This window comes from Salinimicrobium aquimaris (assembly GCF_035607535.1).
In the GTDB taxonomy this organism is placed as follows: Bacteria; Bacteroidota; Bacteroidia; order Flavobacteriales; family Flavobacteriaceae; genus Salinimicrobium.
In genome coordinates, this window is the sequence record NZ_JAYDZX010000001.1 from 115,343 (window position 1) to 173,013 (window position 57,671).

At 42.5% G+C, this 57,671-nt stretch carries 46 protein-coding genes (2 of these 46 running past the window's edge); 22 read left to right on the top strand and 24 right to left on the bottom strand.

Going from position 1 to position 57,671, the window contains the following annotated elements; genetic code table 11:
* Positions 1–287, top strand: partial view of a universal stress protein gene (locus VR862_RS00550; RefSeq protein ID WP_324718980.1) — the end only. It extends 571 nt beyond the left edge of the window; the window shows 287 of its 858 coding nt (coding positions 572–858); its start codon lies off the left edge, out of view; the stop codon is at positions 285–287.
* Here VR862_RS00550 and VR862_RS00555 read toward each other — a convergent pair whose 3' ends face one another.
* The gene (locus VR862_RS00555; RefSeq protein ID WP_324718982.1) at positions 288–971 is read right to left on the bottom strand and encodes a site-2 protease family protein; all 684 of its coding nucleotides are present in this window, start codon (positions 969–971) and stop codon (positions 288–290) included. It lies immediately after the preceding gene.
* Between the two features lie 237 nt (positions 972–1,208).
* Here VR862_RS00555 and VR862_RS00560 point away from each other — a divergent pair, with 237 nt between their 5' ends.
* Both VR862_RS00560 and VR862_RS00565 read left to right on the top strand, forming a co-directional pair.
* Entirely contained in the window at positions 1,209–3,188 is a 1,980-nt protein-coding gene (locus VR862_RS00560) for a monovalent cation:proton antiporter family protein (protein ID WP_324718983.1), read from the top strand.
* Between the two features lie 105 nt (positions 3,189–3,293).
* Entirely contained in the window at positions 3,294–4,976 is a 1,683-nt protein-coding gene (locus tag VR862_RS00565; RefSeq protein ID WP_324718984.1) for a formate--tetrahydrofolate ligase, read from the top strand.
* 59 nt (positions 4,977–5,035) lie between these two features.
* Here the strand turns inward: VR862_RS00565 and VR862_RS00570 are convergent, their stop codons facing one another.
* Positions 5,036–5,479 (bottom strand): DUF2267 domain-containing protein, encoded by a 444-nt coding sequence (locus VR862_RS00570; protein ID WP_324718985.1) that lies wholly within the window; start codon positions 5,477–5,479, stop codon positions 5,036–5,038.
* 220 nt (positions 5,480–5,699) lie between these two features.
* Here VR862_RS00570 and VR862_RS00575 point away from each other — a divergent pair, with 220 nt between their 5' ends.
* Genes VR862_RS00575 through VR862_RS00585 form a run of 3 tightly spaced genes read left to right on the top strand, consistent with a single transcriptional unit; the run spans position 5,700 to position 9,097 of the window.
* Positions 5,700–7,157, top strand: a complete 1,458-nt coding sequence (locus VR862_RS00575) for a RimK family ATP-grasp domain-containing protein (protein ID WP_324718986.1) — start codon at positions 5,700–5,702, stop codon at positions 7,155–7,157.
* Positions 7,154–8,374 carry a carboxylate-amine ligase gene (locus VR862_RS00580; RefSeq protein ID WP_324718988.1) on the top strand — a complete coding sequence of 407 codons (1,221 nt, stop codon included), beginning with the start codon at positions 7,154–7,156 and terminating at the stop codon, positions 8,372–8,374. Before VR862_RS00575 ends, VR862_RS00580 begins: the two co-directional genes overlap by 4 nt.
* A 33-nt stretch (positions 8,375–8,407) precedes the next feature.
* The gene (locus tag VR862_RS00585) at positions 8,408–9,097 is read left to right on the top strand and encodes an N-formylglutamate amidohydrolase (protein ID WP_324718989.1); all 690 of its coding nucleotides are present in this window, start codon (positions 8,408–8,410) and stop codon (positions 9,095–9,097) included.
* 3 nt (positions 9,098–9,100) lie between these two features.
* Here VR862_RS00585 and VR862_RS00590 read toward each other — a convergent pair whose 3' ends face one another.
* Genes VR862_RS00590 through VR862_RS00600 form a run of 3 tightly spaced genes read right to left on the bottom strand, consistent with a single transcriptional unit; the run spans position 9,101 to position 11,526 of the window.
* Complete coding sequence (locus tag VR862_RS00590) at positions 9,101–9,514, bottom strand: OsmC family protein (RefSeq protein WP_324718990.1); 414 nt, start codon at positions 9,512–9,514, stop codon at positions 9,101–9,103.
* An 18-nt stretch (positions 9,515–9,532) separates the two neighbouring features.
* The gene (locus VR862_RS00595) at positions 9,533–10,591 is read right to left on the bottom strand and encodes an NAD(P)-dependent alcohol dehydrogenase (RefSeq protein ID WP_324718991.1); all 1,059 of its coding nucleotides are present in this window, start codon (positions 10,589–10,591) and stop codon (positions 9,533–9,535) included.
* A 56-nt stretch (positions 10,592–10,647) separates the two neighbouring features.
* Positions 10,648–11,526 (bottom strand): AraC family transcriptional regulator, encoded by an 879-nt coding sequence (locus VR862_RS00600; RefSeq protein ID WP_324718992.1) that lies wholly within the window; start codon positions 11,524–11,526, stop codon positions 10,648–10,650.
* Positions 11,527–11,745: 219 nt separating this feature from the next.
* Between VR862_RS00600 and VR862_RS00605 the strand changes: the two genes are divergently transcribed.
* Positions 11,746–12,333 (top strand): T9SS type A sorting domain-containing protein, encoded by a 588-nt coding sequence (locus VR862_RS00605; protein ID WP_324718993.1) that lies wholly within the window; start codon positions 11,746–11,748, stop codon positions 12,331–12,333.
* Positions 12,334–12,396: 63 nt separating this feature from the next.
* On the opposite strand, the gene glgB is transcribed toward VR862_RS00605, so the two are convergent.
* From glgB to VR862_RS00620, 3 genes are all read right to left on the bottom strand, one after another.
* Entirely contained in the window at positions 12,397–14,292 is a 1,896-nt protein-coding gene (glgB, locus tag VR862_RS00610) for a 1,4-alpha-glucan branching protein GlgB (protein WP_324719630.1), read from the bottom strand.
* Between the two features lie 1,140 nt (positions 14,293–15,432).
* Positions 15,433–18,729 (bottom strand): maltose alpha-D-glucosyltransferase, encoded by a 3,297-nt coding sequence (treS, locus tag VR862_RS00615; RefSeq protein WP_324718994.1) that lies wholly within the window; start codon positions 18,727–18,729, stop codon positions 15,433–15,435.
* A gap of 11 nt (positions 18,730–18,740) precedes the next feature.
* Positions 18,741–20,720 carry an alpha-1,4-glucan--maltose-1-phosphate maltosyltransferase gene (locus VR862_RS00620; RefSeq protein WP_324718995.1) on the bottom strand — a complete coding sequence of 660 codons (1,980 nt, stop codon included), beginning with the start codon at positions 20,718–20,720 and terminating at the stop codon, positions 18,741–18,743.
* Between the two features lie 192 nt (positions 20,721–20,912).
* On the opposite strand from VR862_RS00620, the gene treZ reads away from it, so the two are divergent.
* The 4 genes from treZ to malQ all read left to right on the top strand — a co-directional run bounded on the left by treZ (position 20,913) and on the right by malQ (position 29,365).
* The gene (gene treZ, locus VR862_RS00625; protein ID WP_324718996.1) at positions 20,913–22,727 is read left to right on the top strand and encodes a malto-oligosyltrehalose trehalohydrolase; all 1,815 of its coding nucleotides are present in this window, start codon (positions 20,913–20,915) and stop codon (positions 22,725–22,727) included.
* Positions 22,728–22,798: 71 nt separating this feature from the next.
* Entirely contained in the window at positions 22,799–25,225 is a 2,427-nt protein-coding gene (locus tag VR862_RS00630) for a DUF3536 domain-containing protein (protein ID WP_324718997.1), read from the top strand.
* On the top strand, positions 25,222–27,861 hold the full coding sequence (treY, locus tag VR862_RS00635) for a malto-oligosyltrehalose synthase (protein WP_324718998.1): 2,640 nt from the start codon (positions 25,222–25,224) through the stop codon (positions 27,859–27,861). The genes VR862_RS00630 and treY overlap by 4 nt, the downstream gene beginning before the upstream one ends.
* Position 27,862: 1 nt before the next feature.
* The gene (gene malQ, locus VR862_RS00640) at positions 27,863–29,365 is read left to right on the top strand and encodes a 4-alpha-glucanotransferase (RefSeq protein WP_324718999.1); all 1,503 of its coding nucleotides are present in this window, start codon (positions 27,863–27,865) and stop codon (positions 29,363–29,365) included.
* Between the two features lie 176 nt (positions 29,366–29,541).
* On the opposite strand, the gene VR862_RS00645 is transcribed toward malQ, so the two are convergent.
* From VR862_RS00645 to VR862_RS00685, 9 genes are all read right to left on the bottom strand, one after another.
* Positions 29,542–29,862 carry a four-helix bundle copper-binding protein gene (locus VR862_RS00645; RefSeq protein WP_324719000.1) on the bottom strand — a complete coding sequence of 107 codons (321 nt, stop codon included), beginning with the start codon at positions 29,860–29,862 and terminating at the stop codon, positions 29,542–29,544.
* A gap of 99 nt (positions 29,863–29,961) precedes the next feature.
* The gene (locus tag VR862_RS00650) at positions 29,962–30,744 is read right to left on the bottom strand and encodes an ABC transporter permease (RefSeq protein ID WP_324719001.1); all 783 of its coding nucleotides are present in this window, start codon (positions 30,742–30,744) and stop codon (positions 29,962–29,964) included.
* Positions 30,737–31,444, bottom strand: coding sequence for an ABC transporter ATP-binding protein (locus VR862_RS00655; RefSeq protein WP_324719002.1), 708 nt, complete (start codon positions 31,442–31,444; stop codon positions 30,737–30,739). The genes VR862_RS00650 and VR862_RS00655 overlap by 8 nt, the downstream gene beginning before the upstream one ends.
* The gene (locus VR862_RS00660) at positions 31,438–32,676 is read right to left on the bottom strand and encodes a nitrous oxide reductase family maturation protein NosD (protein WP_324719003.1); all 1,239 of its coding nucleotides are present in this window, start codon (positions 32,674–32,676) and stop codon (positions 31,438–31,440) included. Before VR862_RS00660 ends, VR862_RS00655 begins: the two co-directional genes overlap by 7 nt.
* On the bottom strand, positions 32,676–33,116 hold the full coding sequence (locus VR862_RS00665) for a nitrous oxide reductase accessory protein NosL (protein ID WP_324719004.1): 441 nt from the start codon (positions 33,114–33,116) through the stop codon (positions 32,676–32,678). The genes VR862_RS00660 and VR862_RS00665 overlap by 1 nt, the downstream gene beginning before the upstream one ends.
* A gap of 8 nt (positions 33,117–33,124) precedes the next feature.
* Positions 33,125–33,736 (bottom strand): hypothetical protein, encoded by a 612-nt coding sequence (locus VR862_RS00670; protein WP_324719005.1) that lies wholly within the window; start codon positions 33,734–33,736, stop codon positions 33,125–33,127.
* An 89-nt stretch (positions 33,737–33,825) separates the two neighbouring features.
* A complete protein-coding gene (nosZ, locus tag VR862_RS00675) occupies positions 33,826–35,790 on the bottom strand; it encodes a Sec-dependent nitrous-oxide reductase (RefSeq protein ID WP_324719006.1) in 1,965 nt (654 codons plus the stop codon).
* A 10-nt stretch (positions 35,791–35,800) separates the two neighbouring features.
* Positions 35,801–36,394 carry a fasciclin domain-containing protein gene (locus VR862_RS00680; protein WP_324719007.1) on the bottom strand — a complete coding sequence of 198 codons (594 nt, stop codon included), beginning with the start codon at positions 36,392–36,394 and terminating at the stop codon, positions 35,801–35,803.
* 57 nt (positions 36,395–36,451) lie between these two features.
* Positions 36,452–36,958, bottom strand: coding sequence for a c-type cytochrome (locus tag VR862_RS00685; RefSeq protein WP_324719008.1), 507 nt, complete (start codon positions 36,956–36,958; stop codon positions 36,452–36,454).
* Positions 36,959–37,204: 246 nt separating this feature from the next.
* On the opposite strand from VR862_RS00685, the gene VR862_RS00690 reads away from it, so the two are divergent.
* The gene (locus VR862_RS00690; protein WP_324719009.1) at positions 37,205–37,633 is read left to right on the top strand and encodes an RrF2 family transcriptional regulator; all 429 of its coding nucleotides are present in this window, start codon (positions 37,205–37,207) and stop codon (positions 37,631–37,633) included.
* A gap of 40 nt (positions 37,634–37,673) precedes the next feature.
* Here the strand turns inward: VR862_RS00690 and VR862_RS00695 are convergent, their stop codons facing one another.
* The 4 genes from VR862_RS00695 to VR862_RS00710 form a co-directional block, all read right to left on the bottom strand.
* A complete protein-coding gene (locus VR862_RS00695) occupies positions 37,674–38,861 on the bottom strand; it encodes an acetate/propionate family kinase (protein WP_324719010.1) in 1,188 nt (395 codons plus the stop codon).
* A gap of 107 nt (positions 38,862–38,968) precedes the next feature.
* Positions 38,969–41,062 carry a phosphate acetyltransferase gene (gene pta / locus VR862_RS00700; protein ID WP_324719011.1) on the bottom strand — a complete coding sequence of 698 codons (2,094 nt, stop codon included), beginning with the start codon at positions 41,060–41,062 and terminating at the stop codon, positions 38,969–38,971.
* Positions 41,063–41,391: 329 nt separating this feature from the next.
* Positions 41,392–42,039 (bottom strand): thioredoxin family protein, encoded by a 648-nt coding sequence (locus VR862_RS00705; RefSeq protein ID WP_324719012.1) that lies wholly within the window; start codon positions 42,037–42,039, stop codon positions 41,392–41,394.
* A gap of 2 nt (positions 42,040–42,041) precedes the next feature.
* The gene (locus VR862_RS00710) at positions 42,042–42,596 is read right to left on the bottom strand and encodes a TlpA disulfide reductase family protein (protein WP_324719013.1); all 555 of its coding nucleotides are present in this window, start codon (positions 42,594–42,596) and stop codon (positions 42,042–42,044) included.
* 130 nt (positions 42,597–42,726) lie between these two features.
* On the opposite strand from VR862_RS00710, the gene VR862_RS00715 reads away from it, so the two are divergent.
* The gene (locus tag VR862_RS00715; RefSeq protein ID WP_324719014.1) at positions 42,727–43,455 is read left to right on the top strand and encodes a class I SAM-dependent methyltransferase; all 729 of its coding nucleotides are present in this window, start codon (positions 42,727–42,729) and stop codon (positions 43,453–43,455) included.
* A gap of 178 nt (positions 43,456–43,633) precedes the next feature.
* The gene (locus VR862_RS00720) at positions 43,634–45,799 is read left to right on the top strand and encodes a prolyl oligopeptidase family serine peptidase (protein WP_324719015.1); all 2,166 of its coding nucleotides are present in this window, start codon (positions 43,634–43,636) and stop codon (positions 45,797–45,799) included.
* A 113-nt stretch (positions 45,800–45,912) separates the two neighbouring features.
* On the opposite strand, the gene VR862_RS00725 is transcribed toward VR862_RS00720, so the two are convergent.
* Positions 45,913–46,524, bottom strand: coding sequence for a hypothetical protein (locus VR862_RS00725; RefSeq protein WP_324719016.1), 612 nt, complete (start codon positions 46,522–46,524; stop codon positions 45,913–45,915).
* A gap of 330 nt (positions 46,525–46,854) precedes the next feature.
* Here VR862_RS00725 and ychF point away from each other — a divergent pair, with 330 nt between their 5' ends.
* The 5 genes from ychF to mscL all read left to right on the top strand — a co-directional run bounded on the left by ychF (position 46,855) and on the right by mscL (position 53,825).
* The gene (gene ychF / locus VR862_RS00730) at positions 46,855–47,949 is read left to right on the top strand and encodes a redox-regulated ATPase YchF (RefSeq protein WP_324719017.1); all 1,095 of its coding nucleotides are present in this window, start codon (positions 46,855–46,857) and stop codon (positions 47,947–47,949) included.
* 401 nt (positions 47,950–48,350) lie between these two features.
* Complete coding sequence (locus tag VR862_RS00735; protein ID WP_324719018.1) at positions 48,351–50,204, top strand: DNA topoisomerase IV subunit B; 1,854 nt, start codon at positions 48,351–48,353, stop codon at positions 50,202–50,204.
* 1 nt (position 50,205) lies between these two features.
* Positions 50,206–50,688: a hypothetical protein gene (locus VR862_RS00740; RefSeq protein ID WP_324719019.1), complete on the top strand. Its 483-nt coding sequence runs from the start codon at positions 50,206–50,208 to the stop codon at positions 50,686–50,688.
* On the top strand, positions 50,689–53,376 hold the full coding sequence (locus VR862_RS00745; protein ID WP_324719020.1) for a DNA gyrase/topoisomerase IV subunit A: 2,688 nt from the start codon (positions 50,689–50,691) through the stop codon (positions 53,374–53,376).
* Entirely contained in the window at positions 53,376–53,825 is a 450-nt protein-coding gene (mscL, locus tag VR862_RS00750) for a large conductance mechanosensitive channel protein MscL (RefSeq protein WP_324719021.1), read from the top strand. Before VR862_RS00745 ends, mscL begins: the two co-directional genes overlap by 1 nt.
* 251 nt (positions 53,826–54,076) lie before the next feature.
* Here the strand turns inward: mscL and VR862_RS00755 are convergent, their stop codons facing one another.
* On the bottom strand, positions 54,077–54,451 hold the full coding sequence (locus VR862_RS00755; RefSeq protein WP_324719022.1) for a DNA topoisomerase IV: 375 nt from the start codon (positions 54,449–54,451) through the stop codon (positions 54,077–54,079).
* A gap of 27 nt (positions 54,452–54,478) precedes the next feature.
* Positions 54,479–54,889 carry a helix-turn-helix domain-containing protein gene (locus tag VR862_RS00760; RefSeq protein ID WP_324719023.1) on the bottom strand — a complete coding sequence of 137 codons (411 nt, stop codon included), beginning with the start codon at positions 54,887–54,889 and terminating at the stop codon, positions 54,479–54,481.
* Between the two features lie 278 nt (positions 54,890–55,167).
* On the opposite strand from VR862_RS00760, the gene VR862_RS00765 reads away from it, so the two are divergent.
* The 3 genes from VR862_RS00765 to VR862_RS00775 all read left to right on the top strand — a co-directional run.
* Complete coding sequence (locus VR862_RS00765; RefSeq protein WP_324719024.1) at positions 55,168–56,331, top strand: M14 family zinc carboxypeptidase; 1,164 nt, start codon at positions 55,168–55,170, stop codon at positions 56,329–56,331.
* Positions 56,332–56,408: 77 nt separating this feature from the next.
* Positions 56,409–56,888 carry an Lrp/AsnC family transcriptional regulator gene (locus VR862_RS00770; protein ID WP_324719025.1) on the top strand — a complete coding sequence of 160 codons (480 nt, stop codon included), beginning with the start codon at positions 56,409–56,411 and terminating at the stop codon, positions 56,886–56,888.
* Between the two features lie 84 nt (positions 56,889–56,972).
* Positions 56,973–57,671: the 5' portion of a YihY/virulence factor BrkB family protein gene (locus VR862_RS00775; protein WP_324719026.1), read on the top strand. It continues 330 nt past the right edge of the window; only the first 699 of its 1,029 coding nucleotides appear in the window; the start codon lies at positions 56,973–56,975; the stop codon falls past the right edge of the window.

Below are 57,671 nucleotides of genomic sequence, written 5' to 3' on the forward strand. Positions count from 1 at the left end.
ATATGTCACCGGAATCAATGGGGCCAAAAGTGGAAAAACATGTCAGGGAAAAATTTGATAAGTTCCTGAAGAAGCTCAACTATTCCGAACCTGTTGAACCCCTTATTTTTATGGGAAGGGAATCGGGAGCTGCACAAAAGATCATGGCTAACCTTAGAAATTCTGATGTAGATATGTTGGTGGTCTCAGATAAAGGTGGAAATACTTTTTCCCCTTTCGCCGTGGGTACGGTAACCGAGGAATTATTTAATGCCAATCTGGATGTGCCTTTATGGGTTGTGAAATAGCTATAATGGGACCCGGGGATAATTCTGGATCTCTTTTTCCTCACCATTTTTCAAAAGAATAATCCGACTGGGACGATTCTCCTGCGCCATAATTTTCGCTTTTTCTATGGCTTCTTCTTCTTTCTTAAAAGATTGGACGGACTCACTTTTGTGGTTGAGAACTTCCCATTTTTCTTCCTTTGTCTTCCATTGCACCCGGTAGGACCGCTCCTTTATAATTTCTTCTTTATTCTTTATAAGTTCAAGAATCATTTTGCCATCACTAAAATTTCCCCCGGGGTAAAGCATAGGTAGTAGTGCGAAAAACACATAGTACATGGAAAAATATGTGAATTGATAAGTCAGCATTCCTTCCTCTAAAACTTTATTCTCTACCAATAAAATAACCGCGATGATACTTAAAAGATTGAATAACGCTCCTCCCGAAAAGATAAGGATATTAGCTACTTTCTCTTTGCGTTCAATATTCTCAAAAGTGCAGAACCCATACCAGAAATAATACTGCCGAATTTCAACTATTCCCCGGTTATAAACCGGCTTCCCACTTCCCACGATGATACGGATGTTTTTTGCCCCCATAAGCCGGGCAAAGAAAACGTGCCCTAATTCATGTATAATGGATATTAGTGGCAATACCAGAAAAAAAGCCAGCAGGAACTTTGGGATGTCACTTATACCAAACATTTTAATTTATTAGGAGGTCATAATTTAAGAAATTCAAAAGCTGCAGGTTCTTAAATCCCCTATAAAGTTCTTTTTTAGGTGCACTGGCCGGTTATATCTTCATGAGTTTAAGTGGAATAGATCAAGGGGTAATTTTCAAGAGCATAGGAGCGTTAACTTTCTCTTCGAAACATGCTGCTAAAGTCAGTCAATCTTGGAGAATTTAATAAATTAGGGAATACAAAAATGATCTAAAGAATGCATTTTCCATTACTCCAGGACATTGTGGTATTATTAGGTTTTTCGGTGGTAGTTGTGCTGCTGCTGCAGAGGCTCAGACTGCCATCGGTGCTGGGATTTCTAGTTACAGGTATAATAATAGGACCGTTTGGCTTTGGGTTGATCGAGAATCCTGAACAAGTAGAGTTACTTTCAGAAATTGGTGTTATTCTGTTGATGTTCGTCATAGGAATGGAACTATCTCTTAAGCAACTGGCTTCCATGAAGCGCACCGTTTTCCTGGGAGGATTCATGCAGGTGGGACTGAGCATTGTGGTGACGGCATTTATTTTCTTTGTACTTGGATCCTCCTGGAATGAGGCTGTATTCACCGGCTTTCTTTTTTCGCTTTCCAGTACGGCTATTGTTCTAAAGATCCTGTATGACCGCAATGAGATCACGGCACCTCATGGCAGAATGGCCCTGGGAATTCTCATTTTTCAGGATATTATTGTAGTACCAATGATGTTAGTTACCCCAATCATGGCAGGTAATTCGGCTAACATCGTTAATGAAGTACTATTTCTTTTGCTAAAAAGCGGACTCGTACTTGCCCTCACCTACATAGGGGCAAAATATCTTGTTCCCAGAGGAATGTTTTTAATAGCCCAAACCAAGAGCAAGGAACTTTTCCTTCTGGCCACCATAGCCCTGTGTTTTACTGTTGCCTTTGTTACGGCTTCGGCAGGACTTTCCCTCGCCTTCGGAGCTTTCCTTGCCGGGCTCATTATCTCCGAATCAGACTACAGTCACCAGGCCACCAGTACAATTTTGCCTTTTAGAGAGCTGTTCATCAGCTTCTTCTTTATATCGATTGGGATGTTACTTGACCTGGATTTTTTCGTCAGGAACGCGGTAATGATCCTGTTGATGGTCCTTGTGGTTTTTATCCTGAAGGGTGGAGTGGTTTCTCTCACTGCCCTTGCCCTAAGATATTCTATGAAGACCGTGATTCTGTCGGGAATGGCACTATTTCAGGTTGGGGAGTTTGCCTTCATACTTTCCCGGGTGGGAATTGAGAATGGACTGCTCTCTCCACAAATGAATCAGTACTTTCTTTCTGTCTCGGTATTCACCATGTTACTAACCCCATTCATTTTCCTGTTTTCAGGAAACACAGCAAATTTTATCTTAAGGAAGTTGGCTCCGGGAGTGGGAGGTAATAAGATTGACAGGGAGGTCTCTCTTTCTGCAGAAGCAGCTAACGGGCCCGAAGATCATTTGTTGATCATTGGGTATGGTATCAATGGTACCAACCTCTCTAAAGCAGCAAAATATGCAGACATTCCCTATATGGTTCTCGAACTTAATCCTGAGATCGTCCAAAAGGAAAAGGCAAAAGGGGAGCCAATTATTTATGGAGATGCCATGCAGGAGCACATGCTGGAGGCTGTGAATGTAAAAAAGGCCCGGGTTGTGGTTATCGCCATTTCAGATCCCAGGGCTACAAAAGCAATTGTCGCAAACATTCGTCATCTTTCTCCTTCTGTACATATAGTAGTAAGGACGCGCTATGTAAAGGAGATCAAAAGCCTGCTTGCCCTTGGAGCCGATGAGGTCATTCCGGAAGAATTTGAAACCTCGATCGAGATCTTCTCCCGCGTGTTGACCAATTTCCTTGTGCCTATCGATGAACTGGAAAGTCTGGTGGATTCAGTAAGGGCAGATAACTATCAGGTCTTTCAGTCCCGCAAACCTCTCAGAACCTTTAGCTCTTCAACTATTCCCGATTTCAAGATAAGTTGTGTGAGGGTCATGGCCGAAAGTGGTTCGGTAGTTGGAAGGACGATCGAGGAGATAGATGTGAGAAAGAAATTTGGGGTCAATGTCCTGGCTGTGTCCCGAAAAGGACAAATTATCAAGACGGTTTTTCCAACTCTAAAATTACTGCGGAATGATCTCGTATTTGTAAGTGGAGATCAGGAGCACATCGACTCCTTCTATAAGGCAGTGACTTAGGTTTACGAAAACGTTTGAAAAACTTCAGTAAAACTGATTCTTATCATTCCTGAGGCGGGGCTCGCATTGTACTTTTGAACTGTAAATCAAAAGACCGAAAGATCAATGACAACTGCACCTCTTACCGATCTCGACATTGCTAAAAAAGTACAGCTCACTCCCATTACAGAAATTGCCAAAAAATTAGGTCTCGATCCCGAAGAGATCGAAATGTATGGGAAGTACAAAGCTAAATTGCCTCTATCAAGGATTGACAAAAAGAAAATAGACTCAGGAAATCTTATCCTTGTTTCTGCTATTTCGCCAACACCCGCCGGAGAAGGTAAAACTACAGTCTCTATTGGTCTTTCTGAAGCTATGAACAGGTTAGGAAAACAAACTACTGTTGTCCTAAGAGAGCCATCCCTGGGACCGGTTTTCGGCATCAAGGGAGGAGCAACAGGAGGAGGGTATTCCCAGGTTCTTCCTATGGAAGACATCAACCTTCACTTCACCGGAGACTTTTCGGCTATTGAAAAGGCACATAATTTACTGGCAGCTCTGGTTGACAATAATATCCAGTCTAAAGTCAATAATTTAGGGATTGATCCCCGAACCGTCTCTCTAAAAAGGGTAATGGATGTCAATGATCGTGCACTGCGTAATATTGTTATTGGCCTTGGTGGAACAGGATCAGGGATTCCACGGGAAAGCGGATTTGATATAACAGCAGCATCCGAGATCATGGCCATTATGTGTCTTGCAGAAAATCTTGAGGATCTAAAAGGACGTCTTGGGAACATTTTTATAGGTTACACTTTTGACAAGAAACCTATTTATGCGCGGGATCTAAATGCTGAAGGTGCTATGGCCACGCTGCTAAAGGATGCGCTTAAGCCAAACCTGGTGCAAACCATGGAAGGTAATCCCGCCATTATTCATCTCGGTCCTTTTGCCAATATTGCCCAGGGCACCAACTCTGTTATTGCTACCAGAATGGGGATGAGCCTTTCTGAGTACACGGTGACCGAAGCCGGTTTTGGTTTTGACCTGGGTGCAGAGAAATTCCTTGATATCAAATGTCAGAGTGCGGGATTAGCGCCTAAAGTGGTGGTGATGACCACTACCATCAGAGCGTTGAAGTACCACGGTGGAGCACCGCTTTCCTCTCTTACGATCCCCGATGTTGAGGCTCTTGTAAAAGGATTGCCAAACCTGGAGAAACATCTGGAAAATGCACTTCAGTTCAACATCACCCCGGTAATAGCCATCAATAAATTTTACAGTGACAATGATGAAGAGATTCAGGTTATTTTGGATCTCGCGAAAAAGCTTGACATTAAAGTTGCGCTTTCCGATGGTTGGGCAAAAGGAGGGGAAGGAGCTTTGGAGCTTGCCCAAAAGGTAGTCGAAGCCATTGAAGAAGGAAAGTCTGACTTTAAACCCCTGTACAACTGGGACGAGTCTGTTATTAATAAAATAGAGACCATTGCAAAAAAGGTCTACGGAGCAGATAAGGTAGAATTCGGTCCAAAAGCTAAAAAGGATCTTAAGAACATCATGGATCTTGGCCTGGAAGGCTTACCTGTATGTATAGCCAAGACACAGAAATCATTGTCTGATGATCCTAAACTGTTGGGACGACCAAAAGGATTTACTCTCAATGTAAGGGAAATTGAAATCGCTGCCGGCGCTGGATTCCTGATCCCAATTACCGGAGATATGATGAGAATGCCCGGTTTACCGGCACATCCCGCATCAGAGAACATTAACATAGATTTGGAAGGAAATATTTCGGGGCTAATTTAGGGGCAAGATCTATTAACTTCCAACTAAGATGAACCTTCCGGGTACGCCCGGAAGGTTTTTTATTCTACAATTTCCTTTACTTCTTTTGGCAGCTGATCTTTTAGATGCTCTAACTGCTTTCCCTGTAGAAACCGATTCAGGGAATTTATGGTTATGGAAATGATCTCTTCTGTAGATTTGCTCCAGGGAAAATCTTCTTCTCCATATTGAGCCTGAAGTTTTTTCACTTCTTCCTTCATTTCTTCAACAGTAGAAAAATCCTTTAATGGTTTTTCGCTGTATTTCCAATCCTCTACGTAAATTCCCTTAAAGATCATGGGCAAAGGGTCGATGAGCTGCATAGCTTCCCCTAAATGGATCCTGTCACGAACGGTGTGCATTACTGCCCGCCATATTTTCAGCACTCTATCTTTCTCTTCGGGGTGACCTAGATCCTTTGCCAGTTCATTTACATAATCATGCGCTTCCTTCGCAAATTTTTCAAAACTCAAATTAAATGTCATAGCTTCATTTCTTGGTTCAACAAAAATTTCTCTTCCTTAGAATATAACAAATCTTCCAGGTCATGAAAAATCAGGAGTCCTGTTTAACTATTTATAATACAGTTTTTTACATTTTTTATATCAGTGTTTTTTGCTTAAGTTGGAGGTAAATGAAAATTAATGGTCAGGCGAATTTTCATTCATTTTTTCATATACCTTTGATTAAAATTTTAAATACTTAATGAAGAAATTTTTAGTTGTAAATAAGCCCGAGAACTGGAAGCTTTCTCTAGAAAACATGGAGATCATTTCGGCCCGGGATTATCTTACAAATTCCGAATTTTCAAATCTTAAGAAAGCTCGCATATTTAATTTGTGTAAGGATTATTCTTACCAGAGCAAAGGTTATTATGTATCCTTACTAGCCGAAGCCCGTGGACATCTACCAATACCTACAGTAATGAACCTGGTGGATCTTCGGGAACCTAAACTGGTGAAGATCGTTTCGGATGAATTTGATGATCTTATTCAGAAAAGTTTAAAAGGAATCAAGTCTTCAGAATTCACACTTAGTATATATTTTGGTCAAAATGTGGCTCAGAAATATAGGGAGCTTAGTGCCATGTTTCACCGGCATTTTCAGATCCCTTTCCTTCGGGTAAAATTCTACTATTCAAACAAGTGGAATATCAAGTCGATCAAGGCTTTGTCTGAGATCGAAATTCCCGAGGAGCACAAGCCTGTAATGCACGATTTTGCTATACAGTATTTTGCCAAGAAGAGGTATGATACCCCGCGAAGTGGAAGTTATGAATATGATCTTGCTATCCTTGTGCAGGATCATGATCCCGCCCCGCCCAGCAACCAAAAGGCATTAAAAAAGTTTGCCGAGCTCGCCGAAAAGATGAATTTCTATGTAGAATTTGTTTCTCCTAAAGATCTGTCAAGACTTTCGGCCTTTGATGCGCTGTTCATACGTCAAAGTACCGAGGTGAATAATGAAGCCTACGCCTTTGCCCGTAAAGCACAACAGGAAGATATTGCCATTGTGGATTATCCCGATGCTATCCTTAAGTGTTGTAATAAGGTTTTTATGGCCGAAGCTCTTGAGAATGCCGGAATTCCTACTCCCGTAACCATCATCGTGCACAAAGAAAACCGCAATAAGGTCATTGAAAAAACAGGACTTCCTTTAGTGCTGAAATCTCCCGATTCAACTTTTTCATTTGGTGTCAAAAAGGCATCAACGGTTGAAGAATATGAGAAGCTGGTAGGAGAGATGCTAAAGGAATCTGAGCTTATAATCGCACAGGAATATACGCCTTCAGATTATGACTGGAGAATCGGGATCCTCGACGACAGGCCAATTTTTGCGTGCCGCTATTATATGGCCAAAGGTCACTGGCAGATCTACAACTGGAATGCAAAGAAAAAAGATGATCAGGAAGGGAATGCAGATGTGATATCCATTGATGAAGTGCCAAAAAAGATCCTGGAAGCCGCCTTAAAATCGGCTAAACTTATGGGGAAAGGGCTGTACGGAATTGATATTAAAGAAGTGGATGGCAAGCCTTTGGTAATTGAGATCAACGACAATCCGAATGTTGACTTCGGAGTTGAAGATCGCTACTATGGAGACAAGGTATACATCGATATACTCACAGCTCTTAAGAACCGTCTTGAAAAGAAAATAGAATGAGTTATCACCTTTTTGAAGTCTTCGGAATAGAATTGGAGTATATGCTGGTAAACTCCAGCACCTACAAGGTCAATCCTATAGTTGACAGGCTACTTACCAAAAAGAACGGCAGTCTCACCTCAGACGTGGAAAATGGCAAGATTGAATGGAGTAACGAGTTGGTTGCTCATGTGGTAGAACTGAAGACAAATGGCCCAACAGCCGATCTTGAGACCCTTGATGAACTTTTTTCTGAAAACGTTCGGGAGGTAAATGAACTCCTCAGGGACTTTAACAGCGAATTGTTAGCCACCGCGGCACATCCTCTAATGCAGCCCGAAAAGGAAATGCAGCTATGGCAACACAACTATAGCAGGATCTATGCGCTGTATAACCGCATCTTTGACTGTACCGGCCATGGGTGGAGCAATGTGCAGAGTATGCACATCAATTTACCTTTTTCGGGAGATAAGGAATTTGAAAAATTGCATGCCGCAGTAAGAATATTGCTACCTTTAATTCCGGGGCTGAGTGCGAGCTCTCCCATTTTTGAAGGGAAATTCACCGGATTTAAAGATGCCAGGATGCACGTCTATAAGACAAATCAAAAAGAGATCCCGGAAATGACGGGTAAGGTGATCCCCGAGCAATTCTTTTCCAGAAAAGATTATCAAAATGGCATTTTTGATCCTATAAATAAAGCCATCAAACCTCATGATACCGAAAATATTCTCGATCAGCACTTTCTAAATTCGAGAGGAGCCATTGCCAGGTTTGACCGCGGAGCGATCGAAATAAGGGTGATCGATGTGCAGGAATGTCCAAAAGCCGATATAGCCATAGCAGTTCTAATTATTGAAGCATTAAAATTACTGGTGAGCGAAGAATTGATCTCTCTTGAAGATCAAAAAAACTGGCATGAAAATGACCTTTTTGAGATCTTTAATGGGGTGATCATAAATGCTGAAGACACTGAGATCAAAAATGCAGAATATGCCGGAATATTTGATCTGGAGCCGGGAGTCAAAACACTTGATGTCTGGAAAAGGATCTATTCGCTGGTCAAAGAAGACCTTTCTCCAAAGCATAAAATAAACATAGAAATTTTGCTGGGGCATGGCAGTTTGTCCAGTAGAATATTAAATGCTTTAGGCGAAGATCCTACAGAAGAGAAAATCCTGAAGGTTTACCGGAAATTAGGTGACTGTTTACAGGAAAACAGGTTTTTTCTGAATTAACAATAATCAATTAAGGATCAAATTTTTGAGTGGATGAAGTTAGTTCTCACTTGCGAACATGCGGGAAATGAGGTTCCTGAGGCCTACCGGAATTTTTTTTCCGGGGCAGTTGAGGTGCTGGAGACGCATCGCGGGTTTGACCCGGGGGCAAGGGATCTGTTTCAGGAGCTTTCGGGACTGGCAGTTTTTAGCCAGGATTATATGATAAGCAGGCTGCTGGTGGAACCTAACAGATCTCTGGGGCATGAACAGCTATTTTCAGAATTTACAGTGCCATTAAAAGACTCTCAAAAAAAGGAAATCCTGAAAGAATTTTATCTGCCATACCGGGAGTACATAGAGGGGAGGATAAGAAGCCTTATTCAGGAAGGAAATGATATACTCCACATTTCGGTACATACTTTCACTCCCGTACTTAACGGGGAGGTGAGAAATGCAAACATCGGCCTCCTGTTCGATCCCTCCCGAAAATCAGAAAAAAGCTTTTGTGAAGATCTTAAAGAAAGGATTCTTCAGCAGGACAGAGATCACAAGGTGCGTTATAACTATCCTTATCTGGGTATTGATGATGGTTTTACTACCTATCTCAGACAACAATTTCCGCAGCAATATTCAGGAATAGAGCTGGAAGTGAATCAAAAATTCGTGCAGGACAATAAAATGGAAAAGCGCCTCAAAAATGACATTTTTGAAGCGCTTTCCAAAATACTTTCCGAAGCCTGAAGGTTATCCGTTCAGCGTCGATTCAAGCGTGATCTCAGCATTCAATAGTTTTGAAATCGGGCAATTTTCTTTTGCGTGTTTTACCAGTTCATCGAATTTTTCCTGTGAAATTCCCGGGACCTTAGCCTCTAAGGTAAGATGTGATCTTTTAACTGTTCCATCCTCAAATGTGATCTCACACCTGGTTTCCAGCTCTACAGGATTGAAATCTTCCTTGCTCAAATTTGCTGAAAGCTGCATGGTAAAACAGCCGGAATGTGCAGCTCCAATAAGCTCTTCGGGATTGGTTCCCTGTTCATCCTCAAATCTCATTTTGAAAGAATACGGTGTTTTTTTAAGCACCCCGCTCTGTGTAGTGAGATTTCCTTTTCCTTCCTTTATTGTTCCGTTCCAAACGGCAGTTGCATTTCTTTTCATGTTTATATGGTTGGGTTACTAATTTTGCTCTTTTAGGGATTTCATATCTATTACGAACCTGTAGCGTACATCGGCATTTAAGGTTCTTTCATAAGCTTCATTGATCTGATCAATATTGATCATTTCAACATCTGAAACTATACCATGTTCTGCACAATAATCCAGCATTTCCTGGGTTTCCTTTATTCCACCAACTAAAGAACCTACAAGACTTCTTCTTTTCATTATCAAGGGCGCAGCGAGTACTTCTGAAGGTTTTGGGGGAATTCCCAGTAGTACCATGACCCCATCTGTTTTTAAAAGATTGAGATACTGGTTGTAATCGTGTTGTGCGGAAACCGTGTTAATGATAAGATTGAACCGGCCGGCCATCCTTTTCATATTTTCCTCTTTGGTGGTAAGTTCAAAATGAGCAGCGCCCAATTCGTTTGCATCCTGCTCTTTTTCGGGGGAACGACTAAGCATTGTTACTTCCGCACCCATTGAGGATGCCAGTTTTACGGCCATATGTCCGAGTCCGCCAAGGCCAACTACTGCGACTTTGTCACCTTTTTTGACATTCCACCTGCGGAGAGGGGAGTAGGTCGTTATTCCGGCACATAGCAGTGGAGCTACTGCATAGAGCGGCAGCTTTTCGGAAATTTTCAAAACAAACTCTTGCTTTACTACGATGTGAGTAGAATAACCTCCATAGGTATGAACGTCTTTGTCCAGGCGGGAAGGGGAATTGTAAGTTGCTGTAGGACCATTTAAGCAGTACTGCTCCAGGCTTTCTTCACAATTTTCACAATGGCCGCAGGAATCTACAAAACAGCCCACTCCAACAGTATCACCCTCTTTAAAATTCTTTACTTCTTTTCCTGTTCGGGTTACTTTACCCACGATCTCATGACCGGGAACACAGGGATATTTTGTTCCGCCCCATTCATTACGGGCAGTGTGTATGTCTGAGTGGCAGACCCCGCAAAACAGGATCTCTATTTCAACATCTCCCGGTCCGGGGTCAGAGCGGTCTATCTGGAAAGGCTTCAGATCTTGATCTGCAGCCTGAGTAGCATAAGCTTTTACGTTTTTCATACCTTCTTTTTAAGGCTCTTGAAGATACGGATTTTACTGTAAAAGATGAGATAGTATCAGGTTAAAACTATTTTAAGTTCGTTGCGATAAACTGAGGGAGACTTTCCCGTAAATTTTTTGAATTGTTTGTTGAAATGGCTGAAGTTATTGAATCCGCTTTCAAAGCAAATCTCTGTTATGCTTATTTGTTTCTCATGCAGAAGCTTGGCTGCATGTACCAGGCGGTATTCATTGACAAACCGGGTAAAGGTCTTTCCTGTTATTTTTTTGAAATACCTGCAGAAAGCCGGTACAGTCATGCTCACTTTCTTAGCTACTTCTTCCAGCGTAATGGATCTCTGAAATTCTTCTTTGACAAAATTGAAGATCACATTTACCCTTTGATTGTCCTGTAGTTCTGTTTCTAAAATAAACCCCTGCGCATTTAAAATTGAATATTCCTCTGAACCTTCCAATAAGTGCAGAATTTCAAGAAGGCCGAGGAGGCGCTCCAATGGAGGCAGGTCTTTGAGTAATTCCATTTTCTCACCTATAACATTCTTGGAAATTCCATTATAGACAATTCCCATGGCTGCCCTTTCAAAAAGGGCTTTTATGTTCTTCATTTCAGGAATGTCGAAAAATTGATTGCCAAGAAAATCAGGTTTTATCTGGATCACAGTTTCATTCTCATTTCCCGTAAGACCATCTGTTAGACCACAGTGAGGAAGATTGGACCCAATAAGTATAAGGTCCCCATTGCTGTAATAGGAGATGTGACTTCCAATTTGCCGCTTCCCTGAACCATTCTTCACGTAAACCAGTTCTATTTCAGGATGATAATGCCAAAAGGTATGTTTTCTGTTCTGGTGGTTCTTATCATAGGTTCTATATGTAAATGAACTCCCAAACAGCGGCTCTATTTTTTCTAATTCGGGTTTTACATTTAATTTCATAAAATCGATTAAAAGATGAAGTAAATTTAATTCCGATTAAAATACGCTACCTCACTTCGATTACCCTTTAAATGTTCATTTTTAACCTAAAACGTTTTAGTTAGCCTGAAAAAGATCAAATTTGAACATTTATTTGCCAATTTTCATCTATTTGCCGGAGGAATAACGCGGTATGTTTGTTATGTAAAATTTAATGGTTTAACCAAAACAATGAAAATTATGAAAAAGCTGAAAAAGATTTCTTTAGTTGCTTTATTCCTTTTTACCTTCTCTGTTACTGGTGCTAAGGAAAAAGATGGAGATGGGGTGAGCTTGAATGGAGAGCAAACGGTTTTAGTAGATCTTTCTAACGTGAACTGGGGAACGAGTATTTTATTTGAAGATAATTTTGGTGTAACGCTATTTAAAGATGACTTGCTAAAGGATGGACAATACAATAAAAGACTCCATTTGGAAATGGTTCCACAGGGTATCTATTTCCTTAAAGTCGATAAGAGATTCGCAACGAAGGTCTGGAAGATCAAAAAATCATCTAAAGGTGTAGAGATCGTAGGTAAATCGGCTACTATAAGTAAGCCACACATACGGGTGCAGGCAAAAAGGGTAAATGTATTTATGAATAATATCCAGAAAGGCAGGGTAGACCTTACAGTAGAGAACAGGAGCGGAGAAGTTCTTACTGTAATTAAAGACTCGGGAGAACACATCCAAAAAACCCTGGACTTTGCGAGCGTACCACCGGGAGACTACTGGATCAAGATCGCAAAGGGTCAGGAAAGATTTAAGGAAAAAGTAGTTATTAATTAAGGATCAAACACTACTTAATCACTGCCCCGGGTATTTTCCCGGGGCAGTTCTTATTAATTATGATCAGGATTTCTTGAGATAGATCACGGCCATTGGAGGTAAGGTCAATGAAATTGAATTCTCCTGCCTATGTGCAGGTAATTCCTGGCTTTCTACCTTGCCGTCGTTCTTCACATTACTACCTCCAAATTTCTGATCATCACTATTGAAGATTTCTTTCCAACTACCTTTTTCCTGTACTCCAATCCTGTAGTTTTCTCTTGGCACAGGAGTAAAATTACAAACAACCAGCAGGTTGTCTTTAGGATCATTTCCTTTTCTCAAGAAGCTGATGATACTGTTTTCTTCATCATTTATATCCACCCATTCAAAACCTTCATAGGAGAATGCCTTTTCATAAAGGGCAGGTTCTTTCTTATAAAGCTTGTTGAGTTCCCTGAAGGTCTCCTGTATTTGTTGATGTGGTCCCCGATCTGTTAGATGCCACTCCAGGCTGGAATCGTGATTCCATTCTGTAGTCTGCCCAAATTCTGCCCCCATGAACAGCAGTTTTGTTCCGGGATGAGCAAACATATAAGAGTAAAGAGTCCTGAGGTTGGCAAATTTGTTCCATTCATCTCCCGGCATCTTGTTAAGGATGGATTGTTTTCCATAAACTACCTCATCATGAGATAAGGGTAGCATGAAATTCTCTGTAAAGGCATAGTTGGAACTGAATGTAATTGTGTTTTGATGATACCGCCTGTTAATAGGATCTTCACTAAAATACTTGAGCGTATCGTGCATCCAGCCCATCATCCATTTCATTCCAAAACCTAATCCGCCAATGTAGGTGGGTTTGGAAACCATTGGCCATGCTGTGGATTCTTCGGCTATGGTTACGGCATCGGGGAATTCCTTATATACAACTTCATTGAATTCCTTCAGGAAACTAATAGCCTCCAGGTTCTCGTTTCCACCAAATTCATTAGGCTCCCATTCCCCTTCTTTTCTGGAATAATCAAGGTAAAGCATAGATGCCACGGCATCCACTCTCAAACCATCGGCGTGGAATTTATCAAGCCAGAATAGCGCGTTGCTTATCAGGAAAGATCGTACTTCATTTCTTCCGTAGTTAAAAATGTAACTCTGCCAGTCCGGATGAAAACCTTTCTTGGGATCGGCATGTTCGTACAGATAAGTGCCGTCAAAATAGTGCAATCCGTGCAAATCTGATGGGAAGTGGGAGGGAACCCAATCCAGGATCACTCCAATTCCCGCCTGGTGCAGACTATCTATAAGGTGCATAAACTCCTGGGGAGTTCCAAAACGGCTGGAAGGAGCAAAATATCCGGTGATCTGGTAACCCCATGATCCAAAGAATGGATGTTCCATGACAGGCATAAATTCCACATGGGTAAAGCCCAGGTCCTTAATGTACTGCGGGAGTTGCTCGGCAAGTTCCAGATAGGTAAGGGATCGAAGATTATCCTCGGGTACCCGTTTCCAGGATCCCAGATGTATTTCGTAAACCGACATAGGCTGCGGCTTCCCTTCTTTTTTCTGCCGGTCTTTCATCCATACCTTGTCTTTCCAGGTGTTCTCAAGATCCCAGACTACAGAGGCCGTATTGGGAGGAGTTTCCCATTGAAAAGCAAAAGGATCTCCCTTTTCGGCTTCATAACCGTTGTTGGACCTGATAAAGTATTTATATAAACTACCCTTTTTGGCACCCGGTATAAAGACTTCCCAAATCCCCGAATTATCCCAACGGGCGTTCATTGGATGGGCTTCCCTGTCCCAGTTATTAAAGTCCCCCACTACAGAAATTCTCTCGGCATTAGGAGCCCAAACCGCAAAGTACACTCCTTCAGTTCCCATGTACTCCATAAGGTGAGAACCCAATTTGTTATACAAGTGGAAGTGTTTTCCTTCGCGGAACAGGTGGATATCAAACTCAGTAAGCAGGGTCGCTTCCACCGGTTTATCTGAGGAGGATTTTTGCTCCTCCTTTTTGTTCGTAGTGAGATCCTCTACTTTCTTCTTTGCCTTTTGAGCCGCAGCTGCAACTTCCTCCTTGTCGGGCAGAATTTCCTCTACTTTTTTCTTTGCCTTTTCGGCTTGAGGGATGATCTTTTCAGCAAGGTTCCCGGCTGCAGCTTTGATGTCCTCAGGATCGGGAATTAGGTCCCGGGCCATCTTTTCGAGATCCTTTTTTGTTCCTTCATCTGGTGTAACCTTCTTTTTGATATTTTCGGCTGTTTCTTTTGCAGTCTCTTTAAGGTCTTCGGAAGGAGAGGTGTTAGGCAGTTTCATTTTTTCCTCGGCGCTTATTCCGGGAACTTTTTTGTGCCTTGACATCTTCTTCGGAGCTTTTTTCTCTGTTGCTGCCGGTTCAGCCTCTTCTGCTTTTTTGCCTGCACTTTTCTTTTTTGCAGTCTTTGAAGTCGCCGAAGCTTTCTTTTCAGCTGTTTTTCGGGTTCCGGTTTTCTTCTCGGGGCTTTCCTCGGGAGTGGTGGTGACTTTGGTCGCCGGTGCAGCTACATCGGGCACCTGGTCATCGGTTAGAGGTTCCTGAAATTTAGCAGGTTTAGAAGAGGATTCCTGCTCTTTCTTTGCTGCGGATGTTTTTCTTGCCGATTTCTTAGGTTTAGGACTGGCTGCTGCGTCTGCATCGGGCATCTTTGTCTTTGGCAGTCCTGTCTTTAGTTTGGTGGCCTTTTCTTCAGTCGTTGATTTTGACTTTGCTGAAGTTTTCTTCGTCTGCTTTTTAGGCTTAGGCTCGGCTGCTGCATCTGCATCGGGCATTTTGGTCCTAGGCAGACCCGTGTCCAGTTTGGTCGGCTTTTCTTCAGCAGAAGTTGCAGACTTAGCGGATGTCTTTTTCTTACCTGCCGCTTTTTTGGTCGCCGTTTTCTTTTCAGCAGCAGACTTTGTCGAACTTGTTTTCTTTGTTCCCGTCTTCTTTGGCGAGTTATCACCTACTCCTTTCGGTCCTTTAACTTCTCCCGATTCTTCAGGAGAAGTTTTACCTTTTTCGACAGGTCCTTTTGGAGCTTTTCCGCTGCCTGAAGTCTTCTTCTCTATATCTTGCTTGTTGTTCTCTTTCTTAGCCATAGTTTATTGTTTAATGCATGATTTAATTCCCCTTAGCGGGATCAAGACCCAATCTGGCCGGTTGTTTAGTTCATAATTCATTTCATAGATCGCTTTTTCGAGCAGGAAGATCTGCATAAGGATCTCGGTATCGTCTTCATCTGGTGGAATGAAGTCGTTTTCACCAACATGTTCATAATATCCCTGAAGGAAAATTTTAGTTACCACATAATACCAGTTGTCGGCCCAGTTGTCCAGTTCCCCTTCCTTATTGTGATCATCAATTTCTGATTCCATAATACTGCTGTAGGCTGCGTAGTGGAAAGAGCGAACCATGCCTGCCACGTCACGTAGCGGGGATCGCTTTAATCTTCTTTCACTAAAGGATCGTGCAGGTTCCCCTTCAAAATCAATGATCACAAAATCCTTTCCTGTCCATAAAACCTGCCCCAGGTGGTAATCTCCATGGGTTCGAATCTTCATAATCGGGATTTTATGGTCGTAGACTTTCCTGAAGGTTTTGAGAACTTCTCCTTTCATATCCAGTACTTCCTGCGCTTCCTCCTGAATATGCTTCGGAAGGGTTTTTATGCTCTTCTGAAGGTTCTGGAAAGCATTTCGGGTAAGAGACTGCAGGGAAGAGAAAAGAGATCTCTGGTAATGCAGGGAAAAAGGTTCCGGTTCGAAATCTTTTTCCTGTGGATTTGCAGCCAGGGCCTTGTGCATTTCAGCAGTTCTTTGTCCCAGCAGAAACATTCTCTCAGGAAAGACCATTCCCAGTAATTCCTTCATGTTCTCTGAAAGATCCTGGTAAGAATGAGGTTTTAAAGTATGCGCTACAGGTTCAAATTCCTGATCTTTAGGCATGGTCAATACCCTGTCAAAAAAGCGGTTTAATGCATCCTTTGTATAATCCCAGGCATCGCCCTGGTTAGGAACCAGGTCCTGCATCATTCCCAATACAATGATATTTTTTGCATCGGGTTTATACTCTATTGCCCCCACAAACCGTGGAGAATTTTTGTATTCTGTCTTTTCTGTGAGATATTTTGTGATCTCCAGATCGGGGTTAATTGTGTTGTCCAGTTTCCGGTAGAGCTTGAGGAAGTATTTGTTATCGAAAATTAGCGAAGTATTACTCTGCTCTGCGTTAAGGATCTTTGAATGTACCTTATCTGCTTTATCAAATCCGTTCTCACTATGGTAGAACACCAGATTTCCGCGGCCACTCTTCAATTTGCGACCTTTTTTGATGTTTCTGAAAAGGACGTTTCTAAAGCTTTCACTGTAGACGGCATCAAAAAGATAGCCTTCTTCTTCTCCCAGTTTTAATTTTGCAATGATGCCCTTAGCAGGAATTTCTTTGTATTCTTCATCAAACTTCGGACTTAAGAACCCGAGCGGAAGCTGGTAAACCTCTGGTAACCCATCATTGTAGCTTACCTCAATAGTTATTAGAGTGGAAGGAATTTCCTCCACCGGGATATCTACTTTATTCACCACCGTGATATTCTGTATCACCCTGGACTTTCCGCCAAACCAGCGGCAGCTATTGAGATAATTAGGCAGAATATTGTGCTCAAATTTTGACTTTGTCTTGTTTTGAAGCAGTTGTTCCCACTCCTCAACCTGTAGTTCAGGGGTTTCAGACTTGGCTACATGACCTTCTTCTTTTTGCAGCTGGAACCAGTAGTAACCGTGGGGCGCCATGGTGAACAAATAAGGATGTTCGGTTATCCGCGGGAATTTGTTATGACTAAAGACTTCTACCGGGATATAATCCTCATAGGCCTCGAGATCCAGCTCTGCAGCCTGAGGGAATCTCGAAAGGTTCCCAAGTACCAGAATGTCTTCATCTTCAAAGGTCCTGGTGTAAGCAATGATCTTGGCGTTGCTCGGGGAAAGAAAATTGATGTCCCCACGCCCGAATGCTTTAAATCTTTTTCTCATGCTAATGATCCTCTTCATCCACCAAAGCAGGGAAGAGGAATTCATTTGCTCGGTCTCCACGTTTACAGACTCATATTTGTACGATGGATCAATGATTACAGGCAGGTAAAGTTTATGCGGGTTGGCATGAGAAAATCCTGCATTTCTGTCTGATGACCATTGCATTGGAGTTCTCACCCCGTCACGGTCCCCCAGGTAATAATTATCTCCCATTCCAATTTCATCTCCATAGTAGATCACCGGAGTTCCGGGGAGAGAGAAGAGCAACACGTTCATCAGTTCAATCTTGTTACGGTTGTTTTCCAGTAAGGGAGCCAACCGGTGTCTAATTCCAACATTGATCTTCGCCTGCGGATCTTTGGTATAAACCTTATACATATAATCCCTTTCCTCATCGGTGACCATTTCCAGGGTCAATTCATCATGGTTCCTAAGGAAGATCGCCCACTGGCAGTTTTCAGGAATATCGGGTGTCTGGTCGATAATGTCCATTATCGGGTATCTGTCTTCCATCTTGACCGACATGAACATGCGCGGCATAATAGGGAAGTGGTAATTCATGTGACACTCGTCTCCATCTCCAAAATATGCAGCCGAGTCTTCAGGCCACATGTTAGCTTCTGCCAGGAGCAATTTATTCTCATATTTGCTGTCGACATGAGCTCTTAGCTTCTTTAAAAAGTCATGGGTTTCAGGAAGGTTCTCACAATTGGTACCTTCTCTTTCAAACAGATAAGGCACGGCGTCCAGCCTGAATCCATCTACTCCCAAATCAAACCAGAAATCCAGGACATCAAAAACTTCCTGTTGTACTTGTTCATTGTCAAAATTGAGGTCGGGCTGGTGACTAAAGAACCGGTGCCAAAAATACTGTTTGGCAACAGGATCCCATGTCCAGTTGGAGGGCTCGGTGTCGGTAAATATTATACGGGTGTCCTTATATTTATTTGGGTCATCTGTCCAGACGTAATAATCTCTTTCGGGGGAACCTATAGGAGCATTTCGGGCACGCTGGAACCATGGGTGCTGGTCTGATGTGTGATTGATAACCAGCTCGGTAATGATCTTCAATCCGCGGTTATGGGCTTCATCAATGAGTCTCTTGAAGGTATCAAGATCTCCATAGGAAGGGTTGATACTGTAGTAATCTGCAATATCATAACCGTCATCGCGAAGGGGAGAAGGATAGAAGGGCAGGAGCCAGATTGCAGTTACCCCCAGGTCTTCCAGGTAATCGAGTTTTTGAAGAAGGCCTTCAAAATCTCCAATTCCATCACCGTTACTATCGAAAAAGGCTTTTATGTGAAGTTCATATATAATAGCATCTTTATACCAGGTATCCTGATCGTTCGCTTGAAGTGGTTTGATCATGCTAATTGCTTTTATTGTATTGGTTTTTTAGTTTCTACTTTTAAAATATGTGCAGGGATCGCCCGTGGATGCAGCTCGACATAATTCCACTCGTTTTGCCATATATAGCTGGATCCGGTCAAGAGATCTTTTACCGAATACGAGTCGCGATCCTCGATCCTGAGTCTTCTTAGGGGTACCTGGACCCACCCAGATTGGGTATTGTTCGGGTCGAGATTCACCACTATGATGAGCTTGTTTTTCTCATCCTGGTCTACCTTGGAATAGCATATGATCTGGTCGTTATCTGTAGCGCAGAATTCGATGTTCCAGGTGGTCTGCAGGGCCTCGTTCTCTTTCCTGATCCTGTTGAGGATACTTATCATTTCTTTGGTTCGGGTATTGCGATGCCAGTCCCAGTGATAGATCTGATATTTTTCAGAATGTATGTATTCCTCTTTGCCGGGATACGGTTCATTGAGCCCGAATTCAAAGACAGGTCCGTACAGTCCATAGTTGGAAGACATGGTGGCGGCAAGGATCAATCTTATCAAAAAGGAGGGCTCATCTTTATGCTCCAAGGAAATAGGAAGTATATCGGGTGTGTTGGGCCAGAAATTCGGTCTGTAGTACTCCCTAACCTCGGTTTGAGTGAGCTGGGTTAGATACTCCTCAAATTCCTCTTTGGTATTTCTCCAGGTAAAGTAGGTGTAGGACTGGTTGAAGCCAATTTTCGCGAGCTCTTCCATTACCCTTGGACGGGTAAAAGCCTCTGCCAGGAAAATGATCCCGTCATGCTTTTTATTGATCTCCCTGATACACCATTCCCAGAATCCAAAGGTCTTTGTATGCGGATTGTCTACTCTAAAGACGTTTACCCCTTTATCGATCCAGAATTCCACTATGCTTTTCAATTCATCCCAAAGGTTCTCCCAATCTTCAGTCTCGAAATTCACCGGAAGCACATCCTGATATTTCTTTGGAGGATTTTCAGCGTATTGAACGGTTCCATCCGGTCTCCACTTGAACCATTGCGGGTGCTCCTTGACATAAGGATGGTCGGGGGAACACTGAATAGCAAAATCCAGGGCAATCTCTATTCCCATGTCCTTTGCTTTTTGGACCAGGCGGGTAAAATCTTCCATGGTACCCAACTCGGGGTGAATGGCCTTGTGGCCTCCTTCATTAGCACCAATGGCCCACGGCGAACCGGGATCTCCTTCTTCGGCTTCCGTAGCATTATTAAGGCCCTTTCTATGGCTGCGGCCTATAGGATGAATAGGTGGGAAATAAATGGTATCAAATCCCATTTTTGCCACCTCAGGTAAAACATTTTCACAATCCTTAAAGGTCCCGTGCTTTCCCTTTTCGGGAGAAGCAGATCGCGGAAAGAATTCATACCAGGCGCTAAAAAGTGCTTTTTTCCTTTCTACCCTTACCTCCAGCGTTTTATCATAGGGAAAGGCCTTACTGCGATCCCGGGATTTATACATTGCCCTGGAAGCACTGTCGCTTAAAGCTTCAGAAACTGCTCTTTGCTCATGCTCCTCATCCCGCAAGAGTTCGATCCATTCCTTTAATTTCTTTTTGTTGGGGGCAGATGCCCGGGGAAGGGCTTCTTCCATGAGTTCTGCTCCAATAAGTAACTCGGTTTTTATATTTTGATTTGCAGCGGCCTTTTTCTCAAGTCCGTCCTGCCATGAAGTGAAGTGATCTACCCATGCTTCGAGGGAGTATTCGTAATCTCCCGTTTCATCTAATCTAAAGGTAGTGCTCCAGTGATCATTACCTTCGAACTCCATCGGTTTTTCCTGCCATTTTTTCTCACGACCTCTACCTTTCTTTTTCTGCCGGTAAAGGAGTACTGCATCCACTTTATCATGGCCGTCACCAAAAATATCGGCTTCTACTTTTATATCTTCATTTACAACTCTCTTGATAGGATATTTGCCACAGTCAATTTGGGGTTTTACATTTCTTATACTAACTCTCTTATGACCATCAATTTTCATATGTTTTCTTTAAAATATAGGAGGTTGATTTATTCTGAAATGCCCGTCATTTCAGGTCTTTTAGAATTCTAAAACACTTAAATTTAGGTAAGTAAAAGCACACCCTTAGTTAAAAAACTATTAAACATTAATTCTTCCATTTTATCCTTCTTAGCTTTGAAAGTGATTGAAAAATCTGGTAGAAGTTTATTTATGGGAAAGAGCGTTGGTGCAGTATATAATGGAGATAAAAAAACTGAATTTTGTGTATGGGCTCCGTTTGCCGAAACTGTAGAAGTTATTCTGAAAAACCGTGAGCCACAGGTGCTCTCACAAGATAATGATGGATACTGGTCCGGGACCCTTCAAAATGTAGAACCGGGGGAATTATATAAGTTTCGGATAGATAAAGAAGAATTTCCCGACCCTGCCTCACTTTCCCAGCCCGAGGGAGTGCATTCCTGGTCACGTATCATCGACCACAAGGCTTACTCCTGGCAGGATCAATCATGGAGAGGAAGGGAACTATCCAGCATGATCATTTATGAGCTTCACGTGGGAACCTTTACCTCACAGGGCACTTTTGAAGCTGTTATTGACAAACTGGATCATCTGGAAGAGCTGGGCATCAACACCATTGAACTTATGCCGATAGCACAATTCCCGGGAGGCCGAAACTGGGGTTACGACGGGGTTTATCCCTTTGCTGCGCAGCATAGTTATGGAGGGGTGGAAGGTCTTAAGAAGTTGATAGATGCCTGTCATCAAAGGAACTTCAGCGTTATTTTAGATGTGGTCTATAACCACTTTGGTCCCGAAGGAAATTATATTTCCCGGTACGGACCCTATTTTACAGATAAATACCACACGCCCTGGGGTAGTGCTATTAATTTTGATGATGAACATTCAGACCAGGTTAGGCATCATTTCATTCAGAATGCTTTGATGTGGCTGGAGGATTTTCATTTTGACGGACTCCGTCTTGATGCGATCCATGAGATCATTGATCGGGGTGCTAGACATTTTCTAAAGGAGTTGAGTGAAAGAACAGATGAACTGGAGGAAAAGACCGGAAGAAAGTATGTTCTCATTGCCGAAAGTGATCTCAATGATACCAGAATAATTGAAGAATATTCAAAAGGTGGATATGGACTCGAGGGGCAATGGGTGGATGACTTTCACCATGCAGTTCACACAATCTTGACCGGGGAGTCAGCCGGTTATTACGCTGATTATGGAAAGATGGAATACCTGGCTAAAGCTTTTAAGCAGGCTTTTATCTACGACGGGATGTATTCCCCTTTCCGGAAAAAGACAGTAGGCAATAGTCCGCAGGGATTTGCGCCATCCAATTTTGTGGTCTGTATCCAGAATCATGATCAGGTAGGGAACAGGTTGCTGGGAGAGCGCCTGGCAGAACTGGTAAGCTTTGAGAAACAAAAACTTGCTGCAGCAACAATGCTTACGGCTCCTTTTGTGCCAATGCTGTTCATGGGCGAGGAGTTTGGGGAAAAGCAGCCATTTCAGTATTTTATAAGTCATGGGGATCCCGATCTTGTGAAGGCAGTTCAGGAGGGGCGAAAAAGGGAATTTAAATACTTCTTTCATTCCCATTCTGAAGGGGAATTTCCCGATCCACAGTCCGAAGAAACTTTTGAAAATTCAAAGCTGAACTGGAATTTCAGAAAGGAAGAAAAACAACATCTACTTTTTGAATTCTACAAGGAATTGCTGAAGCTGAAAAAAGAAGGTGCTTTTAAGCTTTTTGGACATAACAGTCTTAAAACTGAAGCTGATGAGGAAAAAAAGATCCTGAAGGTTTCGGCTAAGAATGAAAACACAGGGTTACACGGGATCTTTAACTTTGGAGAATCCGGATACATCGAAAAAATATCAGGAAAGGAACAACCGGAAGTCCTTTTATTTTCCGCAGATAAAAAATGGGGAGGAAGATCGGGATTGGAGGACCTTTTTGGTTCCGGAGAGCTCAATATTCCTCCTGAAGCTGTAGTGATCTACAGGTCGTAAAAAAGATCCCTTAAAAATGCCTTTTTTGGAACCTAAGTAAAAAGGCTGGTTCATTAACTAACAAGATAATTATGAGTAAGAAATATGTATGTGTGCACGGGCATTTTTATCAGCCTCCCAGAGAAAACCCATGGTTGAACAAGGTAGAGATCCAGGAATCGGCCTATCCCTACCATGACTGGAATCACAGGATAAACGCCGAATGTTATGTAAGAAATTCGGCTTCCCGAATTCTGGATGAGGAAGGGAAGATCCAGGCGATCATGAACAATTATGCCTGGATGAGTTTCAATATTGGCCCAACTTTACTGGCCTGGATGCAAAACGAAACTCCAAAGACCTATGAGGCGATCCTGGAAGCAGATAAAATGAGTCAGGAGACATTTTCGGGACATGGTGCTGCTCTGGCACAGGCTTATAATCACCTCATAATGCCTCTGGCCAATAAAAGAGACCAGGAAACCCAGGTGATTTGGGGAATTGAGGATTTCAAATCCCGCTATAACCGTATGCCCGAAGGCATGTGGCTGGGGGAAACTGCGGTAAATACCGATGTGCTCGAGATGCTGGCAAAACACGGGATAAAATTCACTATCCTCTCTCCCTATCAGGCAAAAGCAATAAGGAAGATTGGCGCCAGGGAATGGGAAGATGCCACAGATGCTAAAGTGAATACCCGCCGTGCCTATACATGTAAATTACCTTCGGGTAAAGAGATAAGTCTTTTCTTCTATGATGGTCCTGCTTCCCAGGCAGTGGCATTTGAAGGGCTGTTAAACAATGGGGAAGCCTTTGCCGATAGACTCAGGGGGCAGTTTGCACAGCATGATGATATGGAACTGGTGCATATAGCTACAGATGGGGAAAGTTACGGTCACCACCATAAACTGGGAGAGATGGCTCTGTCTTACTGCCTGCATTCCCTGGAAGAGGACGAAGATATTAACCTGACCATCTATGGCGAGTTCCTGGAGAAATTTCCACCCGAATATGAAGCGCAGATCATTGAGGATACTTCCTGGAGCTGCTATCATGGGGTGGAGCGCTGGCGCAGTGATTGCGGTTGTAACACAGGCGGCAATGACGGGTGGAATCAACAATGGCGAAAACCTTTAAGAGAAGCTTTCGACAAGGTTCGGGAAAAACTTATCAAGTTATTTGAAAAGGAAATGGAGTCTTTCACTTCCACCCCCTGGGAAGTCCGGAATAAATATATACAAGTGATCCTGGACAGAGATCCAAAGAATGTAAAAGCATTTCTTTCTGAAGCTACAGGAAAGGACCTTTCTGAAGAAGACCAGGTCAAGCTCCTTAAATTGCTGGAAATGCAGTATCATGCGATGTTGATGTACACCAGTTGCGGATGGTTCTTTGATGAGGTCACCGGTATTGAATCCATGCAGGACATTTTCTATGCTCAACGTGCGGTACAGCTTGCCGAAGAAATTAGCGGGGAGAAATATGAACCGGACTTTGTGGAATCTTTAAAGAAGATCCCAAGTAACATTCCGAAGTACGGGACGGTCCATAAGGCGTATGAACTTTATGTAAAGCCTATGGAGCTGGATATGATAAGAATTGGAGCTCACTATGCGATTTCTTCAGTCTTTGAAGAGTTCCCGGAAGAAGTTACACTCTACAACTTTAGCGCTACCACAAAAGCCAGTCATAATTATGAAGCCGGAAAGCAGAAATTGATCATTGCGCGAACAGAGTTCCGCAGTGATATCACCTGGGAAAAAGTGGATATTTCTTATGCCGTTCTTTATATGGGCGATCACCACATCTTTGGTGGGGTCAGGAAATATATAAGCGCAGAAGCCCTGGAGGAACTTCATTCGAAGATGTCCTACTTCTTTGAAAAAGGAAATATGTACGAGATCTTTAATCTTATGGATTCCCACTTTGGAAACCATAATTATTCCTTCTGGCACTTGTTCAGGGATGAACAGCATCTCATTATGAAACAGGTGATGGAAAATAATCTTACCGGGGCAGAAGGTGCAATGCAGCAGCTATACGACAACACTTATCCCTTACTTAAAACTTTTCAGGAGGTGAACATGAGGGTTCCTTCCAGGCTTAAGTTACCTGTAGAAATGGCTGTAAACAACCGCCTGGAAAAGGAATTGAAGAAAAAGGGCTGCGATTTCAAAAAGCTGGAGAATCAGATCAAGTCGGCTGTGTCTATTGAGGCCGAGCTGGACAAGGTCACTCTTAATTTCCTGGCAGAGCAGCAGCTCACAGATCTTATGCTAAAACTTGAAAAAGCACCTCTCGACCTCAAAATGCTCAAAAAGGTAAATGCACTCTTAAAGATGCTGGAGGCAACCCCTCTTTCTCCCGAAAAATGGGAAGCACAGAACATAGCTTTTGGTATTAAAGAAGAGCATTTCCAGGAAATGCAGGAACGCAGCGAGGGAGGTGATGAAGCGGCTTCAAAATGGGTTAAGGAATTCCAGGAGCTTGAGGAATCTGTAAATCTTGCCCTCGAATGAAAAATCCGGTATCTACATACAGAGTTCAGCTTTCGCCTAACTATACTTTTGAAGACCTGGATGCGATCATCGATTACCTGAATGAATTCGGTATCTCCACAGTCTATTCCGCGCCTTTTTTTCAGGCTCGCGAGGGCAGTACGCATGGTTATGACATCACCAATCCTTTTCAGATCAACAAGCAGATCGGGAAGCTGGATATGTTTAGAAGGATCAGCAAAAAAATGCAGCAAAAGAACATGTCCTGGCTGCAGGATATAGTTCCTAACCACATGGCTTTTGACGGTGACAATATCTGGATCCAGGATATTTTCGAACTGGGTCCTGATTCTGCTCACTACAACTTTTTTGATATTGACTGGAAGGAGTCGGGAAAAGTGATGGCTCCTTTTTTAGGAAGTCCGCTTGAAGAGGTGATCAGGAATAGAGAGCTGCAATTAAAGGTGTCAAAAAGCGGATTTTCGATCACTTATTTTGACCACGAATATTTTGCGGCTGCACGTTCCTATGCTTCAATTTTAGGTAAGGAACTGGGAGGAAAGTGGGAAGAGAAATTTTGGAATTTTTCAGGAGAGAATGAAAACTGGCAGGAGCTTAAGGAGTATTTCTTAAGAGAATACGATAAAGAACCAGAATTCAGAAATAAAGTGAACCAGAGGCTAGAGGAGATCAATGCTTCTGAAGAAAACCTGAAAGAAATTCTCAAGGAACAATTTTTCCTGCCGGCCCATTGGAAACAGACTGAAAAGGAGATCAATTACCGCAGGTTTTTCACCATCAACGATCTTATCTGTCTCCGAATGGAAGACAGGGAGGTATTTGAAAGCTATCACAGGTTTATCCTTCAGCTATGTGAGGAAAACCTTATCCAGGGATTACGGATTGACCATATTGACGGGCTTTTCGATCCAAAAGGTTACCTGGAATGGCTTCGGGAAAAGTTGGGTCCCGATTTCTATATCACCATTGAGAAGATCCTTGAATGGGATGAAAAGCTCCCCGTTCACTGGCCCGTTGAAGGCACCAGTGGTTATGGTTTTCTTGCTACGGTCAACCAACTGCTCACAAATCAAAAAAGTGAGGAGAAATTTACAGAAGTTTATCAAACGCTTAACCCGCGACACGGGGATTATCACAAGCTTGTTTACGAGCAAAAACGTTTTATCCTGGAGGAAAGAATGGGGGGGGAATACAATAACCTCTGGAAAATGGCTCTTGAACATGAGCTTCTGGAAGAGGAAGAAGATAACCGGAAAGCTCTAGGTGCATTTTTGGCTGCCTTTCCCGTCTATCGCATTTATCCTGAAGAATATCCGCTGAGAAAGCGACAGAAGAAGATCATCGATGCGGCCTTTGAGGCGGCTAAAGATCACCAACCCGGGCTACAGGAGCAGCTGGAAACCATCAGGAATATTTTTCTTGGAGAGGCGAAAAAAGACAGGGAGCACATGCTGAGGTTTCTTCAGCGATGCCAGCAGTTTACAGGACCCTTGGCTGCAAAGGGAGTAGAGGATACAACCTTTTATATCTTCAATGAATTGATCTCTCATAATGAAGTAGGAGATTCTCCTGAAAATTTCGGGTTATCAATAGAAGGATTTCACAAAAGGATGCAGGGAAGAATGGAAGATTTTCCACTTTCCATTAATGCCACGGCAACTCATGATACCAAACGGGGGGAAGATTCCCGCATGAGGCTCAATGTGTTAAGTGAGACCGAACAGGAGTGGTTTGAGAATGTACAGAAGTGGAAGGAAATTGCAAAGACCATTCGAAAGGATGCTGCTGTTCCCGATTCCAATGAGGAATATTTTATTTACCAAATGCTCGTTGGTGCCTGGCCATATTCAGGAGAACCGGGTGAGGAATTTCTTGAGAGATCGACAGCTTATTTACAGAAGGTCCTGCGGGAAGCCAAGGAAAATTCGTCCTGGGCTGCTCCAAATGAAGAATACGAGAAGAAGGTCTATACTTTTTTGAAGGACCTGCTCAATTCTTCGGAATTCAGGAATTCTTTTCAGCCTTTCATTGAGAAGGTCGCGGTATACGGAGCCGTAAAATCGCTGTCACAATCCCTGCTGAAGATCACGGCACCGGGAATTCCCGATGTCTACCAGGGTACTGAACTCTGGGACCTTAGTTATGTAGACCCCGATAATCGCCGACCTGTAGATTACGATCTCCGGAAGAAATACCTTTCAGAAATAACAGCAGTTTCGCCGGAAGGGTTGCAAAAGGAACTTGAAAACCTGAAGGAGGATTATTCCAGCGGGAAAATAAAGATGTACTGTCTTCACCGCGCCCTTTCTGCCCGAAAGGAGATGCCCGAACTTTTTGAGGATGGGGAATATTTACCACTGGAGGTACAGGGGGAAATGGGAACAGGAATCATTGCCTTTGCCCGCGCTTTGAATGACAAGGTTACATTAGTGGTGGCGCCGGCAATGGTAGTTGATATTTTCCATGAAGATCTTAGGGTGAAGGATCTACCTAAGGAGTTGATGGTGAAGCTTCCGGACAGGCTTAAGGGGACCTTCAAAAATGTCTTTTCAGGAAGAGATTTTTCTTCAGAAGCTCTTGTTGTTCAGGATCTTTTTACCGACTTTCCCGTCGCACTTTTAACACGCAACACCTGATATGGAACTAAAAAGAAGCAGCGGAATTCTTTTACATATAACTTCTCTTCCCGGGGATTTCGGAATAGGGGATATGGGCCCGGAAGCCTACAAATTCCTGAATTTTCTGGAGAGATCGGGACATACTTACTGGCAGATCCTGCCATTGAATCCCACAGATGGGATTTACCAGCATTCGCCCTATAGTAGCCATTCGGCTTTTGCGGGAAATCCACTTTTGATAAGTCCGGAACTTTTAGAGGAAGAAGGTTATATCGACCTTAAAGATTTTCCTGCACCTTCAAAAATATCTTCTGAAAAAGTCATTTTTGACAAGGTAGTAAAGTATAAGGAGGAGCTCTTTGATGCTGCTTTTGAGAAATTCAAAAGCGGGAAAAAGCAGAAAAATGAATTCAGGGAATTTAGGCAGAGTCATGAGCACTGGCTCGATAATTACTGTCTTTACATGGCCCTTCGTAATAAATACAAGAAGGCCAACTGGACCGACTGGCCTGAAGAGCTAAGGGAAAGAGAGCCTGAAGCTTTGCAACAAGCCAGGATCGAACTTAAAGAACAAATTGAGCGGGAAATGTTCGTGCAGTTCCTGTTCTTTTTACAATGGTCTCAACTTATGCTGCAGGCACATAAATATGGGATCAGGATTTTTGGGGATGTACCATTTTACGTAAATCATGACAGTGCAGATTGTTGGGCTAATCCACAGATATTTAAGCTGGATGCACAGAAACAGCCAACGCATGTGTCGGGCGTACCACCGGATATGTTCAGTAAAACGGGACAACTCTGGGGAACGCCTGTCTACGACTGGAAGGAGCTAAAAAAAACCGGATATAACTGGTGGATCGAACGCCTGCGACAAAACCTGTTGCTGTTTGATGTTGTAAGGATCGACCATTTTAGGGCCTTTGCAGCTTACTGGGAGGTCCCGGCTAATGAAGATACAGCTATCAATGGTAAATGGATACCCACCCCGGGAATAGACTTTTTTAAGCAGGTACAAAGAGAGTTCCCTGAAATGCCGTTCATTGCAGAGGACCTGGGCGTTCTAGACCAGCCTGTGTATGACCTGTTGGAGAAGTACAATTTTCCCGGCATGAAGGTGCTGCAGTTCTCTTTTGGAGACACTAATCGCAGGAATCCTTACATTCCCTATAACCACGAATTTAACAGCATAGTCTATACCGGAACCCATGATAACAATACCACCCGCGGTTGGTTTAGGGACAGTGGAAAGGAAGTGTGGGACCACCTGAACAAATATACAGACCTGCAAGTCACCGATAAAAATGTGCATGAGGTTTTACACCGCCTGGCATTGCAGTCGGTATCTGCAGTGGCCATTACACCCATGCAGGATATAGTGGGACTGGGTGGGGAAGCTATAATGAATACTCCTGGCAGTACAGGAGGTAACTGGACCTGGAGGTTAAGTTCAGAAATAATGCCCTTTGAAAGAGCTGAGGAATTATATGCCGGGAACGAATTGTTCGGAAGAATTCCTTAAAGATAAAACCTTTCCAAAATGACATTTTTGAGAAGTAAAGAGGCTGTCTCAAAAGTCCATTTTTCGTCAAGCTGAACTTGTTTCAGCTTCTAATTGATTTTGATTTTCAAATGGTTTAGATCCCGTAATAAATTCAGGATGACATATTAAATGCTTTTCAGACAGCCTCTTTTATTTTAGGCTGCATATTTTTTACAGGCTTCTTCACATTCACGGCAGGCTTTTGCACAATCCTGGCAGTGCTGGGTTTCGTGCTTTTCACATTCTTCGGCACACTCTCTACACACCTGCTCACAGTATTTGACAAGTCCTGTTACATTGGCATTTTTCACCGTGAGAATATCGGCCAGGGAAGCACAGGCAGAAGCACAGACCTTATCTTTTCTAATGCATTCTACCATCTTCTTGAGGTTGTCCTCATCAAGACAGGCATCTGCACAATGATTACAGTGGTTGATACAGTTAGACAGCTTGTTTAAAAATTCTTCATTTCTCATTTTCTGTAGTTTTTTGGTTAATCCTGGTTTATATTTATAAGTTACAGAATCAACCACCCGAAAAGGAAAAAAAGCTGTTAAACAATGATCAACAAAGGGTTAAAAGTCCTTCTTTCTAACTACCCTGGCGATCCTAAACAACGGCAGCAGCACCCACACTACCAACATGCCCATAGAAGTGAACGCGCCAAGGGGCGTTCCGAAGAATTCTTTAAAGACAGCTCCCGTATAGCTAAGCAAAGCCGAAATATCAAGTTTTAATAGGATGAGAATTCGGGAGAGGTCAATTGGGTTGAACATGGTCGCGATCAATGAAAACCTGTCCAGCGGATATTCCTGAAAATAAACCAGCGAGAGTAGAAAAAGTCCGTCATAGATCACAGCGAGAAATAACCACAGGAGGATGGCATAACCAAATCCTTTGATCTTATTTTCATTGGATAAAGCAATATTGAAGGCGAGGGCAGAAAATATCAGCGTGAGAAATAGCCCGGTAATAAGTAGCATTACAAAATCCCAGATGGCCGGAGATTTGAACAATCCATAAGCCGTAAATGGAATTCCGAGACCTACTACCAAACTCAAAGACAACGAAATAGCAACACCGAGATATTGCCCCATAAAAATGGAACTCCGCTTTACCGGCTGGGCCAGTAGGAGTTCTGTGAACTCACGGGAATTGTAATAGTACATAACCCCAAAAATGGTCCCGATGAGAGGAACGAGCATAATGATCACGTTCATCAAAGTGATCACAGCAGTCGAGAGATCATTATTCAAAAATAGAAGGGTAATTCCCAGCAGAAGATAGAAGAAGAAATAGACATAACTCCAGCTACTACGGGTAAGGTCAAAAAAACTGTATTTCAGGATCTTAAACATTTTCTTCAGATAATAATTGCGCTATGGCGTGTTCAAAATCAAATTTTCCGGTAGAGGTTTTTAGCTCATTGACGGTGCCGTCGAAGTAGATCTTACCCTCCAGCAGGAACACGATCCTGTCTGACATTTCTTCCACAAAGTTCATGATGTGAGAAGTGATCAAGATCGTTTTCCCTCTCTCTTTTTCTGTCCTTATCAGTTCTCTTAGCCGCAAAAGAGATAGAGGATCGAGGCCCGAGGTTGGTTCATCCAGAATTATAAGCGGACTGTCGAACATGTAGCACAGCAATAAATTCACTTTTTGACGGGTACCACCGGAAAGCTTATTGAGCTTTTTATCGAGATAGGGGTGAAGCCCAAAGAAATCTATCAGCTGTTTGTCCCTAGCCGTTTTCCCCCGAAGGTCCTTGATCATGGTGATCAATTCCTGTACGCGTAGATTTCCCGGGAAATTGGCGATCTGCGGAAGATAATCCAGCTCCTGCCGGTAATTCCACTTGTTTAAGATGCTCTTGCCGTTGATCTCGATCTCTCCTTTTTCGGGTACTACCATCCCTAAAATGCTTTTTATAAGGGTGGTTTTTCCCGAACCATTAGGTCCCAGAACAGCGATGATCCCTTTCTCCTGTATATTGAGATCAAGGCCATTCAATACGACCTGGGAGCCGAATTTTTTATGTAGGTCTTTGATGCTTACCATTTTATTTTTCTTAGTTGGGGTTGTGGATCTACGAGTTCTGCCGGGGTAAAGACGGGAGAGACCTTTTCTGAAAAATCCAGCAAACCTATGAACATGCTCCTTAGGAGAATAATAGCTTCCGGGGTAGTGTTAACCAGGTAAGAAAAAAGTTTAACCGGCCGGTAAGGCACATCTCCAATTCCATCTTTATTGAGGTCGTACCCGGTATAATCGCTCCAGTAATTCCTCGAAAACTCATTTTCATTAATATTTCCGGTATAGGCGACATCAAAGGAATTGGCAATAAAATTATTCCTTTTAAAAATGTTGCTATAACATGCCCCTCTTATTCTTACGGCATAACCGTTACTGATAAAATCATTTTCCAGATAGTCAATTCTGTTGGTGTTATCGGCACTTATTGCAATGGTGTTATCTTCAAAAATGTTATGTCGTAAGGTGGCATCATTGATTTCCTTGAGTAGGAGCCCATAGGAGGCGCTACCCCAGTTCTTTCTAAAATGATTCCTCTCCATCTCAATGAATTTTGAATACATCACAGCTACGCCCGCACCATTATTTTCAAAAAGATTTTCAATATAACTGTTGTGGTCTGAGAACATGAAGTGAAGACCATATCGTAAATTTTCTTTGCAGACATTCTTAAGAATATCGCATTTATTAGCAAATTCGAGATAAATTCCATCTCTGACTCCCCGAATATCATTTCTTTCTACGCGAATTTCTTCTGAATGCCACATGTGAATTCCATTTCCGGAATTCGCCTGACTCCTGGCTTTACTTCTTATTCTGTTATTGGTGATCTTACCTTTTGAAGATCTTTCGATCAAAATTCCGAAGAAAATATTATCGAGTCGGTTGTTGTCGATGCTGAAGTTGGTGGAACGCGAGACAAGGATCGCAGCATGATCAGTTGTATGGCTGGTTCCGATATTTTTTATTTGCAGGCCCTGTATAGAGAAATCATTAGCCTGGATTTTAATTGCGGTGCCTTTCATTTCGGCATCAAGTACCGGAAAATTTTCCCCTATGATCTTCAGGGATTTGTCCAGGATCTCGATTTCGTGCTCTTTGTAGGTGCCTTCTTTGATTCTTATGGTATCTCCACTTTTGGCAAGATCGACCGCCTGCTTTACAGAAGAGACTTCACACGTGGCGCATACCACAATTTCTGCGGCTTTTGCCTTACTTACTGCAAAGCAAAAGATGAGAAGAAGTAAGCCCTTTTTCATTAGTCTTTGTTGAAGATAGAATCGTTTTCCAGGAGGTGGGTGATGAGATCATCCCAGAAGAAGGTGTCGGCACTTTGAGGGGAAGCAATATTGGATGCTTTTCCAACCGCAGCCAGGTTAGCTCCCATAGGACTGTTAATGCTGTCATTAATGATGAAAAGTGCTTCTTCTACTTTCATCATGGAACCGGGATTAGAAAAATCTGCTACCTGTTGAATTTCCATTACTGCAGGGTGATCGTGTAGATCATTTACCATACATTCAATGGCATCATACTTAAACTGTTTCCCTTTTTCACTAACGGCCTGTGCCGAGTATGCTTTGCTGACAATGGTCATTTCGCAAAAATCACAGGCATCTGTCCCGTAGGCAATGGGTTTGGTTTCTGTGCTACAGGAAATAAGTATAAAAGTCATCAACAGGTAAAGCAAATTTTTCATGGTAATATTTAATCTCTTTTCATTTTTCTACTGCCCACGATCCAGGCAACAAGAGTAAGAAACATTCCGAAGAACATTAAATAAGCTCCTGTTTTTGGATAGGAATGGGCTGTAAAGTTCAGAATTTTTTCCGACCCTAAAAGAGGTGGCTTATAACTTAGAGGGTTGCCCTCAGCATCGGTTAGTTTTATAATTGCTTTTGGATCAAGGTCTGTTCCATATTCGATCAACCAGCTGTTAAAGTCGTACATTCCCAGTACTCCCAGGACTGTCATTAAAACCAACCAGCCAAGGAACCAATGCGGGCTAATCTTACCAAATAATCCTAAGAGGCCTAATAGGACGCCGAGTCCTGCCATGCCTCCTATAACTATAGGAAAAATATTGAATTCCCACATTTCTTCAGGCTTTGGAATTTTTTTCATTCCAATATAGTGATTGATCCCGTCGATGTTCTGGATGTCGAACTCCTCTTCTCCTTCAATGCCGGCAATATAGATGTCCATTCCAAGTGGATCGGGATACTGTGGAGCTTCCAGCCTTATATTCCATAAAGGGTAGATGAAGAGCCCCAGCAAGAGAATCGATCCGATGATCATTAAAAAACTTGAGGTTTTCATTTTTTTGTTTTTAGAAAAGAAAGCGGGTAGTATACCCTAACCCGCTTTCCTGAAATGAAGAGTGTAACTTTTAACTAACTAAACATATATTACTCTCCGTCCAGCGTCCATCTTAGTGGAACATTGGAATTCTTACCGGAAACCCTCACATATCCCTGCATCTCCTGGTGAAGTGCAGAACAGAAATCTGTACAGTAGAAAGGCCATACCCCTTCTTTCTTAGGCTCCCACGTCATGGTCTTTGTTTGTCCGGGCATGATCAACAACTCCGAGTTGTTTGCGCCAATCATTGCAAAACCGTGTGGTACATCAAAATCCTGCTCAAGGTTGGTCACGTGGAAGAAAACCTTATCACCTACTTTTATCCCTTCAAGGTTATCTGGTGAAAAGTGAGAGCGAACAGTGGTCATATAAATATGGACATTATTTCCTTCACGAACCATCTTGGTTTCAGCTTCACTGGTTGCAGCATACTTGTGTTTGTTCTCATCCAGCCTATAGATCTTTTTGGAATTTGCTTTCACTTTTTCAGCCGAAATACCTGCAGCGTAGTGTGGCTCCCCGTGGGTAGGGAAGTCTAAAAGAAGCTCCATTTTATCTCCTGAGATGTCATACAGCTGGGCTGAGTGTTCCAGTTCTGGACCTGTTGGTAAATAGCGGTCTTTGGTGATCTTGTTCATGGATACAAGATACTTTCCTTCAGGATTTCTGGAGTTTCCGCCGGGGATCATAAGGTGACCCACAGAGTAGTAGCTTGGCTGTCTGTCAAGTACTTCCCAGGTTCCTAATTTCCACTTCACAACTTCCGAAGAAATGAAGAAGGTAGTATAGGCATTACCTTTTCCGTCAAATTCTGTATGTAGTGGTCCGAGACCTCCTTCTTTGACAGTACCTGCAAGGGTTGAATCGAAGTTCAACACCGGGATCCCATAAGCTTCTCCTGTGAAATCCTTGTTCTCGATTGCCTTAAGCATTTTAGAGAACGAGTGAACAGTAAGATCGGTAGAAAGTTTACCATTACCCACAATGTATTCTCCCGATGGATCCACGTCACAACCGTGAGGGGATTTTGGGGTAGGCATGAAGAACACCGCGCCTTCCACTTCGCGTGGGTCTACTCTGGTAACTTTATTTTCCATAGTAGTTGTGGCGGTGTGAGTATTGTGGTCATACACGTTGTGAGCGTATTCTGCATCCATTTGCTCACCGCCTCCGTTTCTCACATACTCCTGGATCTTCTTCCAGTTCACGGCAGCGATAAAATCCTTGTCATTTTGTGAAGCATTTACCTCCTGCATAGTGTGAGCTTCTTCTGTGTTGTATGTTGTAAAGAAGAACCATCCATGAGAATCGCCACGGCCAGGGTGGGAGAGGTCATAGTTAAAGCCGGGCATGTCTAACTGGAAGTCGATTTTCATTCTTCCGTCGTCACCTACAGCAATAAAGGTAAGGGGGCCTTTGAAGTTTCCTTTCATCTCTTCAATAGGCATATCCTTTTGAGGATAAGGCACGGCAAATCTTGTTCCGGCGACTACGTACTCTGTATTTTCGGTCACGAAAGAAGAAGAGTGGTTACCGGCACTGTGAGGGATCTCTATGATCTCTTCAGTTTCAAAGGTTTCCAGGCTTATACGTGCGATACGCGGAGTGTTGTTCTCGTTAATGAAAACCCATCTTCCGTCAGTTTCTCCGTTGGTCTGGGAAATATCGGGGTGGTGGGAGTCTCCCCATGGAACGAAACCATGAGAGGTCATTAGCATTGGCTTTGTCTCTTCAGAATAACCATATCCTGAAGTAGGGAATTGAGAGAAGACAGGGATCTCTTTCAGCATACGTCCCGAAGGTAATCCGTACACTGTAAGGTTTCCACTATAACCTCCCGAAATAAAGGCGTAGAATTCGTCATGCTCGCCGGGAGCCACATATACTCTCTCGGCAGCATTAGAGACCATGGCTCCGCCCGATCTTTCCTTGCCATTGTTATTATCATCTCCACAGCCTACCATAAAAAGGCTAAGGAGAAAAACAGATAAAATTGAATTGATTCGTTTCATTGAATTAGTATTAATTATTTTTTGGTAAAATCACACTGTCTACTACGTGTACCCAGCCATTGCTGGCTTTCACGGTTCCAAGGATCCTGGCTCCACCCACGAAAATGTCATCACCCTCCTGAGTTACTTCCACATTTTCTCCCGATGCCATGTATAAGGTCCTTCCTTTTTTGACATTTTTGAGGAGCATATCAACGGGATAATTACTTGGAGCTACATGGTTGGTGAGGATGTATGCGAGCTTAGACTGATTTTCGGGCTTTACAAGGTCTTCAACAGTACCCTCAGGAAGTTTATCAAATGCCTCATTAGTGGGCGCAAAAACAGTAAGAGGCCCAACATTTACAAGTGCATTCTGTACTTCGGCTGCTTCAACGGCAGCTACAAGGGTGGTGTGATCTGGTGAGTCTATCGCTATGCGAAGTGCATTGGGATTGTCACTTTCGCTATCGATATACGCCTGACCTTTGTTTGAAGCCGAAACTTCGGAATCTTCCTGGGCTACAGGAGTGGTCGATCCACTTTCGGACTCCTCCTTACACGAAGTGGTGCTTAGAAGCCCGATAAAACTGAAAAAAAAGAATAATAACTTAATTGTTTTCATTGGTTAGGGTTTAAATTGAATCTATGGAAATTATACTGGGAAAAGTCATTTTTGGCTCTAATTTGCCTGGTCGTATTGCCTAAAATATTCCAGGATGGCTCTTGTTTCCTCTTCAGAAAGATTTTGATTTGCCATCACCGCCATGTTCGATTCAATCAACAGTTTCTTCGCAATAGGATCTTCTTTGATCATTTTTTCAGGATTCAGGATCATGTTCATGATCCATTCAGGAGTGCGTCTTTCAGTTACTCCGGCTAGTTGTGGACCCACGAACTTCTTGTCCATTTTATGACAGGCAGAACACATGTTCTTGAAGAGTTCCTCTCCGCGGGTTGCCATGGCCGCGTCAATGTCACTACTCAGGTTGAGATTATCAATTGGTCCAACACCTTTATTTTGCATGTTATCTACCTCTGCCGTGGTATTTGCGGCTTCTTCCACAACTTCTTTCTGTACAGCTGTACTTTCATCTGTTAATTTAATACTCTCCTTTTCCTCTTTCTCCCCACATGCAGTGATCAAGAGTACAAGAAAAGCCGATAAAATTTTTAATGTTAATTTCATGATAAATGGTTATTAGGTTTACACGGCAAATTTATAATTTTATTTCTTAAAAAAGATAAATAGGTCTTTTAATATTTTATTCCGTAAATTAGCTTACTCCCGGAGTGGGAGGCACCTTAAACTTTATTTAGGACAAATCTCTCCTAAAAGAGAGCAATAAAAAATGATAATAATCAGGATTTCTGTAAATTTGGACCTTAAAGTCTTTTTATAGTCCTTTAACAAACTAACCATAAGCTAAGCTCAATGTTATCCAGTTCCAGCAAATATGCCGTAAACGCCGTACTATACCTGGCAGTACACTCAAGTGATAAGAATAAAATAAGAGCAAAGGAAATTGCAGAAGCGATCAAACTACCTTCTCCGTTCCTGTCAAAGCTTTTACAGTCTTTGTCCCGGGAAAATATTATTTCATCTTCCAAAGGACCTACCGGCGGTTTCTATTTAACCGATGAGGCTTCAAAAAGGCCTCTTATAGATGTAGTGAATATTATTGATGGTACACAGCGGTTGGAGGAGTGTGTGCTCGGTTTGAAGAAATGTAGTTCAGAGCAACCTTGCCCTGTACATTATTCGGTGCAACCTTTAAAGCTAAAGTTCAGAGAGGAGCTGGAAGAGAACATCAACGTATTTGCAGCAAAAGTAAAAAGCGGAGAGGCCCACCTTTTTGTGTAGTCCTCTCCGCTCTAAAATGCCTTTTTTAGAAGGTATTTAATTATAGCATTGCAAGAGTTTGTTTCGCGATCTCCAGTTCTTCATTGGTAGGAATTACCAGGATCTTGACCGCAGAATTTCCACTATCAATGCTGCGTATCTCTTTTGATCTAATGCTATTCTTCTCTTCATCGAGTTTTAAGCCCAGATATTCCATATCTCTACACACCAGCCTTCTAATGACATCAGAATTTTCTCCAATTCCAGCTGTGAATACTACGGCATCAAGTCCATTCATGGCTGCAGCATAGGCGCCTATATATTTTTTGATCCTGTAAGTATTCATTTCTAAAGCGAGCTGACATTCTTTATTGCCTTTTTCGGCTGCATCTTCAATATCCCGAAGATCACTGTAGCCGGTAAGTCCTAGCATTCCGCTTTTGTGGTGCAGCAGGTCGCTCACTTCCTTTGCGGAGTAGCCAAGCTGTTCAATGAGGTAGAAGATAACCGACTGGTCGATGTCGCCACTTCGGGTTCCCATGATCAATCCATTCACAGGGCCAAATCCAAGGCTGTGGTCGATGCTCTTGCCATCCTTTACAGCTGTCATACTGCAACCATTCCCAAGATGCACCGTTACCAGCTTTGTGTTTTTCTTTCCCAGAAATTCATTGGCTTTTTCTGAAACATATTTGTGACTGGTTCCGTGGAAACCGTACACCTGGATATGTTCCTTATCATAAAATTCATTAGGAATAGCATAGCGGTTGGCACGTGAAGGTATGCTTTGGTGGAAAGCAGTATCGAAAACAGCAACTTGTTTTGCACCTGGAAGGATCTCTTCGGCAACCTCGATCCCTTTAAGGTTCGGCGGGTTGTGAAGAGGAGCAAGGGAGAAGAGTTCCCTTATCTTCTCTTTTACCTTTTGATCGATCACAATAGTATTGGAAAAACTTGCACCTCCATGGACTACGCGGTGTCCTATAGCAGGAATATCTGCAGGGTCTTTGATCACCCCGTAGTCACTATGCATTAAATGCTTAGTCACCTCTTTGAGGGCAACTGAGTGATCTTTGACCTCCATTTCTTCGGAAGCAGAATGTGCAGCCGACTTATAGTGTATCTTTCCTGAAGCCTGTCCTATTCTTTCCACCAATCCTGAAGCCAATACGTTTTCTGAAGGCATTTCGATCAACTGGAATTTTAAAGAAGAACTTCCGGAATTTATTATCAATATTTTTTCGTTCATAACTTTTAAATTAGATTCAAGAAACAAGAGCCAAGAACCAAGCTTTTACAATTAGCAATTAACAATTAACAGCTTTCATTAAACCTTAAACCTTAGACTTTAAACTTTTAAAAACCTTGTGCCTGTATGGCTGTAAGGATCACTGTATTGAATACATCATCAACCGTGCAACCACGGCTAAGATCGTTCACAGGTTGATTCAGCCCCTGGAGCATTGGACCAATCGCCAAAGCTCCTGTTTCCCGCTGTACTGCCTTATAGGTGTTGTTTCCGGTATTGAGATCGGGGAAAATGAGCACACTTGCCTGTCCTGCAACTTCAGAATCCGGAAGTTTTGCTTTACCAACGCTAAGATCAACTGCGGCATCATATTGAATAGGTCCTTCGATCTTAAGATCTGGACGTTTTCTTTTTACAATCTCTGTAGCTTCCCTCACGCGATCCACATCTTCTCCTTTTCCTGAACTTCCTGAAGAGTAGGAAAGCATGGCGATCTTTGGTTCAATTCCAAAGGCCTTACTACTTTCAGCAGAAGAGATACAGATCTCTGCAAGCTCTTCTGAAGTAGGATTAGGATTGATTGCACAATCTCCAAATACAGAAACACGGTCTTCAAGACACATAAAGAATACTGAAGAAACCACAGAAACACCGGGCTTGGTCTTAATGAACTGCAACGCTGGACGAATGGTATGTTGGGTGGTATGAGCGGCTCCCGAAACCATTCCGTCGGCATGGCCTTTATGGATCATCATGGTTCCAAAGTAGGAAACATCGCTCATAAGGTCACGTGCGATGTCCATGTTGACATTTTTATGCTTCCGCAGTTCGTAGAAGGTCTTTACATAATCGTCGAAGTATTCAGATTTTGTTGGGTTGATGATCTTTAACTTATCAAAATCAATAGTGAGACCCAGGTTCATCGCCAGCTTTTTGATCTCTTCCTCATCTCCAAGTAAGGTAAGGTCAACAATATCCATTGCGATCAAACGGGAGGCTGCGGTAAGAATGCGCTCATCTGTACCTTCAGGTAACACGATGTGCTTTCTCTTTTGCTGAGCTCTTTTCACCAGGCTGTACTGGAACATTCGCGGGGTCAAACCGGTTGGTTGTAAACCCGCAAAACGCTCTATCAAAGGATCCATGTCCACAAACTTCTCAAAAGTGCTAATGGAGGTCTCAATCTTTTGAGTACTATCTGCATAAATGTTGGAATTTATTGCTCCAACTTTATTCGTCACATTAAAGGTCCCGTCCTCGACAGAAATAATGGGAACTACCTGCGACAGACCTTCAATCAACTTAATAATTGAATCTTCAGGGATGAGTCCGCCGGTAAGCAAGATCCCCGAAATCCTCGGGTAATTGCTGGAAATGTGTGCCTGCAGGGCACCCAGAATAATATCTGCACGGTCTCCCGGGGTGATCACCAGGCTCTCATTTTTAAGGTGGTTCAGGTAATTGCGCAGTTGCATGGCTCCCACATTGAAGCTACCCGACTGGTTGTCCAGGAATTCCTCTCCAAAAAGGACTTTTCCATCCAGTACTTCTACAATTTCCTTAATAGTGGGATTGGCAAGGGTATCGATAAGCGGAAGAGCAAAGACTGCCACGTCATCTGGCAGGAATTCCCTCATCCCTTCTGTTGCAATGGTGAGATTCTCGAGTTCGATCTTATTGCTCACCATGGCCATCACTCTTACATCTTTCCGGATAAAGGTCTGGTAAGCCATTTGCAGGCTGCCCATAAGGCCTTCCTTAGTCTTGCCGCGGCCACTGGCAACAATGATCACAGGAAGCCCCAGGTTCTTGGCGATATTCACATTTTCATCAAACTCGAACACACTGCCTTCGCCCGAAAAATCACTGCCTTCCACCAGCACAAAATCGAAATCCTCTTCCAGTTTTTTGTACTTCCTAATAATGGTATCTATGATCTCGCCCGACTTGCCTTCGTTGCGTTTTTGTATGACTTCGCCTCTTTTAAAAGCAAAAGCGTCCTCATAACCTAGAGGCAGGTCGAAATATTTAAGAACAGTTTCAATGTGGTTATCTCTTTTCCCGGGTTTTGCTTCATTGATGATCGGCCTAAAGTAGGCCACGCGTACTGTTTTCCCTAAAAGTGCCCTCATGAGGCCAAGGGAGATCAATGATTTCCCGCTGTTTGGCTCCAGGGTTGCTATATAAAGTCCTTTATTCATGGTTTTTCAAATTCTCATGCAAAAGTAAGGCTTATAAAAAATCTGGACCGGCGCTGCAGACTAAAAAGTCGTGAAAATCTGATGAAAATCAGCTGAAGCAGGATGATCTGGTCCGGTTTTACTCCTTCGGAAATATCTCTCCTGAAAATGCTATTTTAGAGAGGTGATAATTTCAGCTTAAAAATCTGGAGTCGGGCAGTGCCTGAATTTGAAGCTGCAATCAGAAGGAATTATCCGGAAGAAGATTATTCGAGAAGTAACTATTTACTATATCTAAAAAAATAAAGCCTTGGTTCATGACAAGGCTTTATTTTATAAATTTTAAAAGACTATTGTTTTACCGTGCAGCCGATAGCCTTCGTTTCCTTGACACTGACTTCCCTGCCGGCTAAAAGTTCATTCACAGCATTTGCCACGAAGCGCTCCTTCACAGCATCTGCACTGCGTACATTGTCATCAATAGCACCTATGTACTTAACTATATGCTTCCCTTTTTCTTTCTGAAGTATATAAACGTGAGGTGTCTTCTTTGCACCGTATTTTGCATAGATCGTCTGGCTTTCGTCATACAGATATGGGAAAGTAAATCCTGCTTCTTTGGCTTTTTTCTGCATCAGTTCATAAGTATCATCCGGCTGTACTTTTGGGTTGTTTGGATTAATGGCGATAACGGGATATCCTTTTCCTTTGAATTCCTTGTCCAGGGCAACGATACGTTGTTCACTGGCCACTGCGTATGGGCAGGTGTTGCAGGTAAAGATCACAATGAAGCCTTTCGCCTCAGGATAATCTGAAAGAGAGACCATTTTACCGTCCACATTTTTCAGTTTAAAATTGGTCGCTTCATCGCCGATGGTATAACCGTCGGTCATATTGGTTTCCGGTTGATTTCCGGGAAGCTGAGCAGAAGTATTACCACTGCCCAAAGAGGTTAACCCAAAAAGAGCTACAACAGTTAAATAAAGGAATGTTTTCATAATTACAAGATTGATGTGAGTTCAGATTTTAGTTCGTCATAGGTAAAAGAACGCTCATAGAATTTTCGTTCCTGCTGGTTGTAAATGATGGTTGCAGGAATGGCACCACTCCATTGCTCAGACACTTTTGGGATCCATGAATTAGCATCGGGATCATCCAGAAGTACCACTTCACTCTGCAGTTCATATTTTTTAATGAACGGAATTACCTGCTTTTCCAGTCGGTCCGGAAAATCGAGGCTTGTAAGGACGACTTTGACCTTCTGTCCCGAATATTCTTCATTTATTCTTTCAAAGGCGGGAAGTTCCTCTATGCAGGGTTTACACCAGGTGGCCCAAAAATTAATGATATAAGTGGTGTCATTTTTTTTCTGAAGGTATTCCGAATTAAAGGCCTCAAAGTCGACTGTGGGAATCAAAGCCGAAGATGCTGTCTCCTTTTGTTGGAAAACTTTGGCCTTTTTAACTTCAGAAGCCACTTCATTTTCCACCGTCTTTTCATTATCTGCACAGGCAAACAACAGGGGAGTGATCAAAACAATGAGGATCTTTTTCATTCCGGAAAAATAAAGATTTGTTCTGATTATCAACTTGTTCTTAATGTTATTTTTAAAGTAAAAATATAAAGCAGGTAAAGATCCGGAATATTTTTCATAGCTTTTTCTATTAAAATTATGCACAAAACGCATGAAAGATTATTTCTCCACAGCATCAGATAATTATGCCCGGTTTCGACCTACCTATCCGCAGGAGCTATTTGATTTTCTACTTCAGCTGTGTAATAAACGGGAAAAGGCGTGGGATTGCGGCACGGGTAGCGGGCAGGTTGCGGGGGAGCTTGCCAACTCCTTTGATCAGGTTTATGCAACCGATATCAGTATTAATCAGCTGTCGCAGGGAATTCAGAAGGAAAATATTCATTACTCAAAACAGGCTGCTGAAAATACCGTGTTTCCAGATGCTGCATTTGATCTTGTGACTGTGGGGCAGGCCGTTCACTGGTTCGATTTTGAACTGTTTTACGGGGAAGTAAAACGGGTGCTTAAAAGAGAGGCTGTAATTGCTATTTTTGGATATGCGCTTTTCAACAGTACCCCCGGAACCAATAAGATCATTGAAGACTTTTACCATAATATTATAGGAACATTCTGGCCACAGGAGCGGCGTTATCTTGAGGAGAGGTATCAAACTATTCCTTTTCCGTTCCATGAGATTGAAGCTCCACATTTCGAAATGAAGCAGCAATGGAGTTTTGAGAGGTTGGTGGGATATCTCAAAACCTGGTCGGCAGTAAAACTGTATGAGAGTGAAAAAGGTGAAAATCCGGTAGAGATTATAGAACAGGAACTTTTTCAAAGCTTTGGAGAAGTAGGCCCGGTAAATTTTCCTGTTATCCTAAGGCTTGGAAGAATTTAATATTAATGTTTTGTCTCGAAAAATATCGCTTAGTGACATATAATTTCTCATTTTCAGTTATTAAAAAAATATTATCTTTATCATCCTGCTCTCCAATCCCCCAATTAGATTTGGGATTAGGTCTTCCCCAGCCAGTTCACCGATCTTTTTAAAAATAGGAAATTTTAAACCTGTTCATATGAAAAGATTCATTCTCTACTGTTTATTGCTAAACCTGATGCCGGTTATGGCGCAGGTTACGCCGAAACCCGAAAATGCTACTCCAAAAGTAGTTAAAGACGTGTATCACGGGATCACTGTGGAAGACCCGTATCGCTACATGGAAGATCTCAATGATCCTGAAGTTGTCAACTGGTTACGTTCCAATACAGATTATGCCGAGGCTGTTCTCAATCGAATTCCTGAAAAAAGTAATCTTCAGAAAAAGATCCGGGAGCTTGACAGTCGTACTGCTGCCAGGATCATGAACGTCAATATTACCGATGATGATACCTATTACTATCTCAAGATGACACCGCAGGACGAATCGGGAAAGCTGTATGTTCGCAATGGCTACAAAGGTTCAGAAAAGTTGCTCCTGGATCCTGAAGAGTATAAGAAAGATAAGGAAGGAACCTATACCATATTAAGCCTTATCCCTAGTGCTAAGGGAGATAAAGTTGCAGTGCGCCTGGCTCCCGATGGATCGGAAAACGGGGAACTTCTCATTCTGGACAAAACCGGGCAACGTCTTGAAGAACCATTGAACCTTGTGGAGATCTTTAACTGGATGGTGGATGACCAGGTGGTATATACCAAGCTCAATTCGGCAGATATTACTGATATGAACCGGCAGCTCAACCTTAAGGTCTACCGTCATCAACTTGGTACCCCTCAATCGGAGGATAAGGAGATCTTTTCGGCGGAAAAAAATTCGGCTCTCAACATTAAACCTGAAGAAATTCCTATTGTTATTTATGACAAAGACCTGGACAAGACGGTTGGTGTTGTAGTCACTGTAAACAAAGCGATCAAGACTTACCTTGCCGAAGGAGACAAATCCAACCCAACTTCATGGAAAAATCTCACTTCTCAGGAGGACCAGGTGGCCAACATCGTGGGTTCTAAAGATGCTATCTATTACCTAAGCTTTAAAGATGCTCCAAACTTTAAAATTGTGAAGAGCAGCATTGAAGCACCGGAATTTTCAAAAGGCAAAGTGGTTGTGGAGGAACCCGCTGAAGGACCCATTGAAAACCTTGTCACTACTAAAGATGGGCTCTACTATACCCAAAAATCCAACGGGGTAGAGAGCAAGTTATTTTTCCTGCCAGAAGGTGAAAATAAACCGAGACAAATAGCTCTTCCATTCACTGCGGGATCTGTGGGGATTAATTCTAAAGGGCCCGGATTCAGTGACATCTGGGTAAACCTGTCCGGTTGGACATCTCCTCCAAAAAGGTATAAATACGATGTCGCGACAAACAAGTTCGAACTGGAGCCCCTGTCAACTCCGGCCGAATATCCCGAACTGGATGACCTTGTTGCCAAAGAAGTCATGGTGACCTCTCATGACGGCGTTAAGGTACCCGTATCCCTGGTGCACAAAAAGAACCTGAAGCTCGACGGGAATAATCCTGTTCTGTTATATGGGTATGGTTCCTACGGAATTTCAACAGGTCCGTTCTTTAGTCCGATCTTATTGGCTTATACACTTTACGACGGAGTTTTTGTTGTACCCCATGTACGTGGAGGCGGGGAACTGGGAGACGACTGGCATCGTGCGGGACAGAAGGAAAACAAACCTAACACCTGGAAAGACGCAATTGCCGCTGCCGAATATTTGATCGAAGAAGGTTATACTAATCCTGAAAAGCTCACCATCATGGGAGGCAGTGCCGGCGGAATTCTGGTAGGTAGAGCTATTACAGAAAGACCCGACCTTTTCACTGCAGCAATTCCTGCAGTTGGAGCCATGAACACGGTACGTATGGAAGAATCTCCCAACGGCCCTGTGAACGCTCCCGAATTTGGTACCGTGAAAGATCCTGAAGAATTCAAGGCCCTGCTCGCCATGGATTCCTATCACCACCTAAAAGACGGAGTGGAATATCCTGCGGCGTTGATCACTTCGGGGATGAACGATCCAAGAGTGATCGCCTGGGAACCGGCAAAATTTGCCGCCCGGATGCAGAATGCAACTGCTTCAGATGAACCCGTGCTACTGCTTACCGACTTTGAAAGTGGCCATGGGATAGGGGACCAGAAATCAAAGACCTTTGAGAACTTTGCAAACATGTTTGCCTTCAGTTTCTGGCAATCAGAACATCCCGAGTTCCAGCCCACAGCGCCTATGAAAAATTAGGACCTAAAAAAGGCATTTTTGAAAGAGTTTCAAAAATGTCTTTTTTTATAAGCTTTTGATAAACAAAGAGACACCCGAATTTGGGTGTCTCTTTATTTATGAATTATCATGTTTTATATATTCTTCTTTCCCTGAGCAGGTTGAATGGGTCCACAGGCTACAGGTAGAGTAGGAACGTATTCATCATCAACATACATTCCATGCAAAACAATAGTATTATTTTGAAGAGGGGTAATAGCAGAACTTGCATCATATGTTCTCGAAAATGTTATAGTACCATCTGGTGCAGTAGGAAATGGTCTTAACGGCAATAAAGGTGCACCATAAAATGGCAATCCTTCTCCTATCTCTACGAGACCGTCACCGTCTTCATCGGCAGAAGCGGGAGGACATTTTGAGTTTTTGTTACTATCCTCAAAACCGTGGATATGTTGAGGGTGTGTCATATCGGGAACTAAACCAGTCGCGTTGATGGTCACTGTAAGCTCATTTCCTTCTAAGACTAATTCGGCAGTACCCGAAACTCCGGAATTATTGAGAGCAGAAAGATCTGCCGTGTAATATTTTGCCTTGGCCGACATATTAACATCTTTGTGGGCAGATTGCAGGTCAGTTTCGAGACCATACATCATCTCTTCATCGGCTTCAGATTTCGAGCAACTCGTCAACAAGAGAACAAAGCTGAAAATCATTAGGAATGGAAGTAAGCGTTTAAAATTTTTCATAATAATGTTTTTTAGATTTAGTCCAAAGTTATGGGCTATTCAAAGTATTAATCGTAATAAAACATTAATTATGAGGGGTTTATGTGTATGGCTGTAAAAAATAACAGGAATTAGGACAATTTTGTCCTAGTTTTTCCAATTGTAAGGTTTTTCCTCTATAGGAAATTAGGAGTGGTAAATACTATCCTTAGCAAAAAAGATGAAATTATGAAGAAGCCATAATTTTGAGCCCAGATTTGAAATTAAAATTCTGATCCTTTAATTCAGAGTAAAGTTTAGATTCATAGTGCTATATTTGCACCCGCAAAAAAGCGCAGCAAATAATTATCTATGAAAGCCGGAATTGTAGGATTACCCAACGTAGGAAAATCAACCTTATTCAATTGTCTCTCAAACGCAAAGGCCCAAAGTGCTAACTTTCCCTTTTGTACAATAGAACCAAATGTAGGCGTGGTGAACGTGCCCGACAGGCGGATTGAGAAACTGGAATCTTTAGTAAATCCAGAGCGGGTAGTGCCTGCAACTGTAGAGATCGTGGATATCGCCGGCTTAGTGAAAGGGGCGAGCAAAGGGGAAGGCTTGGGAAATCAATTCCTGGGAAACATCAGGGAAACTGACGCTATCCTTCACGTGTTGAGATGTTTTGAGAATGACAATATTGTGCACGTGGATGGGAATATTAATCCGGTGCGGGATAAGGAGACCATTGATATGGAGCTCCAGTTAAAAGATCTTGAAACAGCGGAGAAAAAACTCGAAAAAGTTAAGCGTGCAGCTAAAACCGGAAACAAAGAAGCTCAAAAAGAGGAAGCAGCCCTGCTAAAGGTGAAAAACGGACTGGAAGCCGGAAAGTCGGTTAGAGCTATAGAACTTTCAGACGAAGAGCGAGCTGAATTTATTAAACCATTGCAGTTCATAACCGATAAGCCGGTGATGTACGTGTGTAATGTGAATGAGAGCGATGCTGTAACCGGGAACGAATATGTCGATAAGGTAAAAGAGGCGGTGAAGGATGAAAATGCTGAAGTTTTGGTCCTCGCAGTGGGTACAGAAGCCGATATCACAGAGCTTGAAGATTACGAGGAACGCCAAATGTTCCTTCAGGATATAGGACTTGATGAGCCGGGATCGGCAAAATTGATCCGCGGTGCTTACAAACTTCTCAACCTGCAAACCTACTTTACTGCAGGGGTGAAAGAGGTGAGAGCCTGGACGATCCCAATTGGTGCCACTGCGCCACAAGCCGCCGGCGTGATCCATACCGATTTTGAGAAAGGATTCATTCGTGCAGAAGTTATTGCTTATGACGATTACGTGAGCTACGGCAGTGAAGCCAAGGTAAAGGAAGCCGGAAAGATGAGAGTAGAAGGAAAGGAATACATTGTAAAAGACGGGGATGTAATGCACTTCAGGTTCAATGTGTAGTTAGGCAATAGTCTTTAGACTGTAGACGGTAGAAAATATCTTAAGTGTTAGTATTAAGTGTTGAGACTTGGTACGACATGAGGCCTCAGAGGTTTTTGAAACTTGTGAGGTCTTTTTAATTCAGGAAATATTAATGCAGGAATGCCTTTAAAAAAGATAATTTTTAGAAGGTATTCTTATGAAATCACCTAATCCTGAATTTTTGAACCTTAAATTTTGAATTTGCCAGACCTAAACCTTAACCTTGAACCTTGAATCTTGAATCCAAAAAAAGACCTTGAACTTTAAACATTCAACCTTGAACCCGATTTTGTGAAACAATTGTTAATTATTTTGTTCGCCTATGGTTTCAACTTTTTCGGGGAAAGCTTATATTAGCCACGAAACCGCAGGAAGCAGCTATGATCGAAGAAACAAAATATACCGAAGATAATATACGGTCGCTCGACTGGAAGGAGCATATTCGTATGCGTCCCGGGATGTATATTGGGAAACTTGGAGATGGTTCCAGCGCCGATGATGGGATCTATATCCTTCTTAAAGAAGTTATAGATAACTGTATCGATGAATTCGTAATGGGCGCAGGGAAGACCATTGAGATCTCCGTTCAAAACCAACGCGTAATTGTTCGGGATTACGGTCGGGGAATTCCGCTGGGGAAGGTAGTTGATGTGGTTTCCAAAATGAACACCGGGGGTAAATACGATACCCGTGCCTTTAAAAAATCTGTGGGACTAAACGGGGTCGGTACCAAGGCGGTGAATGCCCTTTCCAGCAGTTTTAGAGTAGAATCAACCAGGGATGGGAGATCCAAGTCGGCCGAATTTGAGCAGGGAAACCTTATCAATGAAGAGGAACTGGAAGAAACTTCAAGAAGAAGAGGTACAAAGGTTTCTTTTACACCCGATGAGCTGATCTTTAAGCACTACAAGTTCCGTTCAGAATATATCGAAAAGATGCTGAAGAACTATGTTTACCTCAATCCCGGGTTGACCATAGTTTTCAACGGTGAGAAATTCTATTCAGAGAACGGACTGGCCGATCTTTTGGCCGACAGTATAAACGAGGAAGATCGTTTATACCCTATCATTCACCTGCGGGGGAATGATATCGAGGTGGCGATCACTCACAGTAAGACCCAGTACAGCGAAGAATATCACTCCTTCGTGAACGGGCAGCACACTTCCCAGGGTGGAACTCACCTTGCAGCTTTTAGGGAGGCTGTGGTCAAAACCCTCAGAGAGTTCTACGGAAAGAACTTTGAGGCCAGTGATGTACGGAAGTCAATAGTTTCAGCAATTAGTATAAAGGTCATGGAACCGGTCTTTGAGAGCCAGACAAAGACCAAACTTGGTTCGACCGATATGGGAGGTGACCTGCCAACGGTGCGTACCTATATCAATGATTTTGTAAAGACACAGCTCGATAATTACCTCCATAAAAATCCTGAGACAGCCGAATTGCTTCAGCGCAAGATCCTGCAGGCCGAAAGGGAACGCAAGGAACTTTCCGGGATTAGGAAACTGGCTAAGGACAGGGCTAAAAAGGCCAGCCTGCACAATAAAAAATTGCGTGACTGCCGAATCCATTTGGGAGACAGCAAGAAAGAGCGCTACCTGGAAAGCACACTGTTCATTACTGAGGGGGATTCTGCAAGTGGATCCATTACCAAGTCAAGGGATGTAAATACCCAGGCGGTATTCAGTCTGCGCGGAAAGCCTCTGAATTCCTACGGAATGTCGAAAAAGATCGTTTATGAGAACGAGGAATTTAATCTGCTTCAGGCGGCGCTGAATATCGAAGAGTCCATGGAAGATCTTCGGTACAACAATATCGTGATCGCCACAGATGCCGATGTTGACGGAATGCACATCAGGTTATTGCTGATCACCTTCTTTTTGCAATTCTTTCCGGAGCTAATAAAGGAAAACCATTTATACATCCTGCAAACCCCGCTCTTCCGCGTGCGGAATAAAAAAGAGACGATCTACTGCTACAGCGAGTTGGAAAGACAACAGGCAGTACAAAAACTTTCAGGAAAACCGGAGATCACCCGCTTTAAAGGTCTTGGGGAAATCTCTCCCGATGAGTTTAAGCACTTTATTGGGGATGATATTCGGCTGGATCCGGTAATGCTCGACAAAGATATGAGTATCGAGGAGCTCCTGAACTTCTACATGGGGAAAAACACGCCAGACAGGCAGGAATTCATTATTGATAACCTTAAGGTAGAGCTGGACCTTATTAACGAATAACATGAAATTCAACAACAGGAAAGAAACCGGAATAATTCCTTCAATTTATATCATTGTGGTAGCGGTTTTCATTACTAATGCGTTTGCATCTGTTGAATTGAAATATGATGATGTTCCTTTTAATTACAGCAGCCTAATCCCAAATGCAATTGCACTGCTGGTTGGAATTTACATCTTTATAGTTGGAAAGACCTTTGAATTTGACAGTGACGGGGAAACCATCAATTTCAAAAGCAATGGGGTGCTGGTTTCACAATTTATGCACTACAGGGAGCAGAGAACCGAGGTGCCCAAGTCAAAGTTGAAGGATTTTAGAGTAGAGAACTATTTTTTTTATAAGCGCCTGCACATCTTTATTCATTCGCGTAACAGCAGGGGCTATAGACATTACAAGTATAATATCACCTTTTTGACAGGCAAGAAAGTCAAGGCTTTAAAGATGTCACTTGCCAAGATTTTGGAAAAAAACAAAGCGAGGGCTTAAATGGAGAACGAGAATCTAAACGATCATCAAGACGATCAATTTGAGCAGAACGAAGAACTGGAATCAGGGAATAGTGAAGTTCTAACCCGGGTCACGGGAATGTACAAGGACTGGTTCCTTGATTATGCTTCTTATGTGATCCTGGAGCGTGCCGTTCCTGCTCTTGAAGATGGTTTTAAACCTGTACAGCGCCGTATCATGCACTCCATGAAGGATCTTGATGACGGGCGGTACAATAAAGTGGCCAATATTGTGGGGCATACCATGCAGTATCACCCTCACGGGGATGCCAGTATTGGAGATGCCATGGTACAGGTTGGTCAAAAGGATCTGCTTATAGATACACAGGGTAACTGGGGAAATATTCTGACCGGGGATGGGGCCGCTGCAGCAAGGTATATTGAGGCGCGGCTTTCTAAATTCGCTTTGGATGTAGTTTACAACCCCAAGATCACCGAGTGGCAGTTGTCTTACGACGGAAGGAAAAAGGAGCCGGTAAACCTGCCTGTAATGTTTCCGTTACTCCTGGCTCAGGGCGCTGAAGGGATTGCAGTAGGTCTCAGCACTAAAATTTTGCCCCACAACTTTATCGAGCTCATTGAAGCCAGTATTAAACACCTTCAGGGAAAAAAATTCAAACTTTTTCCCGATTTTGCTACAGGTGGAATTGCTGATATCACAAACTACAATGACGGGATGAGAGGTGGACGCGTGAGGGTTCGCGCAAAAATTTCTCAGCTGGATAAAAATACCCTGGTCATAAAGGAGATCCCTTTTAGCACCAATACCTCAACCCTAATTGATTCTATCCTCAAGGCAAATGATAAAGGAAAGATCAAGATCAAAAAAATTGAAGATAATACTTCGAGTGAGGTTGAGATCCTTATTCACCTGCCATCGGGAATGTCCCCCGATAAAACCATTGATGCTCTTTACGCATTTACGAACTGTGAGATATCTATTTCTCCTTTGAGCTGTGTAATTATTGACAATAAGCCGGCCTTTTTAGGAGTTTCAGAAATTCTTAGAAGATCTACAGATCATACGCTGAGTCTGCTGAAACAGGATCTGGAGGTGAAACTGGATGAATTTCAGGAACAATGGCACTTTGCTTCATTGGAAAGGATCTTCATTGAGAAACGGATCTACCGCGATATTGAAGAGGAGGAGACCTGGGAAGGAGTGATCAAAGCAATTGATGAAGGTTTGAAACCTCATATTGCTCATTTAAAAAGAGCGGTGACCGAAGAGGACATTGTAAGGCTTACTGAAATAAGGATCAAACGAATTTCCAAATTCGATCTGGAAAAAGCACAACAAAAGATCGAAGCCCTGGAAGGGGAGATCGAACAAATCAAACATCACCTGGACCACCTGGTAGATTATGCTGTTGCTTACTTTAACCGACTCAAAAAAGAATATGGCGCAGGTAAGGAAAGAAAAACAGAACTGCGATTGTTTGACGACATTGAAGCAACCAAAGTTGTTGTTCGCAACCTGAAGCTATTTGTAAACCGAAAGGAAGGATTTGTAGGGACTGCACTGAAGAAGGATGAGTACGTCACAGATTGTTCAGACATTGATGACGTGATCTGTTTTACCGCCGAAGGTAAAATGATCGTTACCAGGGTAGATGCAAAAACGTTCATTGGAAAGGACATCATTCATGTTGCCATTTTTAAGAAGAAGGATCGCAGGACAATCTACAATATGATCTACAAAGACGGGAAAGGTGGCGCTTCATATATAAAGAGATTTGCCGTTACCTCGGTCACCCGCGACCGGGAATACGATCTTACCCAAGGCAAAAAAGGTTCTGAAATATCCTATTTCTCAGCCAACCCCAATGGAGAGGCCGAGGTGGTGATGGTTTATCTGAGGCAGGTGGGCAGCATCAAAAAGCTCAAATTTGAGGTGGATTTTGCCGACATGGCCATTAAAGGCAGGGCAGTGAAAGGTAATATTGTCACTAAATATCCTATCAAAAAGATTGAACTTAAGGAAGAAGGAGTTTCTACTCTTAAGCCCCGCAGGATCTGGTTTGATGATACTGTAAGAAGACTAAACGTAGATGAGAGAGGAGAGCTGCTCGGAGAATTTAAAGGAGAAGACAGACTTTTGATCATCACTCAAAATGGGGTGGCAAAAACCATTAAACCTGAATTGACTACCAGGTTCGATGAAGATATCATCGTTCTGGAAAAATGGTCTCCTAAAAAACCGATTTCCGCCATCTACTGGGAAGGGGAAAAAGAGCGATTTTATGTGAAACGGTTTGTCATAGAAAACGAAGAGAAGGAAGAAAACTTTATAGGGGATCATCCAAAGTCATATCTCGAGATAGTTTCGACAGATTATCTGCCGGTAGTGGAGGTGGTCTACGGAAAAATAAGAGGGAAAGACCAGAAACCAAACGATCAGGTTGAACTTGAAGAATTTATTGCAATAAAAGGTATCAAGGCTCTTGGAAATCAGCTTACTACAGAAAAAGTAAAACAGATAAACCTGCTTGACCCCAAACCTTATGAACAACCTGAAGAAGTAGCTCCCGAAGACATGGAAGTAGTGGATGAGGAGAGTGTGGAAAGCAAAACTCCTAATCCAGATTCTCCCGATTTTACCGAAGGAAAACTGCAGAAAAAGGGTGCTAAAACAGACGAGACTCAGATTAAACTTTTTGAGGAGTAATGGCTAAAGGATTTCTAAAGGAATTCAAGGAATTTGCCGTTAAGGGCAATATGATCGATATGGCGGTGGGGATTATTATAGGTACCGCCTTCAATCGTGTTGTAGATGTGCTGGTAAAGCAGGTAATCATGCCGCCTCTTTCCCTGCTTACCGGCAGAATTGAATACGCCGATAGGAAATTTGTCCTCAGGGAAGCAGTTCCCGCCACCGATGGGGTCGAGGCTGTAGAGGAAATAGCTGTAGGTTACGGGTTATTGATCGAAGTTTTTATTGATTTCCTGGTGATTGGTTTTGTGGTGTTTATAGTGGTCAAATTCATGAACAAATTCAGGAAAAAAGCTGAGGACCCTAAAGATAAAACGGTTGCTACGCCAAAAGATATTGAGCTCCTTACCAATTTGAATGAACTGATGGCGGAACAGAATGAGCTGCTGAAGAGGAAGAGTTAAGAGTTCGGAGTTTGGAGTTCAGAGTTCAGAGTTTATTGTGTGAGTTCAGAATTGAAGATTAGTAATTCCACTCCCAATTAGCCGGACTACCCAATGATGCGCAGTATGACGAAGCCCCGGAGGGGCGAAATATGGGTAGTAAAAATGGACCATGATTTTAAAAGCCCTGTAGGGGCGAAATATGGGTAGTAAATATGCACCGAGAATACATTACGTCTCAAGTCTCCCGTCTCAAATCTAAAGTCTCAGATCTATTCCACCTTCACAACAGTTCCCCGCTGCTTCTGGCTTTCTCCTACTAACCCGTATTCAAAAGTATAAGTATTTCCTTGGGTAGTAAGGATCTTGATGTGAATAGGTTTTTCTTCGGCGCGATTTTTAGGATTTAAATTGGAGATCAGGTATTCACAATCATTGATCCACCGCACAGAAGAAGTATCTGTCTTTCCTCGAAAAAAATCAATCTCGATACTGTCATTCCGAATAAAGCGACTCTTTACCAGTTCTCCCTCCAGGTAAGATTCAAATTCAAATATACCGGTCCTAAAATCTTCACAGTTGCGTTCGGGCTGATAACAGGAGCTTAGAGAGCCAAAAAGGGCTAATCCGAAGAAAATTCTTTTCATGTCCCAAATTTAAATCTTTTTTACTGCCTATTGATTCTCATAAGCATCAAAACTTCCATCTGTATAAAGGATGATCACTTTTTTGATCTTTTTTGAAGAAGTAGAGGCAGATTTTTCCTCTACAGGTAAAGCGGTAGAGGCAGAGAACAGGTCTTCAACAGGACGTTGTTTGACTGGTTCTTTAGACTCGGGTTGAGGCCTTTCGCCGGTCTTCTTCGGAAAATCTCCCTTCCCGTTTAGTAACCAATAGAGTTCCACTTCCGGAAAAGCCTTAACAATCTTCATCACAAAATCCAGACTGGGCTTATTTCTACCAGACAAAAGATGGGAGATAGAGGAGCGGCCGACCTCAATTTTATCGGCAAAGGAGGCAGCGGAAAGATCATAATATTCCATGATCTTGTTGAGTCTAATTGTAAATTCTTCCACGTTTACCATTGTAAACAGAATTGTAAAATTGGTTTGTTTACAAAAGTAACATTAATAAAATTATCCTGCAATACTCTTGTATAAAGTCTTAATTTGATTTAATTAACTATTTAAGTATACTTAGCTAAAAGACTCAAAAACAGTTATTTGAATGTTTTAATGCAGTTATAAGGAATATTTCCCAATCAGGTATTTACAGGGTTGACGAGAGTGTTTACATTAATACACCAGGTCAGACGGATTATGTGTTTACGAATGTAAATTTTGGAATATTTACTTTTGTAAACATGGAAAGTGTTGAAGAATTTTTACAGACCTATAATAAAATTAAAGCAACAGAGATTCATGGCAGGTATTTAGAATACTCTGCCTTAGAAGAAGCTTTGCAGGGAATAGAAGATCATTTTCAAATCAAGGAAGCGGGATCTTCCTTTCTCAATATTCCAATAAAGACCATAAAGGTCGGTAAGGGATCTAAAAAGATCCTTGCCTGGTCTCAAATGCATGGAAACGAAACTACCACTACAAAAGGAGTCCTCGATCTCCTTCACTTATTCATAAAGCATAAGGCAGATGATACGGTTAAGGAGATCCTCCAACAATGCACTGTTTTGATCATGCCTATGCTTAACCCGGATGGAGCAGCAAGATACACGAGGGAAAACGTCAATAAAGTGGATCTCAACAGGGATGCCTGTGACTTAAAGGAGCCTGAAAGTAAGGTGCTCCGCAAGGTGTTTGAAGAATTTAAACCGGATTTCTGCTTCAATCTGCACGATCAACGTACCTTATTTGGTGCAGGAGATACAAATTTACCTGCTACGCTCTCATTTTTGGCTCCTTCTATGGATGAAGCCCGAACTATCACTCCTGTGCGGATACAGGCAATGAAGATCATTAGTGCAATGAATGCCGCTTTACAGGAGGTAATTCCCGGGCAGGTGGGGAGATTTGATGATAGCTTTAATATCAATTGTACCGGCGACTTTTTCCAGGCCCGCGAGGTTCCCACCATACTTTTTGAATGCGGACACTTCCAACAGGACTATTTAAGGGAGGAGACCCGCAGGTACTTTACTTTATCTATTTTTACTGCTTTTAGAAGTATAGCTTCAGGCAAATTTCAGCAGGAAGATGAGCAAGAATACTTCAGTATACCTCAAAATAAAAAGAACTTCAGAGATGTAATCCTAAGAAATGCAGTTTTGGAGGGTTCTACGGTGGACATTGCGCTGCAGTACCTGGAAAAAATGAAAGCTGGGGAGGTCCATTTCCTTCCGCAAGTGGGGGAGATAGGGGCAAATTTAAGTTTGTTCGGACACTATGAAATCGACTGTAAAGAACAGGAGGTGACAAAGGAAGATGGAACCAGCCTTATCGAAAACGATATAGTAGAGGGAATTCTGTTAAATAAAGAGAAGTTATTAATAAAACCGCCTTATCTTCCATGAATATTGTTTATAATCTAATTATTTTGTATTAATTTTGTACTTCGTTTAAAACAATGAGAATCTACAAAAGATAAGATATGGCAAAGTTTAGATTAGATGAAACAGATCACCAGATCCTCAATATGTTGATCGACAACACACGCACCCCATTCACCGATATAGCCAAAAAGTTGAACATATCGGCTGGTACTGTGCATGTTAGGGTGAAAAAAATGGAAGAAGCGGGGATTATACTTGGTTCTTCCCTTACTCTTAACTATGAGAAATTGGGTTATGCTTTTATTGCATACGTAGGTATTTTCCTTCAGAACACCTCTCAAACCAAATTTGTTCTGGAGCGTATCAACGAAATTCCGTTTGTAACTGTTGCACACGTCACTACCGGGAAATTCAATGTTTTCTGCAAGATCAGGGCCCGCGATACGCAGCATGCAAAAGAGATCATCTTCAAACTTGATGATATAGACGGGGTTTACCGTACCGAAACTATGATCTCACTTGAGGAAAGTATCAATGATAAGAAAAGGCTCATGCATTCGATTTTTGAGAATCTGTAGGCTTAGCTAACTTTATATTGAAGCCCTTTAAACATCTGGTTTAAAGGGCTTTTTTATTAATGGAAAACTTCCTACCTTTTCCTTATGAACTTAATAAAACGGAAGTTGCTCTCCTTCTGGAAGCTGATAAAGCTGTCCTATTTTAGCTGGAACAGGAATGAACCCTGGGCCCGTAGTGCAACAATAGCCTATTATGCCCTTTTTTCACTGCCATCCCTCCTCATCATAGTGGTAACGGTGGCGGGATATGTTTGGGGACGGGAAGCTGTACAAGGGAGGATCACGCAGCAAATAGAAGACTTTATTGGTGTAGAGGCTGCACAGGCCATTGAAGGGATGATCGCCAATGCTGCACTCGATCAAACTTCCACCTGGGCTGTCATTTTCGGATTTGCCTTTTTGATCTTTGGTGCTACCGGAGTCTTTTTCCAGTTAAAGGCCGCCATGAACAATATCTGGAATATTGCTGTAAAAAAGAATACTGTAAAAAGGATCGTTATCAACAGGATCATTTCACTTGGAATGGTATTCGTACTGGGCTTACTGCTTTTGATTTCCCTCGTAATTTCGGCTATTATTAAGGCCGTAAAAGATTACGTCGCGTCCATAGAGCCTGTAATTTCAGTTTTTGTCCTGGAAATACTCAATTTCGCTCTTTCTTTTACTATTATAACATCCCTCTTCGCTGCTATTTTCAAATGGCTTCCCGATGTTAAACTGAATTGGAAAACTACCTACCTCGGTGCCATGCTAACCACCTGCCTCTTTCTTTTAGCTGAATAT

What these genes read in the sequence shown, in the direction of transcription:
- VR862_RS00555 (WP_324718982.1), bottom strand. Translation starts at nt 971, where the DNA reads ATGTTTGGTATAAGTGACATCCCAAAGTTCCTGCTGGCTTTTTTTCTG.
- VR862_RS00560 (WP_324718983.1), top strand. Translation starts at nt 1,209, where the DNA reads ATGCATTTTCCATTACTCCAGGACATTGTGGTATTATTAGGTTTTTCG.
- VR862_RS00565 (WP_324718984.1), top strand. Translation starts at nt 3,294, where the DNA reads ATGACAACTGCACCTCTTACCGATCTCGACATTGCTAAAAAAGTACAG.
- VR862_RS00570 (WP_324718985.1), bottom strand. Translation starts at nt 5,479, where the DNA reads ATGACATTTAATTTGAGTTTTGAAAAATTTGCGAAGGAAGCGCATGAT.
- VR862_RS00575 (WP_324718986.1), top strand. Translation starts at nt 5,700, where the DNA reads ATGAAGAAATTTTTAGTTGTAAATAAGCCCGAGAACTGGAAGCTTTCT.
- VR862_RS00580 (WP_324718988.1), top strand. Translation starts at nt 7,154, where the DNA reads ATGAGTTATCACCTTTTTGAAGTCTTCGGAATAGAATTGGAGTATATG.
- VR862_RS00585 (WP_324718989.1), top strand. Translation starts at nt 8,408, where the DNA reads ATGAAGTTAGTTCTCACTTGCGAACATGCGGGAAATGAGGTTCCTGAG.
- VR862_RS00590 (WP_324718990.1), bottom strand. Translation starts at nt 9,514, where the DNA reads ATGAAAAGAAATGCAACTGCCGTTTGGAACGGAACAATAAAGGAAGGA.
- VR862_RS00595 (WP_324718991.1), bottom strand. Translation starts at nt 10,591, where the DNA reads ATGAAAAACGTAAAAGCTTATGCTACTCAGGCTGCAGATCAAGATCTG.
- VR862_RS00600 (WP_324718992.1), bottom strand. Translation starts at nt 11,526, where the DNA reads ATGAAATTAAATGTAAAACCCGAATTAGAAAAAATAGAGCCGCTGTTT.
- VR862_RS00605 (WP_324718993.1), top strand. Translation starts at nt 11,746, where the DNA reads ATGAAAAAGCTGAAAAAGATTTCTTTAGTTGCTTTATTCCTTTTTACC.
- treS (WP_324718994.1), bottom strand. Translation starts at nt 18,729, where the DNA reads ATGATCAAACCACTTCAAGCGAACGATCAGGATACCTGGTATAAAGAT.
- VR862_RS00620 (WP_324718995.1), bottom strand. Translation starts at nt 20,720, where the DNA reads ATGAAAATTGATGGTCATAAGAGAGTTAGTATAAGAAATGTAAAACCC.
- treZ (WP_324718996.1), top strand. Translation starts at nt 20,913, where the DNA reads ATGGGAAAGAGCGTTGGTGCAGTATATAATGGAGATAAAAAAACTGAA.
- VR862_RS00630 (WP_324718997.1), top strand. Translation starts at nt 22,799, where the DNA reads ATGAGTAAGAAATATGTATGTGTGCACGGGCATTTTTATCAGCCTCCC.
- treY (WP_324718998.1), top strand. Translation starts at nt 25,222, where the DNA reads ATGAAAAATCCGGTATCTACATACAGAGTTCAGCTTTCGCCTAACTAT.
- malQ (WP_324718999.1), top strand. Translation starts at nt 27,863, where the DNA reads ATGGAACTAAAAAGAAGCAGCGGAATTCTTTTACATATAACTTCTCTT.
- VR862_RS00645 (WP_324719000.1), bottom strand. Translation starts at nt 29,862, where the DNA reads ATGAGAAATGAAGAATTTTTAAACAAGCTGTCTAACTGTATCAACCAC.
- VR862_RS00650 (WP_324719001.1), bottom strand. Translation starts at nt 30,744, where the DNA reads ATGTTTAAGATCCTGAAATACAGTTTTTTTGACCTTACCCGTAGTAGC.
- VR862_RS00655 (WP_324719002.1), bottom strand. Translation starts at nt 31,444, where the DNA reads ATGGTAAGCATCAAAGACCTACATAAAAAATTCGGCTCCCAGGTCGTA.
- VR862_RS00660 (WP_324719003.1), bottom strand. Translation starts at nt 32,676, where the DNA reads ATGAAAAAGGGCTTACTTCTTCTCATCTTTTGCTTTGCAGTAAGTAAG.
- VR862_RS00665 (WP_324719004.1), bottom strand. Translation starts at nt 33,116, where the DNA reads ATGAAAAATTTGCTTTACCTGTTGATGACTTTTATACTTATTTCCTGT.
- VR862_RS00670 (WP_324719005.1), bottom strand. Translation starts at nt 33,736, where the DNA reads ATGAAAACCTCAAGTTTTTTAATGATCATCGGATCGATTCTCTTGCTG.
- nosZ (WP_324719006.1), bottom strand. Translation starts at nt 35,790, where the DNA reads ATGAAACGAATCAATTCAATTTTATCTGTTTTTCTCCTTAGCCTTTTT.
- VR862_RS00680 (WP_324719007.1), bottom strand. Translation starts at nt 36,394, where the DNA reads ATGAAAACAATTAAGTTATTATTCTTTTTTTTCAGTTTTATCGGGCTT.
- VR862_RS00685 (WP_324719008.1), bottom strand. Translation starts at nt 36,958, where the DNA reads ATGAAATTAACATTAAAAATTTTATCGGCTTTTCTTGTACTCTTGATC.
- VR862_RS00690 (WP_324719009.1), top strand. Translation starts at nt 37,205, where the DNA reads ATGTTATCCAGTTCCAGCAAATATGCCGTAAACGCCGTACTATACCTG.
- VR862_RS00695 (WP_324719010.1), bottom strand. Translation starts at nt 38,861, where the DNA reads ATGAACGAAAAAATATTGATAATAAATTCCGGAAGTTCTTCTTTAAAA.
- pta (WP_324719011.1), bottom strand. Translation starts at nt 41,062, where the DNA reads ATGAATAAAGGACTTTATATAGCAACCCTGGAGCCAAACAGCGGGAAA.
- VR862_RS00705 (WP_324719012.1), bottom strand. Translation starts at nt 42,039, where the DNA reads ATGAAAACATTCCTTTATTTAACTGTTGTAGCTCTTTTTGGGTTAACC.
- VR862_RS00710 (WP_324719013.1), bottom strand. Translation starts at nt 42,596, where the DNA reads ATGAAAAAGATCCTCATTGTTTTGATCACTCCCCTGTTGTTTGCCTGT.
- VR862_RS00715 (WP_324719014.1), top strand. Translation starts at nt 42,727, where the DNA reads ATGAAAGATTATTTCTCCACAGCATCAGATAATTATGCCCGGTTTCGA.
- VR862_RS00720 (WP_324719015.1), top strand. Translation starts at nt 43,634, where the DNA reads ATGAAAAGATTCATTCTCTACTGTTTATTGCTAAACCTGATGCCGGTT.
- VR862_RS00725 (WP_324719016.1), bottom strand. Translation starts at nt 46,524, where the DNA reads ATGAAAAATTTTAAACGCTTACTTCCATTCCTAATGATTTTCAGCTTT.
- ychF (WP_324719017.1), top strand. Translation starts at nt 46,855, where the DNA reads ATGAAAGCCGGAATTGTAGGATTACCCAACGTAGGAAAATCAACCTTA.
- VR862_RS00735 (WP_324719018.1), top strand. Translation starts at nt 48,351, where the DNA reads ATGATCGAAGAAACAAAATATACCGAAGATAATATACGGTCGCTCGAC.
- VR862_RS00740 (WP_324719019.1), top strand. Translation starts at nt 50,206, where the DNA reads ATGAAATTCAACAACAGGAAAGAAACCGGAATAATTCCTTCAATTTAT.
- VR862_RS00745 (WP_324719020.1), top strand. Translation starts at nt 50,689, where the DNA reads ATGGAGAACGAGAATCTAAACGATCATCAAGACGATCAATTTGAGCAG.
- mscL (WP_324719021.1), top strand. Translation starts at nt 53,376, where the DNA reads ATGGCTAAAGGATTTCTAAAGGAATTCAAGGAATTTGCCGTTAAGGGC.
- VR862_RS00755 (WP_324719022.1), bottom strand. Translation starts at nt 54,451, where the DNA reads ATGAAAAGAATTTTCTTCGGATTAGCCCTTTTTGGCTCTCTAAGCTCC.
- VR862_RS00760 (WP_324719023.1), bottom strand. Translation starts at nt 54,889, where the DNA reads ATGGTAAACGTGGAAGAATTTACAATTAGACTCAACAAGATCATGGAA.
- VR862_RS00765 (WP_324719024.1), top strand. Translation starts at nt 55,168, where the DNA reads ATGGAAAGTGTTGAAGAATTTTTACAGACCTATAATAAAATTAAAGCA.
- VR862_RS00770 (WP_324719025.1), top strand. Translation starts at nt 56,409, where the DNA reads ATGGCAAAGTTTAGATTAGATGAAACAGATCACCAGATCCTCAATATG.